The sequence below is a fragment of the Verrucomicrobiia bacterium genome (assembly GCA_035629175.1).
Taxonomy (GTDB): Bacteria; Verrucomicrobiota; Verrucomicrobiia; order Limisphaerales; family DASXHY01; genus DASXHY01.
The window spans coordinates 1-57,671 of record DASPIL010000060.1 but is presented as its reverse complement, the minus strand read 5'-3'; the positions used below and the strand labels follow the sequence as shown (position 1 = coordinate 57,671).

General features: G+C 58.6%; 44 protein-coding genes and 1 pseudogene. 29 read left to right on the top strand and 16 right to left on the bottom strand.

Annotation, left to right across the window (positions count from 1 at the left end; all coding sequences use genetic code 11):
• Window positions 1-64 precede the first annotated feature (64 nt).
• The 5 genes from uvrA to VEH04_10080 all read left to right on the top strand — a co-directional run bounded on the left by uvrA (window position 65) and on the right by VEH04_10080 (window position 8,416).
• Entirely contained in the window at window positions 65-3,070 is a 3,006-nt protein-coding gene (uvrA, locus tag VEH04_10100; GenBank protein HYG23123.1) for an excinuclease ABC subunit UvrA, read from the top strand.
• A gap of 36 nt (window positions 3,071-3,106) precedes the next feature.
• A complete protein-coding gene (locus VEH04_10095; protein ID HYG23122.1) occupies window positions 3,107-5,743 on the top strand; it encodes a tetratricopeptide repeat protein in 2,637 nt (878 codons plus the stop codon).
• 53 nt (window positions 5,744-5,796) lie between these two features.
• The gene (locus tag VEH04_10090; protein ID HYG23121.1) at window positions 5,797-6,144 is read left to right on the top strand and encodes an iron-sulfur cluster assembly accessory protein; all 348 of its coding nucleotides are present in this window, start codon (window positions 5,797-5,799) and stop codon (window positions 6,142-6,144) included.
• Window positions 6,145-6,256: 112 nt separating this feature from the next.
• Window positions 6,257-6,907 (top strand): response regulator transcription factor, encoded by a 651-nt coding sequence (locus tag VEH04_10085; protein ID HYG23120.1) that lies wholly within the window; start codon window positions 6,257-6,259, stop codon window positions 6,905-6,907.
• A 12-nt stretch (window positions 6,908-6,919) separates the two neighbouring features.
• Window positions 6,920-8,416 carry an ATP-binding protein gene (locus tag VEH04_10080; protein ID HYG23119.1) on the top strand — a complete coding sequence of 499 codons (1,497 nt, stop codon included), beginning with the start codon at window positions 6,920-6,922 and terminating at the stop codon, window positions 8,414-8,416.
• Between the two features lie 30 nt (window positions 8,417-8,446).
• Here VEH04_10080 and VEH04_10075 read toward each other — a convergent pair.
• Window positions 8,447-8,605 (bottom strand): annotated as a pseudogene (locus VEH04_10075) (D-tyrosyl-tRNA(Tyr) deacylase).
• Between the two features lie 67 nt (window positions 8,606-8,672).
• Here VEH04_10075 and VEH04_10070 point away from each other — a divergent pair.
• On the top strand, window positions 8,673-8,852 hold the full coding sequence (locus VEH04_10070) for a hypothetical protein (protein HYG23118.1): 180 nt from the start codon (window positions 8,673-8,675) through the stop codon (window positions 8,850-8,852).
• A gap of 1 nt (window position 8,853) precedes the next feature.
• Here VEH04_10070 and VEH04_10065 read toward each other — a convergent pair whose 3' ends face one another.
• From VEH04_10065 to VEH04_10035, 7 genes are all read right to left on the bottom strand, one after another.
• Window positions 8,854-9,021: a hypothetical protein gene (locus tag VEH04_10065; GenBank protein ID HYG23117.1), complete on the bottom strand. Its 168-nt coding sequence runs from the start codon at window positions 9,019-9,021 to the stop codon at window positions 8,854-8,856.
• A gap of 31 nt (window positions 9,022-9,052) precedes the next feature.
• Entirely contained in the window at window positions 9,053-9,754 is a 702-nt protein-coding gene (gene ispD, locus VEH04_10060) for a 2-C-methyl-D-erythritol 4-phosphate cytidylyltransferase (protein ID HYG23116.1), read from the bottom strand.
• A 63-nt stretch (window positions 9,755-9,817) separates the two neighbouring features.
• Window positions 9,818-11,551, bottom strand: coding sequence for a single-stranded-DNA-specific exonuclease RecJ (gene recJ / locus VEH04_10055; protein HYG23115.1), 1,734 nt, complete (start codon window positions 11,549-11,551; stop codon window positions 9,818-9,820).
• 31 nt (window positions 11,552-11,582) lie between these two features.
• Entirely contained in the window at window positions 11,583-12,575 is a 993-nt protein-coding gene (locus tag VEH04_10050) for a TerC family protein (GenBank protein ID HYG23114.1), read from the bottom strand.
• A gap of 12 nt (window positions 12,576-12,587) precedes the next feature.
• On the bottom strand, window positions 12,588-15,182 hold the full coding sequence (gene secD / locus VEH04_10045) for a protein translocase subunit SecD (GenBank protein HYG23113.1): 2,595 nt from the start codon (window positions 15,180-15,182) through the stop codon (window positions 12,588-12,590).
• A gap of 31 nt (window positions 15,183-15,213) precedes the next feature.
• The gene (gene yajC / locus VEH04_10040; protein HYG23112.1) at window positions 15,214-15,558 is read right to left on the bottom strand and encodes a preprotein translocase subunit YajC; all 345 of its coding nucleotides are present in this window, start codon (window positions 15,556-15,558) and stop codon (window positions 15,214-15,216) included.
• Between the two features lie 173 nt (window positions 15,559-15,731).
• On the bottom strand, window positions 15,732-16,280 hold the full coding sequence (locus VEH04_10035) for a L,D-transpeptidase (GenBank protein ID HYG23111.1): 549 nt from the start codon (window positions 16,278-16,280) through the stop codon (window positions 15,732-15,734).
• Between the two features lie 145 nt (window positions 16,281-16,425).
• On the opposite strand from VEH04_10035, the gene VEH04_10030 reads away from it, so the two are divergent.
• From VEH04_10030 to VEH04_09950, 17 genes are all read left to right on the top strand, one after another.
• Complete coding sequence (locus VEH04_10030) at window positions 16,426-17,007, top strand: hypothetical protein (GenBank protein HYG23110.1); 582 nt, start codon at window positions 16,426-16,428, stop codon at window positions 17,005-17,007.
• A complete protein-coding gene (locus tag VEH04_10025) occupies window positions 17,004-17,564 on the top strand; it encodes a hypothetical protein (GenBank protein ID HYG23109.1) in 561 nt (186 codons plus the stop codon). Before VEH04_10030 ends, VEH04_10025 begins: the two co-directional genes overlap by 4 nt.
• Window positions 17,564-18,316 carry a dienelactone hydrolase family protein gene (locus VEH04_10020; protein ID HYG23108.1) on the top strand — a complete coding sequence of 251 codons (753 nt, stop codon included), beginning with the start codon at window positions 17,564-17,566 and terminating at the stop codon, window positions 18,314-18,316. Before VEH04_10025 ends, VEH04_10020 begins: the two co-directional genes overlap by 1 nt.
• Before the next feature lie 329 nt (window positions 18,317-18,645).
• The gene (locus VEH04_10015) at window positions 18,646-19,659 is read left to right on the top strand and encodes a LacI family DNA-binding transcriptional regulator (protein ID HYG23107.1); all 1,014 of its coding nucleotides are present in this window, start codon (window positions 18,646-18,648) and stop codon (window positions 19,657-19,659) included.
• A 229-nt stretch (window positions 19,660-19,888) separates the two neighbouring features.
• Window positions 19,889-22,558 carry an Ig-like domain-containing protein gene (locus VEH04_10010; GenBank protein ID HYG23106.1) on the top strand — a complete coding sequence of 890 codons (2,670 nt, stop codon included), beginning with the start codon at window positions 19,889-19,891 and terminating at the stop codon, window positions 22,556-22,558.
• Window positions 22,559-22,619: 61 nt separating this feature from the next.
• A complete protein-coding gene (locus tag VEH04_10005) occupies window positions 22,620-23,450 on the top strand; it encodes a prepilin-type N-terminal cleavage/methylation domain-containing protein (protein ID HYG23105.1) in 831 nt (276 codons plus the stop codon).
• A gap of 12 nt (window positions 23,451-23,462) precedes the next feature.
• Window positions 23,463-23,639: a hypothetical protein gene (locus VEH04_10000; protein ID HYG23104.1), complete on the top strand. Its 177-nt coding sequence runs from the start codon at window positions 23,463-23,465 to the stop codon at window positions 23,637-23,639.
• Window positions 23,632-25,401: an MFS transporter gene (locus VEH04_09995; GenBank protein ID HYG23103.1), complete on the top strand. Its 1,770-nt coding sequence runs from the start codon at window positions 23,632-23,634 to the stop codon at window positions 25,399-25,401. The genes VEH04_10000 and VEH04_09995 overlap by 8 nt, the downstream gene beginning before the upstream one ends.
• 12 nt (window positions 25,402-25,413) lie before the next feature.
• Window positions 25,414-26,850, top strand: coding sequence for a Gfo/Idh/MocA family oxidoreductase (locus tag VEH04_09990; protein ID HYG23102.1), 1,437 nt, complete (start codon window positions 25,414-25,416; stop codon window positions 26,848-26,850).
• 2 nt (window positions 26,851-26,852) lie between these two features.
• Window positions 26,853-27,710, top strand: coding sequence for a PIG-L family deacetylase (locus VEH04_09985; protein HYG23101.1), 858 nt, complete (start codon window positions 26,853-26,855; stop codon window positions 27,708-27,710).
• Window positions 27,711-27,716: 6 nt separating this feature from the next.
• A complete protein-coding gene (gene nagB / locus VEH04_09980) occupies window positions 27,717-28,487 on the top strand; it encodes a glucosamine-6-phosphate deaminase (GenBank protein HYG23100.1) in 771 nt (256 codons plus the stop codon).
• An 8-nt stretch (window positions 28,488-28,495) separates the two neighbouring features.
• Window positions 28,496-29,212, top strand: a complete 717-nt coding sequence (locus tag VEH04_09975; GenBank protein HYG23099.1) for a hypothetical protein — start codon at window positions 28,496-28,498, stop codon at window positions 29,210-29,212.
• Complete coding sequence (locus VEH04_09970; protein ID HYG23098.1) at window positions 29,205-30,098, top strand: sugar phosphate nucleotidyltransferase; 894 nt, start codon at window positions 29,205-29,207, stop codon at window positions 30,096-30,098. Before VEH04_09975 ends, VEH04_09970 begins: the two co-directional genes overlap by 8 nt.
• Window positions 30,095-31,183 carry an aminoglycoside phosphotransferase family protein gene (locus tag VEH04_09965; protein ID HYG23097.1) on the top strand — a complete coding sequence of 363 codons (1,089 nt, stop codon included), beginning with the start codon at window positions 30,095-30,097 and terminating at the stop codon, window positions 31,181-31,183. Before VEH04_09970 ends, VEH04_09965 begins: the two co-directional genes overlap by 4 nt.
• Window positions 31,180-32,097, top strand: coding sequence for an NAD-dependent epimerase/dehydratase family protein (locus VEH04_09960; protein HYG23096.1), 918 nt, complete (start codon window positions 31,180-31,182; stop codon window positions 32,095-32,097). The genes VEH04_09965 and VEH04_09960 overlap by 4 nt, the downstream gene beginning before the upstream one ends.
• 28 nt (window positions 32,098-32,125) lie before the next feature.
• Complete coding sequence (locus VEH04_09955; protein ID HYG23095.1) at window positions 32,126-34,624, top strand: DUF4832 domain-containing protein; 2,499 nt, start codon at window positions 32,126-32,128, stop codon at window positions 34,622-34,624.
• A 22-nt stretch (window positions 34,625-34,646) separates the two neighbouring features.
• Entirely contained in the window at window positions 34,647-35,849 is a 1,203-nt protein-coding gene (locus VEH04_09950) for a DUF5009 domain-containing protein (protein ID HYG23094.1), read from the top strand.
• A gap of 29 nt (window positions 35,850-35,878) precedes the next feature.
• Here the strand turns inward: VEH04_09950 and VEH04_09945 are convergent, their stop codons facing one another.
• The 3 genes from VEH04_09945 to VEH04_09935 all read right to left on the bottom strand — a co-directional run bounded on the left by VEH04_09945 (window position 35,879) and on the right by VEH04_09935 (window position 40,198).
• Window positions 35,879-37,270, bottom strand: a complete 1,392-nt coding sequence (locus VEH04_09945) for a class II fumarate hydratase (GenBank protein ID HYG23093.1) — start codon at window positions 37,268-37,270, stop codon at window positions 35,879-35,881.
• Window positions 37,271-37,353: 83 nt separating this feature from the next.
• Window positions 37,354-38,658 (bottom strand): (Fe-S)-binding protein, encoded by a 1,305-nt coding sequence (locus VEH04_09940; GenBank protein ID HYG23092.1) that lies wholly within the window; start codon window positions 38,656-38,658, stop codon window positions 37,354-37,356.
• Window positions 38,659-38,665: 7 nt separating this feature from the next.
• Entirely contained in the window at window positions 38,666-40,198 is a 1,533-nt protein-coding gene (locus tag VEH04_09935) for a sigma 54-interacting transcriptional regulator (GenBank protein HYG23091.1), read from the bottom strand.
• A 175-nt stretch (window positions 40,199-40,373) separates the two neighbouring features.
• Here VEH04_09935 and VEH04_09930 point away from each other — a divergent pair, with 175 nt between their 5' ends.
• Genes VEH04_09930 through VEH04_09920 form a run of 3 tightly spaced genes read left to right on the top strand, consistent with a single transcriptional unit; the run spans window position 40,374 to window position 41,970 of the window.
• Complete coding sequence (locus VEH04_09930; protein ID HYG23090.1) at window positions 40,374-41,069, top strand: pirin family protein; 696 nt, start codon at window positions 40,374-40,376, stop codon at window positions 41,067-41,069.
• 19 nt (window positions 41,070-41,088) lie between these two features.
• Window positions 41,089-41,346, top strand: a complete 258-nt coding sequence (locus VEH04_09925) for a hypothetical protein (GenBank protein ID HYG23089.1) — start codon at window positions 41,089-41,091, stop codon at window positions 41,344-41,346.
• Between the two features lie 15 nt (window positions 41,347-41,361).
• Window positions 41,362-41,970, top strand: coding sequence for a YceI family protein (locus VEH04_09920; GenBank protein HYG23088.1), 609 nt, complete (start codon window positions 41,362-41,364; stop codon window positions 41,968-41,970).
• 177 nt (window positions 41,971-42,147) lie between these two features.
• Here the strand turns inward: VEH04_09920 and VEH04_09915 are convergent, their stop codons facing one another.
• The gene (locus VEH04_09915; protein ID HYG23087.1) at window positions 42,148-45,183 is read right to left on the bottom strand and encodes a beta-L-arabinofuranosidase domain-containing protein; all 3,036 of its coding nucleotides are present in this window, start codon (window positions 45,181-45,183) and stop codon (window positions 42,148-42,150) included.
• Between the two features lie 598 nt (window positions 45,184-45,781).
• On the opposite strand from VEH04_09915, the gene VEH04_09910 reads away from it, so the two are divergent.
• The 3 genes from VEH04_09910 (at window position 45,782) to VEH04_09900 (ending at window position 51,545) form a co-directional block, all read left to right on the top strand.
• Entirely contained in the window at window positions 45,782-49,534 is a 3,753-nt protein-coding gene (locus tag VEH04_09910; protein ID HYG23086.1) for a hypothetical protein, read from the top strand.
• Between the two features lie 70 nt (window positions 49,535-49,604).
• Window positions 49,605-50,423 (top strand): prepilin-type N-terminal cleavage/methylation domain-containing protein, encoded by an 819-nt coding sequence (locus VEH04_09905; protein ID HYG23085.1) that lies wholly within the window; start codon window positions 49,605-49,607, stop codon window positions 50,421-50,423.
• A 222-nt stretch (window positions 50,424-50,645) separates the two neighbouring features.
• Window positions 50,646-51,545: an AraC family transcriptional regulator gene (locus tag VEH04_09900; protein ID HYG23084.1), complete on the top strand. Its 900-nt coding sequence runs from the start codon at window positions 50,646-50,648 to the stop codon at window positions 51,543-51,545.
• 54 nt (window positions 51,546-51,599) lie between these two features.
• On the opposite strand, the gene VEH04_09895 is transcribed toward VEH04_09900, so the two are convergent.
• From VEH04_09895 to sppA, 4 genes are all read right to left on the bottom strand, one after another.
• Window positions 51,600-53,477 (bottom strand): matrixin family metalloprotease, encoded by a 1,878-nt coding sequence (locus VEH04_09895; GenBank protein ID HYG23083.1) that lies wholly within the window; start codon window positions 53,475-53,477, stop codon window positions 51,600-51,602.
• Window positions 53,478-53,943: 466 nt separating this feature from the next.
• Window positions 53,944-54,753: a sigma-70 family RNA polymerase sigma factor gene (locus VEH04_09890; GenBank protein ID HYG23082.1), complete on the bottom strand. Its 810-nt coding sequence runs from the start codon at window positions 54,751-54,753 to the stop codon at window positions 53,944-53,946.
• A 450-nt stretch (window positions 54,754-55,203) separates the two neighbouring features.
• Window positions 55,204-55,893 carry a zinc metallopeptidase gene (locus tag VEH04_09885; GenBank protein HYG23081.1) on the bottom strand — a complete coding sequence of 230 codons (690 nt, stop codon included), beginning with the start codon at window positions 55,891-55,893 and terminating at the stop codon, window positions 55,204-55,206.
• 246 nt (window positions 55,894-56,139) lie between these two features.
• Window positions 56,140-57,294: a signal peptide peptidase SppA gene (gene sppA / locus VEH04_09880; protein HYG23080.1), complete on the bottom strand. Its 1,155-nt coding sequence runs from the start codon at window positions 57,292-57,294 to the stop codon at window positions 56,140-56,142.
• Between the last annotated feature and the right edge of the window lie 377 nt (window positions 57,295-57,671).

Here is a 57,671-nt window from a genome sequence, read left to right as displayed (position 1 = left end):
AGCTTTGCTTCCGTCACAGTTCGAAGTAAGTTTCCCGATTGATTCATCACGGAAACTTTGAAGTGTGAGCAAGGAATTCATCAGGATCGGCGGTGCGCGTGAGCATAATCTCAAGAACCTCACGCTCTCCATTCCCCGCGACAAGCTCGTCGTCATCACGGGTTTGAGCGGGTCCGGCAAGTCATCCCTGGCATTCGATACGATCTATGCGGAGGGTCAGCGCAAATACGTTGAGTCTCTTTCCGCCTATGCGCGGCAGTTTCTTGACCAGATGCAGAAGCCTGACGTTGACTACATTGAAGGGCTTTCACCTGCCATTTCGATCGAACAGCGTGGATCAGGATCGAGTCCGCGTTCGATCATCGCCACCACGACGGAAATCTACGATTACCTGCGCCTCCTCTATGCGCACGTGGGACAGCCCTATTGCCCGGAAACCGGGGTGCCTATTGTCACTCAAAGCACGAGTGACATTGTGGATCGCATCCTCGCGCTGCCGGCTCGCACCCGCGTGATGATTCTTGCGCCTGTGGTGCGGGAGCAGAAGGGCGAATTTCGGGATGTGGTTGAGCGCCTCGGCCGCGAGGGATTCGTCCGCGCGCGCATCGATGGCGAGGTCATTGAACTCACGAACAATGTCCGCGTGAAGCTGGATCCGAAGGCGCGGCACACAATAGAGGCTGTTGTGGATCGTCTCGTGATTGACGAAAAGATCCGCGTCCGACTGAGCGATTCGGTTGAGACTGCCCTGAAGTGGGGCGAGGGCACGCTGGTCACCTTGCATGATCCCCCTGTCGCGTCCGGTTCTGGATCCCCAGTTCAACGGACTCCGGACAGCACGCCGCGGGCAACGCAGTGGATCGAGACGCTTCATTCGAACCGAAACGTCAGCCCGGCGACGGGCAAGAGCTACGATCGTCTGACGCCCAAACATTTTTCTTTCAACGCCCCCATCGGTGCCTGTTCGGTATGCCACGGGCTGGGTCAAAAAATGGTATTTGATGAAGGCCTCGTTGTGCCCGATGCGGAAAAGACATTGGAACAGGGCGCTGTCCTGCCATGGCGCCGGGGCGGCAAACGGATGATCGTGTATTACAAGGCAATGCTTCGTGCGATGGCTTCTCATTTCGGAGTGAGCATGGACGTTCCGTACAAGGATCTTCCTGAAGATTTTCGACGGCGCTTGATGTGGGGGACTGGCGATGCAGAAATCGAATTCAAGTTCTGGCGCGCCGGCAAGGTCAGCACCGCAACGCGGCCGTTCGAAGGTGTGATTCCCAACCTGGGCCGGCTGTATGAGGAGAGCGAGAGCGAATTCACACGAAACCGTTTGAAGGGATTCATGAGCCCTCAATTCTGTGACGCGTGCCGCGGGCGCCGGTTGAAACCCGAGATCCTGGCCGTGCGGCTGGGAACGGGTTCGATTCCAGCCGCGCAGAACGCCTCTTCGAATGGCGCGCGGGCCGCCACTCCTGCAGATGATTCACCGGCTTTGCCCGGGCTTTCGATCATGGATGTCTGCGCGTTGTCGGTCGAGAAAGCGGACCGATTTTTTGAAGCGCTGGTGCTCTCCGAATTCCAGCAGAAGATCGCGACGGAGATCATCAAGGAAATCCGTGCCCGCCTTGGCTTCCTAAAAAATGTGGGTCTCGGGTATCTCACGCTGAACCGCGAGAGCGGAACCCTCAGCGGCGGTGAAGCCCAGCGGATCCGGTTGGCAACGCAGATCGGCGCCGGGCTGGTCGGCGTTCTCTATATTCTCGACGAACCCAGCATTGGCCTGCATCAGCGCGACAACGATCGCCTTCTCCGAACACTCGAAGGATTGCGTGATCTCGGAAACTCGGTGCTCGTGGTTGAACATGACGCCGACACCATCCGAAAAGCGGATTACATCCTCGATCTCGGTCCCGGCGCCGGGGTGCGGGGTGGCGAACTCGTCGCTGCAGGAACATTGTCCGAAATCCTCACAAGCACGCGCTCCATGACTGCGCGATATCTCACGGGCGAGTTGAATGTCGCGGTTCCCAAGGAACGAAAAAAAGCTTCAGCCGACCGGGGCTGGATCGAGGTGCTTGGCGCAACGGAAAACAATCTCAAGAATGTGGACTTCCGGTTTCCCATTGGACTGTTCACCTGCGTGACGGGCGTGAGCGGATCCGGCAAGAGCACCCTTGTGGATGACATTCTGCGGCGCGCGTTGTTTCGAAAGTTTTTCGGATCGAAGGACAGGCCGGGGGCGCATCGCGAACTGAAAGGATACGAAGGACTGGACAAGGTCATCGTGATTGACCAGACACCGATCGGACGCACCCCGCGCAGCAATCCTGCAACCTACACAGGGATGTTCAATGCGATTCGCGATCTGTTCGCGCGCCTGCCCGCAGCGAAGATTCGCGGTTACGAATCGGGGCGATTCAGTTTCAACGTGAAGGGCGGCCGTTGCGAAAAGTGCGAAGGCGACGGTTTGATCAAGATTGAGATGCATTTTCTTCCTCCGGTTTATGTCACATGCGAAGCATGCAACGGCCGGCGGTACAATCGCGAGACGCTCGAGATCACCTACAAGGGATTGAACATTGCCGACGTGCTTGAGATGACCGTGGACGAAGCAGTGACATTCTTTCGCGCAGTGCCGCAGATTTATGATCCACTGCTGACCCTTGCTGAGGTTGGGCTGGGTTACATTCGGCTGGGACAGTCAGGAACAACCTTGAGCGGGGGCGAAGCGCAACGCATCAAACTCGCCGCTGAATTGAGCCGCAAGGCAACCGGGCGAACGCTTTACATTCTCGATGAGCCCACGACCGGCCTGCATTTCCACGACGTCGCAAAGCTGCTCGAAGTGCTGTTCCGCTTGCGTGCATCTGGAAATACGCTGCTGATCATCGAGCACAACCTCGACGTGATCAAGACGGCGGACTGGGTGATCGACCTGGGGCCGGAGGGTGGCGACGGAGGCGGGCGGATTGTTGCGCAGGGCACGCCCGAACAGGTCGTGCTTTCCCCGGAAAGCCACACGGGCCGCTACCTGAAGGCCGTGCTGCAGGGTTCCGGCCCAGGAGTTTGAACTTTGAACCTGGGGAATCGAACCGTACAGTCCGTCATGGCTTGGCGCCGATACATGTTGCTGTTCCTGGTATGCGCGGGAGTGATGCCTTTGCGCGCGGCTTCAGGCAATGCGGAGAACAACGCGTTCAACAGCGCCGCCCGAAAGTTCAACAACGAACTCTGGTCACTTGCGGCGCAGGATTTCTCGGTATTTGTCACCAACTTCCCCACTTCATTCCGCGTGCCCGAAGCCGTTCTGTTCCAGGCTCAGGCCCTGGTGAAGGATCGACGCTACACCGCCGCGGTCGACGTGTTAAAGGCGAACCAGCATCGCGCTCTGGAACTCGGCGATTTGTATTTATATTGGATCGCACACGCGCACATGGGGAACAGCAACTTCCCGGCTGCGGCGGGCGCCTTTGCGGAGTTGATCCAGCAGTTTCCTGAATCGACGAATTGCCTTGAAGCCGTGATTGGGCAGGCAACGGCACTTGCCCGAATGGAAGCGTGGCCTGATGTCACCGGGTTGTTGAACAGCACCAACCAGCCTTTTCGGATTGAGGCACATTGGAATACGAATGCCTGGATGGCGCGAGGATGGATTCTACTGGGCGAAGCGGAGCTCAAGCTTGGACGGCCGGAGCACGCCGCTGAGGCTGTCGGCCGGTTGAATCAACTCAACCTCACACCCGAGGCGGCATGGCGCCGCTTGCATCTGCAAACCCGCATTGATCTAACGAGCGGGCGCATGGACGAGGCGCGGACGGCTGCGACCAATTTGCTTCCGCTTGCACAGCAGGCAGGCAGTCCTGCGTTGCGGGCGGAAACTTTCGAGCTGCTGGGCGGCATTTTCGAGAGAATGAAACGCGTGGAAGACGCGGTTGCGTGTTACGAACAGAATCTTACGAACGGCGTCCCGGTTGAACATCAGCGCACGGCATTGTTTAAGATCACTGAACTCAGCCGGCCAGCCGATGCAGTGCGCCGGCTGGAACAGTTTCGGCGGGATTTTCCGCAGAGCCAGGCATCAGACGGAGTGTTGCTGGCGCTGGGTGAGTTGCAGTTAAAGCAGGCGGCCACGGGGGCTGAAGTGCAGACGAATTTGCTGTTGCAGGCGCAAACGCATTTCGACCTGCTGCTGACGAATTTTCCCGGCAGTTCGCTCGCAGGGAAGGCGTGGCTGGGGAAGGGTTGGTGCCTTTGGTACAGCACCAATTATCCGGCCGCGGGCGCCGCATTTCGCAACGCAATGGAACGCCTGCCATTGCCCGAGGACCAGGCGGTTGCGCGGTTCAAGCTCGCGGACACTTTTTTTTCCGCGGGCCAGCTGCAGCCGGCGCTGCAGGCGTATCAGGACGTGGTCAACACGTATGCGGCCGTCCCGGAGGTGAAGCATGGGCTTCTGGAACAGGCGCTCTACCAGGCGGTGCGCGCGGCGGTCGCGCTGACGAATCTTCCAGCAGCCACGAACGCGCTGCACCAATTGCTGGAATGGTATCCCGATGGGCTGATGGGCGATCGTTGCCTCTTCCTCGTTGCCGAAGGATTTGCGCAGAACAACGAACCGGTTCGCGCGCGGGAGTTGCTGATCGAATTCGAGGAACGATTTGCCGATGCCGGGTCGCCTTTGCTGCCCCAGGTGGGGATGGCCGTATCGCGCACCTATGAGAGGGAAGGCAACTGGGCTGCGGCGATCACGAATTATGACGCTTGGATTGCGAGCTACACCAATCATCCGCAGGTGCCCGAAGTGCAGTTCGCGCGCGCGTGGGATACCGCCATGGCTGGCAGCGAAACCAACGCGCTCGAGTTGTTCGACCAATTCGTCAGGAAATATCCGGGGCATGACCTTGCGCCGCGTGCCCGCTGGTGGATCGGCGATTACTTCTTCAAGCAGGGCAACTACGGGAAGGCGGAGGAGAATTATCCGTACACGACCAACTACGCGGGAAGCGACCTGTTCTTCCTTGCCCACCTGCGTGCCGGCGCCGCGGCGATGGCCCGGCTCAGCTACAAGGACGCGATTTCGTACTTCACGAATGTCATCGCCAATCCGAGGTCGCCGAACGATCTGAAAGTAAAGGCTGCAATTGCGGCGGGCGATGCGTGCATGGCGCGGAATGAAGCGGGCGCCAGCAACCGCATTGCAGATCTCGAAGAGGCCGCCGGATATTTCAATCTCGTTTTGAAATCGTTTCCGACGAATGCACAGGCTCCGCTCGCCTGGGGTCGCTTGGGCGATTGTTTCAAGGAAATGGGGCTGCAGAATCCCCGCGCATACGATCGCGCGGTCGAAGCCTACAACAAGGTGATCACCGCGGAAACAGCCACCACGGGCATGCGGCGCCAGGCGAAGATTGGAATTGGAATCATTGCCGAAGCGCGCGCGGAGGGTAAGGGCGGCGCCGAGCAGCACGCCCTGCGGGAAGAGGCCCTGGCACACTATGCCGATGCTTTCGAATTTGAGGAGATTCGCCGCGACGAGGCAAACGATGCGTTTTGGTATCAGAAGGCGGGTCTCGAAACGGCTCGCATGGCAGAGTTGCTCGGCAAATGGCCGCAGGCTGTGAACATTTATCGATCGCTGCAGGCAACTCCGAATCTTCCCCCAGCCGTGCATGCCACGCTCGAGCGCCGCCGATTGCGCGCACTGGAACAGGTACGCGGTTCTAGCGGCACGGCAGCACAATGACGCATCGCGGTTTGACAGCGTCTGGATCGGCAGTTAGCTTCGCTGTGTCTCATATGGAAACCATCGCCAGCCCTGATCCAGTCATTACGCTCACTTCCGCCGCTGCGGAGGAGGTGAAGGCGATGCTCGGGCTTCCTGAGAATGCGGGAAAAATCATGCGGGTTTACGTGGAGCAGGGTGGGTGTTCGGGCATGCAGTATTCCATGGTTTTCGATGAAAAGCGCGGGGACGACCTGATCGTGGAAATGCATGGTGTGGCCGTGGTCGTGGATCCGTTCAGCGCGCAGTACCTCAAGGGAACGCAGGTTGATTTCAGCGACGCCCTCACCGGTGGCGGTTTCAAGATTGCAAACCCCAATGCCCGCCAGAGCTGTGGCTGCGGCAAATCATTTCAGGCCTGAGCACGATATTCCGCCAGGCTCAAAAACGCCGTTCCGTGCGACGCGGGACGGCTTTTTTATTGTCCTTCATCTCGCGTTAAGGTGGGCCGCCCTACATTCCGCTCGAGAGCCGATGAGAATATTGATCATTGAGGACGAGCCCGATCTGCTGAGCAGCCTCGCCCAGACATTCAGGGATGAAGGTTATGCCGTTGATACCGCGACGGATGGCGAGGAAGGGCTCTACAAGGCCGAGACGTGGGAATACGACGCGCTCGTGCTGGATGTAATGCTTCCCAAGCGCGACGGCTGGAGCGTGCTTGAGAAATTGCGGCGCACGAAGAAAACCCCCGTGCTGATGCTCACCGCCCGCGACCGGACGCGCGAGCGTATTCGCGGCCTCGACAATGGCGCCGATGATTACCTGGTCAAACCCTTCGACCTTCACGAGTTGCTCGCCCGTGTTCGCGCGCTGATCCGCCGCAGCGCGGGCCAGACGCGCAACATCCTCGAAATCGGGGACATAACGATCGACATGGCGGCCAGGGTGGTGTCGCGGCGGGGGGAGCTTGTCACAGTTACAGCGCGCGAGTATGCGTTGCTGGAATTTCTTGCATTGCACCGCGGTCAGGTTGTGAGCCGGACCGCGCTCTACGAGCATTTGTTCGATGAAGATGACAGCACGCTTTCGAATTTGCTGGATGTTCACGTCTCAAACATTCGCAAGAAATTGGGACCCGATGTGATCACCACGCGGCGGGGCCATGGATATTGCGTGGAGTAATTGTTTGTTTTCATGACCATCAAATCGATTCGATGGCAGCTGCAGCTCTGGTACGGACTCATTCTTCTGGCTGTGCTGGTTGGGTTTGGTGTCACGGCTTACCAACTTCAAAGCGCGCGTCAATGGCGCCAGCTGGATCTGGAGCTCGAGCGGCGCGCACACATGCTCGCGGGAGCGTGGCGTCCGCTTGGTCCTCGCGAACGTCCGCCCATGCCAGGAAATGGGGCGGGCGATCGATTCAACGTTCCGGAGCGGCCACCGTTCATGGACTCCGATGGACGACCCGATCGCGGGGATGGGCTGCCGCGATTCCAGCGACCGAATCGCCGGCCTGCGGAATTCCGCATCACGCCTCATCAGACAGCGCTGTTTGACGATGGCACGGCGAACGATTTTTATTATGCGGCGTGGAATCGCGAAGGCGTGCGCGTCTCGCAATCCACGAATGCCCCTTCATCACTTTCTCGTCCCGAATTGCGGGGCCCGCGCGGGGTTCAATCGCCGGAAACCCGCGACACGTGGCGCGAAGTGCTGCTGGTCACGCCACAGGGCGACTCATTGCTGGTTGGCGGATCGATCCTCCCGGAACAACGTGAGCTTCGAAAGGTAGCGGTTCGGCTGGCAACCGTCGGCGCGGTGATCCTTATCTTTGGCCTGGCTGGCGGCGGCTGGCTTGCGGCTCGCGCAACGCGGCCGATTCGCAGCATCACGGAAACAGCCAATCGAATTTCCGGGGGTGACCTTTCGCATCGCATCAGCGTGGCGGACACGGAAAGCGAACTTGGGGAACTCGCGGGCATTCTCAACGGCACATTCGCGCGGCTCGAGGCGGCATTCGGCCAGCAAAAGCAATTCACCTCGGATGCCGCGCATGAATTGCGAACTCCAGTTTCAGTAATGCTCACGCAGACGCAGTCTGCTCTGAATCGCGAGCGCAGCGCAGATGAGTATCGCGCAACGATCGAGGCGTGCCATCGCTCAGCTCAGCGAATGCGGAGGTTGTTGGAATCACTGCTTGAATTGGCGCGGCTGGACGCCGGACAGGAGAACTTGCGCCGTTCGGCGGTGAACCTTGCGCCGATAGCAGGAGAATGCATTGACCAGCTGCGGCCCCTTGCTTCGGACAAGCAGATCCAGATCACAGTGGACTTGCGCGACGCGCCATGCGTTGGCGACTCCGAGCGGCTGGGGCAGGTGATCACCAATCTCGTTTCAAATGCGATTCACTACAACCGCGAGCGAGGCAACATCCACGTGAAGACCCGAAGCGAACAGCGTTTTGCCATAGTCGAGGTGGTGGATGACGGGCCCGGCATTTCCTCCGAACATCAGGCAAATGTGTTCAAGCGCTTCTATCGCATCGACGCCGCGAGGACATCCGCGCAGGGGCATTCCGGTCTTGGGCTGGCGATCTGCCGTTCGATTGTTGAAGCACACGGGGGCACGATCGATGTGCGGAGTCGCGAAGGGCAGGGGACGACCTTTGTGGTCCGGCTCCCGAGCGCATGATTTACTCCCGAGTTTGGAGTCGACGATGAGGGTGACGGGTCCATCGTTATCGAGGCTGACTTTCCTGTCGGCGCCAAGTTCTCCCACTTCAACGGGACGTCCGAAATCTCGTGCGAGTTGCTCCTTGAAGCGATCACGGACGGTCACAGTGACCGCGGCTTGTGAGACGCGTTGAACAACGGCACGCATTGATTGATGAACGATTTGGGGTAGCAGCCCTAGTGGGCAATCGGGCTCATGGATCTATATTCGCCGCATGAACACCAAAGACATGACCAACCGGCTTCAGGATTTTCAGAAGAAGGCTTCCGACACTGCACGCAATGTCAGCCGCGTGACAGACGATTACGTGCATGAGAACACGTGGTCGAGCATCGCGTTCGCAGCGGTGCTGGGTTGCGTCGTCGGTTTCCTGCTGGGCCAGCGCCGGGACTGAGTCAGTGGCCTGTCTTCGGAGGAAGACAGCCGAGCTTGATCAGCATGGCCATGTAAGCGACGAATCCGATCACGAGCAGCCAGTAATTCCCGTGCACGGCTTGCAGCACGCCCCAACCGAGAACAAATGCCATGAAGGCATACGCAAAAATCGCACCGAGAAAGTTCATGGCAAAAGGTTGGCCCAGCCTGGTTCATCGTTCAAGCCAAGGATCGCAATAGCCATTGAATGTAGGGCAGATCCTCAGGACGTGTGACCTTCGGATTCGGATCGGTAGACGACACGAGTTGAACAGGCTGCCCTGTCAGCTCGCAAGCCGCAGTGTCGTCCGTCACCCGCAATCCGCGGCGGCGCACTTCGTCGAGGGCGCGCAGCAGCACGTCCCTTCGAAAGGCTTGCGGCGTCTGAACGGACCATAAACGGGAACGATCTAACGTCCGCAGGACCGTGTGTCCGTCGGCGGACTCCTTGATTGTGTCGGTGATCGTCCGTGCCGCGACGGCCGCTCCGGACCGCCAGGCCGCCTCGATGGTCGCGGCAATCAGCCGTTCCGATGTGCAGGGTCTCGCGCCGTCCTGAATCGCCACAACTTCGGTGTTGCTGCCTGCTGCGGACAATCCGTTCCAAACTGAGTCCTGGCGTTCCGCGCCACCCGCGACGAGTTGATAAGGCTTGGCCAGATGAAATGCCGCTGCCAAATCGTGGAACGCTGCTTCCATTCCCGAACGAACGACGAGAACGATGTCGGTGATTGAGGGTGAATCCGCGAAGCGCTGCCACGTGTGCGCAATCACCGGCCGGCCGGCGAGTTCGAGAAATATTTTGTCGACGTTCGGCCCCATGCGGGTTCCGCGGCCGGCCGCGACGATAATCGCTGTGGTATGCAGTGGGGCTGTTTGCAAGCGAGGGAGGCTATGCAGCCGTCAAAAAAAATCCGAGCCTGAAAACATATTGTGGCGTGGATTCTACCTGGCCCCGGTTGTGCGCCAGTCGAGCACCTTCAGTTGAACGCAACGTCTTCCATTGAATTCATTCACCTGCGGTGCAAAGGCGAGATCGAATTGGCCGACCGGAAGTGAACCATTGCCGGCCCCCCACCACACCGCTTCGTGTCCGGCCGTTCCATCGGTCACCCACATCTTGACGTGCTGGCGATTGGCCCCCACGCGTTGCAGAGGTCGCTGGTGTGTCAATCCGCGGGAGCAGAGTTGGATGGTGGGATTCCCCTGGCCCGTGGGACGCAGTCGATCCAATTCCTGCAACCGGCCCAGCGTGAGATCGCTGAGGCTGACTTCGGCGTCCAATCGCAAAGGCGGATGCAGGTCATCCGTCTTCAAGTGTTGTCGCGCCAGTTCGTTCAAGCGCACGCGGAGCGCCTCGAGGTTGCCGGTCGCGAGCGTTACTCCCGCAGCCATCGCATGGCCGCCATGCCGAACGAGCAGGCTGCTGCACTCGCGCAACGCCGCCGCCAGATCGAACCCTGCAATGCTGCGACCGGAACCGCGCCAATGCGCCCCGTCTCCGCCAACAATGATGGTGGGCCGATAAAACTCCTGGAGCACGCGCGAGGCAACGATGCCCACAACCCCGATGTGCCAGGGCAGTTGTCCTTCCACAATGACGAAATCTTTCGTGGGATCAAACTTCGCACGGATCGCGCCGATCACGTCATCGACAATGCTCCGTTCAATGGTTTGCCGTTCGCGATTCCGCTCATCCAGGGTGCGGGCGAGCGGAAGGGCTTCATCAATACTTTTGGCACGGAGCAGGCGCAGGGCATCCTCGGCCGTTTCCAGCCTGCCTGCGGCGTTGAGGCGGGGGGCGAGCTGAAAGCCGGCTTCATAGGTTCCGAGCGGCGATGTAATCCCCGCCACCTGCTTCAAAGCGAGAAGCCCTGGCCGCTCGGTGCGATTCAGGCGCGCCAACCCTGAGGCAACCAGGATCCGGTTTTCGCCGATGAGTGGCACGATGTCGGCAATGGTTCCCAACGCTACGAGATCCAGGAGCGGGCGCAGATCGTAGTCGGCGGCTCCGGGAATGCCGAGTTCGCGGCTTTTCTTAACGAGAGCGTGCGCCAGCTTGAAAGCCAGGCCGGCGGAGCACAGTTCCGTGAACGCACCCGCGCCGGGGCCCGCCCTCAGCGAACGCTGAGGATTCACCAGCGCAGCCGCGTCGGGAGCGGGATCGCACACCTGATGATGATCGAGCACGATCGTCTGAACGCCGCGTTGTGCCAGGTCGCGGATGGTTTCCACGGACGTGGATCCGCAATCGACGGCGAGGACCAGCGTTGCTGGAAATTTTCGAAGGCAGTTCTCCACCGCTTCCTGGCTCAGCCCGTAACCCTCGTCCATCCGACGCGGCAGATAGGCTTCGGCCACGATGCCGAGGTGTTCGAACACTTCGAGCAGCAATGCCGTGGAGGTGACACCGTCAACATCATAGTCCCCGAAAATCACGAGCGGCTGGCGCTCTTCCCGAGCCGTGAGCAGCAGGGCCACGGCCCGATCCATGTCCGGGAGCAGAATGGGATCGGCGAGATTCGCGAGGCGCGGTTCCAGGAAACGGGCGGTGTGATCGGCCGACGAGAAGCCCCGGTTGAGCAGGCATTGCGCGAGAAGCGTGGAAACCTGGAGTTCCCTGGAGAACTGGCCAACCATGAGCGGATCCCACGGAGCAATCGACCACCGAAACTTCATGCCGGGTGAATACCGCAACTCCAGTGGAACGTCACGGCAGTTTTGTTGCGCTACCACTGCGCTTCTGCTCGCGCCTCGCTGCAATAACCGAAACGAGGATCGAAATCAGAATGATTCCGGCAACAACCGACAACGAAACTCCCGTTGGGATCTTGACCTGAAACCATTTTTCCGGCGGATGATGCGGAGCCAGCAGCATCTTGATTCCAATGAAAACCAGCACGAGCGAAAGCCCGTATTTCAGGTATCGGAAATAACCGATCGCACCCGCGAGTACGAAATAGAGCGAGCGCAGCCCGAGAATCGCAAAGACGTTCGATGTAAAGATGATGAAAGGCTTGGTGGTGACTGCGAAGATGGCCGGGATGGAGTCGAGGGCGAACACGAGGTCCGTTGTTTCGACCATCAGGAGCACCAGCGCCAGCGGCGTCAGCGCAAGGCGCCCGTTCCAGTCGGTCGTGAACTTCTGCCCATCCAGGTGCGGACATACGGGATACAACCGCCGCGCGAGACGAATCACCGGGTTTTTTTCCGGCTCAACGTCCGTCTCGACAAACATCATTTTGATGCCGCTGAAAATCAGGAGCGCCGCGAACAGGTAGAGCACCCAGTGCAGCGCCGAGATCAGGGCGACGCCCGCGCCAATCATCAGACCGCGCATGATCAATGCGCCCAGAATGCCCCAGAACAGCACGCGATGCTGATACTCTGCCGGAATCCGGAAGTACCCGAAGATCAAGGCGATCACGAAGACGTTATCCATCGAGAGTGATAGCTCGATGAGATAACCCGTGACGAACTCCACGCTTTCGTCGCGTCCCCAGTTTTCAACCATTGAGGGTGCGATGACCAGGCCGAACAGGATTGCAGTCGTGAACCAGACAAAGGTCCAGGCTAGCGCCTCCTTGAAACGGACGACGTGCGCATGACGATGGAAGACACCCAAATCCAGCGCCAGGAAGACGAGGATGCTGGCGATGAATCCCGCCCAATGCCAGGCCGAGATTTCGAGAGTGGTATCCATCTGCGCGGCCGCTTACTTGCCCACAACGGGGGCCGCAGTCTGAACCGACATCTGCGGATTGCCGATGCTCGGCCGCTGCCCTTTATGCCAGCGCAGGACAATGAAGCACGCGATATAGATCGTGGAGAATGTTCCGCTGATAATGCCGACCAGGAAGGTGAACGCGAAATCGTTGATCACACCGCCGCCGAACAGATAGAGGCAGAGGGTCGAAATGAAGACTGTTCCCGACGTGATGATCGTGCGGCTCAACGTCTGGTTGAGAGCCTTGTTCATGATTTCAACGAAGCTCCCGCGGATGCCCAGCTTCAGGTCCTCGCGCACACGGTCAAAGATCACGATGGTGTCGTTGATTGAAAATCCAATGATGGTGAGCAGCGCCGCAACCGATGTCGCATTCAGTTCACGGCCTGCAAGGAAGTAGCAGCCGAGTGTCATAAGGACGTCATGGACCAGCGCGACCACAGCGCCAACAGCGAACGAGAACTCATATCGAAACGCGACATAGATCAGGATGCCGAACATGGCGAGACACGACGCGATGATCGCCGTGCGTGTAATCTCCTGGCCCATGGTGGGGCCGACGCGCTCAATGCCGAGTGGGCGGCCTGATTCGCCGCCAAACTTCGCCTCGGGGAAGGTGGTTCGGAGATGCTCAAAAATCTTCTCGCCGACCGCCTGCTCTCCATCAGCGTCGAACGCACGCGCAGTGACGCGGAGATTTTCCGTTCCGCTGGCGACGTCACCTTCGTAATTGATCAGCACATCGCCGCCCGCCACGCTCTGCGCCGCCTCGCGCAGCCGGTCCACATCGACCTTGTGCGCCTTATCGAAGCTCATTTTCACGGTTTCGCCGCCGGAAAACTCCACGCCGAAGACGTCAGCACCCCGGCCGAAGATGCCATAACCGTTGCCGGCCACGATCAGAAGCCATGAAGCCACGAAGGCGGGCACCGCCCAGCGCATGAAATTGATATTGCTCCCGCGAATGATCTGCAGCATCGGGAGAGTGCGGATGACGTTCCTTGCAATCAGGAAGTCGAACGCCAGACGCGTCACCACCAGCGCAGTGAACATGCTGATGCCCACACCGATCGTCAGGGTAACACCGAATCCCTTGACGGGGCCTGTTCCCATGAAAATCAGGATGATTGAGGAGATCAACGTCGTCAGGTTGGAGTCAAAGATCGTTCCAAACGCTTTGTTGTAGCCTGCACTCACCGCGCCACGGAGCGATTTCCCGGCCGCAAGCTCCTCGCGAATACGTTCGAAGATCAGGACGTTCGCATCGACAGCCATGCCCACCGTCAGCACGATACCCGCGATACCCGGCAGGGTGAGGGTCGCATTGATGGCGCACATCGCCCCCATCAGGATGAGAATGTTCAGCATCAACGCCACATTGGCGACGAGGCCTGCGAGGAGGTAGTAGCCCAGCATGAAAATGCTGACACCGATCAGGCCGTAGGTGGCTGCGCGCACTCCGCTGGAAACCGAATCGCTGCCGAGGGTGGGATCCACCTGGCTTTCGCTGATGATGTGAACGGGCGCCTTCAAGGGGTTCTCGAGGACGCTTACCAGGGTTCGCGCCTCCTGTTCCGTGTAACGGCCGGAAATCGTTCCGCGCCCGCCAGGAATTTCACTGTTGATCCGCGGGGCGCTCTGCAGTTCGCCGTCGAGCACAATGGCGAGAAGGTTTCCGACGTTGTCGCGGGTTACCTGCGCGAATTTTTCGGCTGCCTTAGGTTCGAGAGTGAAGAGGATTTCAGGCCGGCCGAGATTGTCGCGGCTGAGGTCAGCGCGGGAAATGCCGCCTACAATTTCCGGGCGCCGCCGCACGAGGTAGCGTTCCGCCACCTTGCTGCCATCGGGCTGAACTTGAATCTGTGTCAGAATCTGGTAACCGGGTGCGCCAACTCCCTGGCTCAGCAATTGTTCGCTTTGCGGATGCACCAGGCGAAACTCGAGGAAGGCAACCTTCTGAATCCGATTCCGCGCATCCTGGATGACCTCTTCGGAAAGACCGGGCAATTGGATGAGAATGCGATTATCGCCCTGCGGCTGGATCACGGGCTCGGCCACGCCCAGGGCATCCACGCGCTTCCAAAACACCTCGACCGCCTGGGACAACGCGCTGCTCACGTCGACGTCGTTCACAACGTTCGTCACGGTTTGCACCTGTCCCGCGGAGTTCGTGACGGTGACGATCTCGGTTGAGACGAGTTCGTTCGTGTTCATTTCCACCAGGAACGAGGTTCCGCCCGCAAGGTCGATTCCCAGCTTGATCTTGCCCGCGGCCTCCTTCTGCAGCTTGTTTAATATATAGGTGGTCGGACGCGTTTGCGTTTTGGCTTCGTAAAAGGGGAAGTAACGGCTGATGTCGTTGGTGCCAATAGCCTCCAGCAAATGGCCGTACTCATGATCAGGCCGCGCGGCTTCAGCAGCTTTGGCGCGTTCAACGATCCCCCGCAATGTGGCGTCCTGATTGACCGCCCGCGTTTGGAAATACGGGATGAGCGGACGGGCCGTGGGCGGAGTCATCTCGTAAACCGCCCAGGCGGTGAGAAAGATGACGAGCAGCAGTTTCCAGAGGTGGTTTCGGTTCATGACAGGGAATGCTTGGACAGTGGGCTGACGATCACGAGTCGCTGGAATCGCCGGAACGTTCCAAGACTTCGGCGACCGCGCCGCGTGTGATTTCCAGCTTGGCGTCGTCGGACTTTATGGTCAGGGTCTTGTCCTTCAAAGATGAAATAATCCCCACGACTCCGCCAGAGGTGACGATCTTGTCGCCGCGCTTGAGGGCTTTGAGCATCTCGGCCTGCTGCTTGGCGCGCTTCTGTTGGGGGCGAATGAGGACGAAATAGAATATGGCACCAAATATGACGAACGTTCCAACCATCCGCAGCAACTCACCCGTGGTATTCTGCTGCGTGGGCGCCGCTTGCGCCGCGAAAAGGATGCTCAAGTTGTACACGTCCATAATATTAATATCCAAAATGAGCCGCTAATCTAAAGAGGGCAATCCGTTTGGCAAGCGTTATGAGCGGCAGGAACATGTCCGTTGCCTGCGGCGATCCATCCAATAAAAGCTGGTGAAAAAGGAGCACACCGGGGTTTTTGAAAACGCGCTGTTTGCACCGGCAAATGCCCCGATCACTCTTCGATCCATACCAGCGTTCCAGGCGGAAGCTGATGAAACAAAGGGACCAAATCGCGATCTGCCATGTGAATGCAGCCGCACGATCCAGGGCGGCCGAGGCTGCGCTGGTCTGCCGTGCCGTGAATGTAAATGTAACGGGCGTGTGAATCCACGTTGCCACCGCGATTGAGGCCAGGTTGCAAACCATCCAGCCAGAGAATCCGTGTCGTGATCTTTGCATCGGGCATTCCCGCCCAGGTGAATCCAACAGGCTCCCGTCCCTTGAATACCGTGCCCGCGGGCCATGTGCCTCCAATCATTTCCTTCACGCAGTGCAATCCGAGAGGCGTCCGATTCGATCCCTCCTGTTGCCCAATGCCAAAGCGCGACGTCGAAATCAGGAAGTTTCGCTTCACGCGATACGCTGAGGCGTGTTCTTCCGACCCTTTGATGTACAGAAACATTTGCTGTTGATGAATGCGAATTCGGAGCAGGTGTTGGCTGAACGGGATGCCAGCGATTTCGACCGCGTCGAAAAAGCGTGGCGGCAATGCGTCATTCATGGAACTCGTCACCCGCCGCAATGTGGGCAAAGCTCCGCGCCGGGTCAATCGTCAGAGGGGCAAATGCGCATCCAGACGAGTAGGCACAAACCTGCCGGTAAATGGCCCCATGTTTCTCGGGCGCACATTCGGGAAAATCAACGGCGTGAAGATTCGATCCTTTGTAGCTCCGCATCTGCTGGGCGCAATGCTCGCGTTGGGGCCCGCGTGTTTTCCGGGCCATGCCCAAACCCTTCATCGTCTTACGTTCAAGGGTGTTTGTGACACTGTTGATTCAAGCGGCAAAGCCGTGAGACGCGCGATAAACGATCGCACATTGATCCTCGAATGGGCGGGGCGTGCTGGAGTAACCAACTACCGCAATCTGGTTCTGGCGTTTCATCCCAACGTCGACGCGCGCGGAGACAGCATTGAGATTGTGAATGCGAGGACGGGCGCGCATGTGACCACCGTGTTTCCGCTCTTCTTTCCTGAGACTGCCGCCGTGACAACGCGGAACGGCACGGTGGAACGAAGATTCGCCTATGTCTACAACCTGTATCAGGCGGAGTTTTCCCGCGGCACGGCGATCCTGACCGAGCAGGCGCTCGTGAACAAACAGGGCAGGACGAACCGCTTCATCGTGAGCGGCCAGATGCAGTGGTATCAGTTGCCCGAGGGCAGCAACAACCTGCGCTTCTGCTCTGGAACATTCAAAGTCAACAAACCCATAAAACCCGCCCAATGAATCGATTGATCTCCCTTTCCGCACTGGCCGTCGCAGCGCTGATCGCGACCGTGCCTGCAGCCGCGCAGCCGCGATGGATTGTTTCATATCAGGGCACGGAAACCCGTTCCGTTTCCAACCGGCTTGTCACCACCCAGGTGACGGATCGTACCTTCATTCAACGTTGCGCGGCAAACGCGGGCATCTCGACGGAGAACCTTGCGCTCGTGCTGCATTTTGACGCGGAAGCCGTGGGGGATTCGCTGGAGGTTGTGAATGTCAACGATCCCAACCTGTTTCGGTGCCAGGTGTTCCGGCTTGCATTTCCCGAGTCGCAAACAAACAGTGCCGGTGGATTGAAGCGTTTTGGCTATGTCTACGATGCGACAAGCCATCATTCGCGCGGCAGCGCGCTCATCACCCGTACCGAGGTTCCCGCGCGAAAGGGCAAGCCGGCAGTAACGACGATCCAGGCGCAGCTGCATTACTGGCTCGGAATCTGGGATGAGTCACAGCCCGATCCCAATGCTGTTGTGGCTTCGGGCGTCATAAAATCGAAAGCACCGTTGAACCCGTGATGAAATTCCATTCGCTATTGCTCCTGGTTCTCATGATTGGATGCGCCAGCCCGAACGCGAACCCGCCACAACCGGGGGCGGTGACTTCAGGCAAGGTCTCGTGGAGCGCAACAAAAAAGGGCGAGCTCCAGTATCTGCAATATGTTCCGAAAGATTACGACGCCGATCCCGAGCGCCAGTGGCCAATTCTACTGTTTCTTCACGGCGCGGGAGAGCGGGGAACCAATGTGCAAAGGGTGGCAGTTCACGGGCCGTTGAAACTCGTGAATGAAGGCCGTCACTTCCCTTTCATCATCATCGCCCCGCAATGTCCGGCGGGCGAATATTGGCAGACGGAGGGCGTATTGAAACTGCTGGACGATGCGTCGGAACGATTCCGGGTGGATCGTTCGCGCGTCTACCTGGCGGGCTTGAGCATGGGAGGCTACGGCACTTGGAAATTTCTGATGGCGCATCCTGAGCGCCTTGCGGCGGCGGTTCCCATTTGCGGAGGCGGCGAGCGCATCGACCTGCTGGGATTGAAGACGGAGGAACAACGCACCGCGCTGCGAAATCTTCCTGTGCGCGCTTATCATGGAGCGCGGGATCCCGTTGTCCCGCTCGCGGAATCGGAGCGCGCTGTTGAGTTCCTAAAACGCTACGGCTGCACGAACGTCACGCTGACAGTCTACCCCGAAGCCGAACACGATTCGTGGACGCAGACGTTCGCAAATCCGGAATTGTATGAGTGGCTGCTGAAACAACGTCGTTGATCAGCGCACTCTTGAACCGCCCCCGATCTGCAACGGAGCTTGAGTGGGGAAGCTTGCCAGCGCGTGGGCGAATGGCAACGCACAGTCAGCAATCCACGACGCCGGAGCGCCGACTTGCAGGCTTAAGCTGATCGAGGAACCTAGCGCCCGGACTTGAGAGCGAGCCTGCGCTCTGTTACCGCGTTTGAGTTCCTCGGGTTTTTGGGTGCGCCGCCACTCAGGAAAACGGCGGGCTTCGAACTAAACGCCTTGTTCAGAAATTCCCGGGAAACCCGCTCTGCGCACTTTGTTCTCTTGTTGGAGCAGGTGATTGTGTTACAACCGGACCAATGGTTACCCAGGCACAGATCGCGCGAAAACTTGGTGTATCGCGTCAGTTAGTCACCTTCGCTCTCTCGGGGTACCCTCAGATTTCGCAGGAATCGCGCGAACGAATCCTGGCTGCCGCGCGGGAAATGGGTTATCGGCCGAATCCCTACGCGCGCGCGCTCAAGAAGGGCCGCAGCGGAATCATCGGCCTCTGGATTCCCGACCAGATCTCAACGCATTACACACACGTCTCCCGTGAATTGAACCGCCTGGTCAAAGCGGCGCGGCACGAATTGATCGTGAGCGAAGTCAGCATCGCGAAGGATCAGCAGATGCTCTCGCACGTGCCGATGGATGGCATTATCGTCGTGGACGCGCCCGATCAGGCGGACATTTATCGCAAGTCCCCCTCGGGATCGCGCGTGCCGATCATCAGCATGGGCGTGAACTGCATCCCCAGCGCAGACGCCGTCCAGGTGGATCTGCTGGCGGGCACCCTTGAGGTGATGGAGCATCTCCTCAGTTCCGGATACCGCCGCATTGCGCACGCGACATTCGTGCGCGGAAATGCACCCGCTGCATCGAGGCGCGCCGGCTATGTCAAAGCCATGCAGAAGGCCGGTTTGAAACCTGAGTTCATTTATTACCCGCTCACGGAACAACAACGGCCCATCGTTCGTCAGTTGATTCAGGATTACGTGCGGGACAATGGGAGACCGGACGCGATCTTTTGCCATTCCGATGACGTCGCGCTGGGAATCTATCGCGGGCTCTGCGACATGGGCGTGCGCGTTCCTGGCCAGGTGGCGCTCGTGGGATGCGACGGCATCCAGGACACGGAATACCTGGAGACGCCGCTGACCACCCTTGTTCAACCGGTGGCGGCGATGTGCGCCACGGGGTGGCAGTTCCTGATGGAACGAATGGATTCGGCAACCGCCCTCAAGCCGCAGAAAACCGTGCTGAAACCGAAGCTGGTGATTCGGGAATCCTCGTTGCGCGCGAGCGCACTTTCCGTCGTGGCGCAGTCCTGATGGGTGCTGGTGGGCGGCTGGGTGACTGTGGTTTGGCGCCTGATTATCATGTGCTAAATAGGTGTTGACAGGGAAACGGGCACGGGCATAAGGTCGCACCAGTCCAATGCTTGCCATCCAAAACTCGCACGGGCTCTTTGCTGGAATTCCTTCCTGCCGGGACGTGTGTGGTTTTTCCCTTTCGGGATCGTGCCGGAGGCAACCTCAAACAGACCCCAAACCCATGCCTATGAAAATGACTGGATGCAAAACGCTGGCGATCCTGCTGGCCACGCTCTGCGGAACTGGCGGCGCGGCTGCCGGCACGTTCAAACACATCACCATCGACGGTTCATTCGGAGACTGGGCCGGCGTGCCGCTCGCGCACACGCAGGAGCAGGGCAACACTGAGACGATCGCCTACAAGGATATCTACGTCGCCAACGACGAGAATTATCTCTACATCCGTTTCACTATTTACGGTTCGGGTGACCCGTTCACGTTCCTTCAAAACATTTTCGTCGATTCCGACAACAATCCCGGCACCGGTTTCAACGCGGGCGGCTATGTGGGATCCGAAATGCTCATTCAGGGCGGCGCAGGGTACCAGGAAAAGAACGGCGCGTTTAACGAGGGAGGGATCGCCGGCCTGGACTGGCAGGCCGCCCCAGCCGCGCCTGGCAGCGAATTTGAAGTGCGCATCTCGCGCAACGCCACCTACGTCACGGACGGCGTTCCTGTGTTCGCGGCAGAAACCATCGCGTTCGTGCTGGAATCCGATAATGCCAGCTTTGTGAATGTTGAATGGGCGCCGAAAGTTGCGGGTGGGCTGCCCTACACGTTTGAGGCTCCGCCATCGGTTCTCACCGAAAACCTTGCGCTGGTCACTCTGGGCGGAACCTCATGGCAGGTGAATGCGTCCGGCACCGACCTGGGCACCAACTGGCTGGAACAGGCATACGATGATTCGCAGGCGCCGTGGACCGCGGGCATGGGGTTGTTCGGTTTTACTCCAAGCCCGGGCAGTTACCCAGCCATCCAGACGCCGCTCCCGGCTGGCGCGAACACCTATTATTTTCGCACGCATTTCAACTGGAACCACGAGACCGCGAATGTCGCGTTTGTGGTGACGAATTACCTGAGCGACGGGGCTGTGTATTATCTCAACGGCACCGAAGTCCGCCGTGTTCGCATGCCAGCGGGGAACATCACCCACGCCACCGCGGCCACGGGAACAAATAACCCGGCCGGCAGCCCGCAGATCACGGGGTTCTCGGGCGGGCCGCTCATCATTGGCGATAACATTCTCGAGGTCGAAGTGCATCAGGCTGCGGGCAGCGCGGCAGACATGGTCTTTGGGATGTCGCTGACAGCTTCTGTTTCGTACCCCATCATCATCGTCGATACGAATCGGCCCGCAAACCAGACCGTGGTGGGCGGCCAGCCCGTGACATTCAGTGCGGACATCCTGGCAAGCGGCCCGTTGGCATATCAATGGCTCAGAAACGGCAATCCGATCAATGGTGCCACGAATGCGATATTCACCATTCCGATGGTGCTTACCAACGATGCGGGAACTTATTCACTGCGAATTGAGAATGCCATTTCGACCAATACAACGCGCGCGGCGACGCTCACAGTGACGAGCACGCCAGTTGTGTTTACGAATCCCGGACTGCCCGCTGACGCCGTGGTCCTGGAAGGGCGAACCGCCACGTTCGGCGTTGCCGCATCGGGTTCTGCGCTCGTGCAGTATCAATGGTATCGCGGCGCAACCGCCCTGGCGGGTGAGACGAACGCCACGTTTGTCATCGCTTCTGCAAACCTGACGAACGCGGGAAATTATCATGTCGTTGTCAGCAACCCCGCTGGCGCAACGAACAGCAGGACTGCACTTCTCACAGTGCTCGCGGACACGCTGGCACCTTCCATCACGGACATCGCCGCGGCCGCCAGCCAGGTGGTGATTACGTTTGCGGAACCGCTGGATGCAGCGACGGCCGCCAACGCCGCCTTTTACACGCTGAGCGGCGGAGCGGGAGTTTCCAGCGCCGTCGTCAACCCAGGCGATGCGACGCAGGTGATCCTGACCACAAGCGCCCCCTTGACTCTCGGGACACTCTATTCCGTGACGGTGAACGGGGTGGAGGATCGCTTTGGAAATACTGTGAACACGATGGCGTCCTTCACGCGCGGCATCACGATCGATGGCAGCTTTGGCGACTGGGAAGGCGTCACGCCGATCTACAGCGGGCCCGAAGGAATGGACGGCGCGGCCGACTTCAAGGAAATCTACATGTTTGACGACGCGGATTTCTATTACTTCCGAGTCACTCTCTGGCATGACATTCCTGCATCGGCGGGCCAGTTCCCGGCCTACGTGAACATGTTTTTCAACACCGATGCGGATCCGAATACCGGTTATTCGGCGATCGGCTCCGAGCTCCTCATCCAGAGCGGATTCAGCTATCAGCAGAAGAATGGCGGGTTCAATGAGGGCGCCATCAATGGACTCAACTGGCTGAGCCTTCCTGCAGCGCCTGGAACGGACTTTGAATTCCGCTTCTCGAAGGACGCGACCTTTGCTTCCGACGGAACGCCTGTGTTCCCGACGAACACCATCACGTTCCTGTTCCAGGGAATGACGCCCGGATTCGTCGCAGTGAACATGGCGCCGTGGGATGGCGGAGTTCTGACATATGTGGACGGCGCGCCGGTGACGGTTCCGGCCCTGCCGCTGGGCGGGCTCGCGATTGCGCGGGTTCCCGGTGGCAACACCGCCGTCATTTGGGAATCCAATGGCGCTCTACAGTCAGCCTCTTCACTCAACTCGGGGTCATGGACGAATGTCCCGGCCGCGACGAACCCGCTGATCGTCCCTGCATCCGACGCCGTGCGATTCTTCCGGCTGGCGCAATGATTCCTCTCATCCGGCCGGGGACACACACTGTGTTCCCGGCTGGAATCGACTCTGAAATGGTATGAAAAACAGGATGCGAACGCTGGTCTCAAGGCGAATGGGTTCGGCCCGAAGCGGCTTCACACTGATTGAGTTGCTTGTGGTGATCGCGATCATTGCGATCCTCGCGGCGATGCTGCTGCCGGCGTTGTCGCGCGCCAAGCTCAAGGCCAAGGACATCAATTGTGTCAGCAACCTGAAGCAGCTGTCGGTGGCCTACGCGCTCTACGTCGGCGATTACAACAAGTCATTCCAATACACCGCCAACCAGAACCTGTGGATGGCGATCCTGATGTCCTACCACGCGCAGGTCGAAGCCGTTCGGGCGTGCCCCACGGCATCCCTGCCGACCACGCGCACGGATTTCAGCGCGCAGTACACGTATGGGGCGGCCGACCAGATGTGGAAGTGGGCTCCCACCGCAACGAATTACCAGGGCAGTTATGCATTCAATGGCTGGCTTTACAGCGGCACGTATTCGACTGATCGCACGTTCGGCACGCCGCTCTCATGGCGATACGGTGCAGAGAGTGCGATTCGCAGTTCGGCGACGACACCCTTGTTCGCTGATGCCATGTGGATCGATGCATGGCCGAAGGCAACGGAAGGGCCGGCGAAGGACCTGTACAAGGGCAACGCGGACACCGACATGGGCCGCATTTCACTCGCGCGCCACGGCGGCGCATCGCCAGGTTCAGCACCTCGAAGCCTGACATCGAGTGCGAATCTGCCTGGCGCCATCAACATCGCATTCGTCGACGGACATGCGCAGGTGGTCAAGTTGAGGGATTTATGGACGTTGAACTGGAATGCGGGTTGGGTGCCGCCAGCCAACATTGCGAGTCCGAAGTGACGTTCTGCTGAAATGGATTCTGAAGTTGTCGTGCCTGCGATTCCGGATCTGCATCGCTTTCGGGCGTCCATCCAATCTCCGAGCCATCAGGCCCACTCGGGCAGCGCAATCCCAACCGCGGCTTATTTCCAAGGGTTGAATTCGGCCACAGGCTTGCCGCACATTGAATCAAAACAATCCGATGACTGATCACCCCAGCGCCGACGACAAGAAGGGTTACAATCGCTTCCTCCTGCTCGTTGCCGGGCTCGGCGGGCTTCTCTACGGCGTCGATGTTGGAATCATCTCAGGCGCGCTGCCTTACCTGGAGGCAACTTCGGGGCTCAGCGCGGGACAGTTGTCGTTCATCGTTGCCGCGGTGCTGCTGGGCAGCGTGATTTCCACCTTGTTCGCGGGCGCGCTCGCCGACCTTCTCGGGCGCAAGAAGGTGATGGCTGCGAGCGGCATTCTGTTCGTCATCAGCATCCCAATGATCGCGCTCGCCGATGGATATGGCCCGCTTGTGTTTGGACGATTGTTGCAGGGAATCAGCGCGGGCCTGATCGGCGTGGTCATTCCGTTGTATCTCGCTGAATGCCTTGGCGCAGCCAACCGGGGCAAGGGAACGGGGATCTTCCAGTGGCTGCTGACGCTGGGCATTGTCGCGGCGGCAATCATCGGTTTTTACTACAGCCACCAGGTTGAAGAAGTCGCGAAGCTCGGGGATCCGGACAGGCTTTTCGCGTTCAAGGACAAAGCGTGGCGCAGCATCTTCTGGGTTTCGCTGCCCCCCGGGATTTTATTTGTCGCGGGCAGCCTGATGGTTGCTGAATCTCCGCGCTGGCTTTATCGGCGCGGCCGGCTTGACGCCGCTCGCGCAGCGTTGTCGCGATCGCGCTCCGCTGCCCAGGTCGACGTCGAACTCCGTGAAATGGAGGAAGCGATTGCATCCGAACGGGCCAGCACATCAACCACGGGCGAACGTATTCGCGAGTCATTGTTGCGCCGGAAATACGTGATTCCATTCGTGCTCGCGTGCGTGATCCTCGCCTGCAACCAGGCCACGGGCGTCAATTCAATCATTGGCTACAATGCCACGATTCTCCTGCAGGCGGGCCTTGACGACCGCCAGGCACACCTCGGTTATGTCATTCTCACCACTGTCAATTTTCTGCTGACGATCGTTGGCGTCATCCTTGTCGATCGCAAAGGCAGAAAATTTCTCCTGTCTCTGGGCAGCGCGGGAATCATTGTGTCGCTGATTTGCGCAGGCATGATGTTTCACCGCACGGAGAAGCAGCGTGTCGATGCCCGCGACATTGTGCAGTCGCAGGTCTCGACCCAACAGACGCTCACCCTGGCGTTCGATCAGGAATTGCTCTCGCGCATTGGAGGGGAGAAGGCCGTTAAAACGCCAGCCTCACTGATCGTCATTTATTCCTATGGTGATTTCCGTGCCGCGACGAGTGTTGTGCGTTCCGACGACGCGCTGGCGAAGCCAATCGAAATCAGGCGCGAGAACTGCGTGCCGAACAACCGCGTGGTGGCGTTCTTCTCGAATCCTTTCGCCGACGTCGAAGCAGCGCAAACCGCGCCGCTCCGAATTGAGAACGCCCTGATCACGCCAGTCCCCACCGAACAAAGCGGATGGCTCGTGGCTGGGTTTCTCTTTGTCTTCATGGCATTCTTCGCAATCGGTCCAGGCGTTTGCGTCTGGCTGGCGTTGTCGGAATTGATGCCAACCCGGATTCGCTCGAATGGCATGAGCATCGCGCTCCTGATCAACCAGGCGGTTTCCACAATCATCGCCGCGACCTTTTTGCCGACGGTCGGGCGGTATGGCTACTCCACGCTGTTTTTCCTCTTCGCAGGGTGCACGGTGGTTTATTTCATCACCGCCGCGTTCTTTCTGCCGGAAACGAAGGGGAAGACGCTTGAAGAAATTGAAGAACATTTTCAGGGCAAACGCTGAAAGCATTCCTGTATGAACGACTCCAACTTTTCACGGCGCCATTTTCTCAAGGCTTCAACCCTCGCGGGGTTGGGCGCTTCCATGACGGGATTGTCGGGATGTTCGACACCTGGCCAGGATGTCATGGCATCGGGCAAATCTCCGGCCTCACCGCGCAGGCCCGCCGGAAACAAGCCTGTTCATGATCTCACCACGCCGCCACTGGAACGCGTGCGGGTCGGAGTCATCGGCCTTCATCGCGGCATGACACATCTCAACGATTGTCTGAACATGGATTTCGTCGAGGTAGTGGCTGTGTGCGATTGGCGCGACGATCGGGCGAAGGCCGGGGCAGATGCGTGTGAGAAGAAGCGCCGCAAGCGTCCCGAGGTTTACAGCGGGACCGAAGAAATCTGGGAGAAAATGGTCGACCGCGATGACATCGACGCTGTTTACATTGCGACACCCTGGAAGTGGCATGTGCCGATGGCTGTGCGTGCGATGGAGCAGGGGAAGCATGCATTGCTCGAGGTCTCGGCTGCGGAAAGCGTGGCGGAATGCTGGACGCTGGTGGACACCAGCGAGCGGACTCAGCGCCATTGCATCATGCTGGAGAATTGCTGCTACGGAGAGAATGAACTGTTTGTCCTGAACCTCGCGCGGGAAGGCGTCCTGGGGGAATTGAATCACGCGGAGTGCGCCTACATCCACGATCTTCGCACCGTTCTCTTCGACTTGAACGGCGAAGGCGAATGGCGCCGAGCGTATCACTCGCGGCAGGATGGAAACCTGTACCCAACGCACGGCCTTGGTCCCGTTGCCCAGACGCTGGGAATCGGGCGCGGGGATCAATTCAAGTTTCTCGTGTCAATGAGTTCGCCCGAGGTGTCGCTGACAAAATACCGCGACGAACGCCAGCCCAACAACGGCAGGCACGCGGGCGAAAAATATATCTGCGGCGACATGAACACGTCGCTCATCAAGACGGAACTCGGCCGCACGATCATGGTGCAGCATGATGTTGTCACGCCGCGGCCGTACAACCGGATCAACGCGATGTGCGGCAGCGGCGGCGCGTTCTTCGACTACCCGGCGCGGCTGTCGATCAACGACCCAGGGATTCATGGGCTGGGCGCGCGGGGATCCCATGATTGGCTCAACGATGCCGACCTGAAACTCATGCGCGACAAATTCACGCATCCGCTGTGGAAGCAACTGGAGGAGCGTGCGCGCGGCGGCGGTCATGGCGGAATGGATTTCGTAATGAACTGGCGCGTGATGGACACCCTTCGACGCGGGGTCACGCCCGACAGCGTTGTCTACGATGCTGCGGCTTGGAGCAGTATCATGGAAATATCGACGCGCTCGGTCGCCTCCGGGAGCGCGCCGGTCAGCATCCCTGATTTCACGCGAGGCCTATGGCGGACGATGCAGCCGCTTGGCATAGCGCGGATGACGCAGACGACTTGACTATGAAGTTGCACCAGTCGAACGCGGGCGTGTTCGTGCCCGACAAATGCCCGCTGCACGATGCGTTGAGGCGCATCACTCACCTCGGGATTGGCGCTCACCAGGACGATCTCGAGTTCATGGCGTTTCATGGAATCACGGAGTGCTTCGCGGAGAACGACAAATGGTTTGGCGGTGTCACATGCACGAATGGCTCTGGCAGCGCGCGAACGGGTCCTTTCGCCGCCTTCACCGATGAGCAGATGATGGAGGCCAGGATACGGGAACAGAACGCGGCTGCTGAAAAGGGACGTTACGGCGTGATGATTCAATTGGGGCATTCCAGCAGCGTGGTGAAAAGTCCGAACGACGATCGATTGCGCGAGGATCTGAAAACCATTCTCGCCGCGACGACTCCCGAAGTTGTTTACACCCACAACCTGGCGGACAAGCATGACACGCACATCGGTGTTGCGGTCGCAGCGATTCAAGCCCTTCGCGAACTTCCCGCATCCGAGCGGCCGCGACGAGTCTGGGGCTGCGAAGTGTGGCGGAATCTGGACTGGCTTCCCGACGAAAGCAAAGTGGTGATGGACGTCAGCGGACATGACGCCCTTGCTGCTGAGTTGAACGCGGTCTTCCATTCACAGATCGCAGGCGGTAAGCGTTACGACCTGGCTGCCATGGGGCGGCGCGCCGCAAACGCGACCTTCCATCAGCCGCACGCCACCGACTGCGCATCGCAGGTGATTTTCGGAATGGATCTCACGCCGCTGGTGCAGGACACGACGCTCGATATCACGGAATATGCCTGCAAATTCATCCAAAGGTTCGAGTCCGGTGTCCGGGAAAATTTGAATCGGCGGCTCGGCCGCGGCTGAAGAAAAATGGAAATCATCATTCAACGCGATGCGGCCGCCGCCACCGAAGTGGCTGCGCGGATCGTTGCGCGCTGCATTCGTTCGAAACCCAACGCCGTTTTGGGTTTGGCGACAGGAAGCACGCCATTGCTGCTCTATCGCGCCCTCGCCGAAATGAAGCTCGACTGGCGCAGGGTGACGACGTTCAACCTCGACGAATATGTCGGATTGGCTCCCGATCATTCCCAGTCCTATCACAGTTTCATGTGGGAAAACTTGTTTCAGCACGTGAATATTTCCCGCAGGAACGTGCACATCCCGGACGGCCAGGCTGCGGACATTCCGCTGTTTTGTGCCGATTATGAACGGAAGATTGCGAAGGCGGGAGGCATTGACCTTCAGGTGCTCGGGATTGGCACGGATGGCCACATCGGGTTCAACGAACCCACCTCGTCGCTGGCTTCACGCACGCGGATCAAAACGCTTACGCGTGGAACCCGCCGGGACAACGCGAAGTATTTCGATGGGGCGGAGAATGTTCCACAACACGTAATCACCATGGGGCTGGGAACAATCATGGAGGCGCGTCAATGCCTCCTGCTGGCGTTTGGCGCAAGGAAGGCGAGGGCCGTCGCCGCCGCGGTCGAAGGCCCGCTGACAGCGCTGAATCCCGCGTCCATTCTCCAGATGCACGTGAATGCGAAGTTGTGCGTGGATTCAGCGGCCGCAGGAAAACTCAAGCGGGCGGAATATTATCGCTGGGTTTATGAAAACAAGCCGGAGTGGCAGCAGGTTTAGGAGCACGCATGCAAACTGTCAGACCTGTCAATGAACCTGCAGCGGAACCACTCCCTAAAATACACTGCCCGGAAATTCCGCCGTTCGATGCATCGCAGCTTTCGGAAGTCCGCCGCGCCTTTGCCACGGCGCCGCGTTGCGGATTGCGCCAGGCGTGGCTTGCCAGGGAGGAACCCCGGTTTGCGCCTGCATACGTTCAACTGGGATGGCGCAACACGTCCCTTCACCTGTTCGCTGAGTTGCAGGATGAAGATGTCTTCAGCAATGCAACGCAGCTGAACCAGCGCACTTGGGAGATCGGCGATGTTTTTGAGATGTTTCTGGGGGCGGATGCGCACGAGAGCTATGTCGAGCTTCATGTGACGCCGAACAATCATCGCCTCCAGTTGCGTTATCCCGATGTTGCCGCGATCGAGAACGCGCGGCGGACTCGCGACCTCACGCCGGTCCTCTTGCGGGACGCGGCCTTTCATTCCCAAACCTGGGTTTCGGGCAATGGCTGGCAGGTGTATGCCGAAGTGCCTTCGCGCATTGTGAGCGGCCACGACGCATCGCTCGAACTTGCCCGCTGGCGATTTTCATTTGCGCGTTACGATTACACGCGCGGTATTCCCCAACCCGTGATCTCGTGCACATCGCCGCATCTGCACCCTGATTTTCATCGGCAGCGCGAATGGGGATTTCTCGCGTTTGAGCCCGCTCTCCGTTTTCAAATTGATGCATAAGACATTACTGGTGCTGGCCGCTGGAATGGGCAGCCGCTACGGCGGCCTCAAACAGATTGATCCAGTCGGGCCTTCGGGTGAAACGATCATCGATTACTCGGTGCACGACGCGATCCGCGCCGGGTTTGACCATCTCGTTTTTGTGATCCGCCGGGACATCGAAGCGGCGTTTCGGGAAAGGATCGGAAGCCGCTTTGAACCGTTTATTTCGGTCGATTACGTTTACCAGGAGCTGACCTCCCTTCCACCCGGCTTCACTGTCCCCGAGGGCCGGCAAAAGCCCTGGGGAACGGGACACGCCATTCTGATGGGCGCCGACGTCATCAGGGGGCCTTTTGGAGTGATCAACGCCGATGACTTTTACGGGACGGAATCGTTCCGCCTGCTCGCCGATCATTTGAATCCGTCCAATCCCGATTACGCCATGGTTGCATTTGTTCTGCGGAACACGTTGTCGGAATTTGGCAGTGTTGCACGCGGAGTCTGCCAATCGGCTGGCGGCGAGCTTCAGGATGTCCGGGAGGTGGTCGGCATTGAGAAGGATGGAAATCGCGCCCGGTATCGCGATGCCTCGGGCGGCGCGCAGGTGCTCACGGGTGACGAACTGGTTTCGATGAACATGTGGGGATTCCAGTCCGATTTGTTTTGCGAATTGCGCGAGCACTTCCAGAAGTTCCTTGAAGAGCACGGGCACGAACAAAAATCGGAATTCTACATTCCCGGCCTGATCAACAGCCTTGTCCAGAACGGACGCAAACGCGTGAAAGTCCTCCGGACCAATGCCCAATGGTTTGGCGTCACCTATCGCGAGGATCGCCCGCACGTCGAACAGGGAATCCGGCAACTGGTCCGGGACGGCCACTATCCGGAAAGGCTTTGGCAGTGACTGCGAACCACGACATTCGGGCCGTGACAGCGGCGTTCCAGATTTTCGGCGAATTCCGGTCCGCGGAAGCCTACGGGAGCGGCCATATCAACGACACCTATTGCGTCGTTTTCAATGTGGCTGGCAATCCGACCCGCTACATCGTTCAACGCATCAATCATCGCATCTTCAGCAACCCACCCGCGGTGATGGAAAACATCCAGCGGGTGACGGCGCATCTTGCGGCGAAGCTTGCGGGCGCGCCCGATAGCAGCCGTCGTGTGCTGACGCTGATTCCCGCGCGTGACGGCCGCGTTTTCAATCAGGATGAACATGGGAATTTCTGGCGTGCGTATCTCTTCATCGAGAACGCGCGTTCCTACGATGCCGTGAATTCCCCAAGTCAGGCTTATGAAGCTGCAAAGGCGTACGGGCAGTTTCAAAAGCTGCTGGCTGATCTGCCCGCGCCGCCATTGAACAACACCATCCCGGATTTCCATCACACACCCAAGCGATTCAAAGCGCTTCAGGCGGCCATTGAAAACGATGCTGCGAACCGCGCCGCATCCGCAGCGGCGGAAATTGAATTCGCGTTGAACAGGGCTGGCATCGTTGGCGGCCTGATCAATGCAGGGCTGCCCGAGCGCGTGACGCACAATGACACCAAGTTCAACAACGTGATGCTCGACGAAGAAACTGGCGAAGGGATTTGCGTTGTTGATCTCGACACGCTCATGCCCGGCCTGGCGTTGTATGACTTTGGCGACATGGTCCGAACCACAACCAGCCCCGCGAAGGAAGACGAGCTGGATCTGTCGCGCGTCACCATGCAGTTTCCGATGTATGAAGCCCTCATCCGAGGATACCTCGAATCCGCAGGGGATTTTCTGACCGCCGACGAAAAGCGGCTGCTTGCGTTTTCAGGACGGTTGATCACGTTTGAAATCGGCATCCGCTTTCTGACGGATTATCTTGCAGGCGACACCTATTTCAAAGTGCATCGCAATGGACACAACCTGGATCGCTGCCGAACCCAGTTCAAGCTGGTCGAATCCATCGAGCAGCAGGAGGAGCAGATGAACCAACTCGTGGAGCACCTGCAATGAGAGTTCTCGTCACTGGCGGCTCGGGCTTTATCGGCAGCCATATCGTCGAGCATTTTCAGCGCAGGGCGGAGGTTCGCGTGCTCGACAACCTTCGATCCGGCAACCGGCACAATCTTGCGGGATTGGATCACGAGTTCATCGAAGGCTCGATCTGCGATCGCAACGCGGTGCGCGCTGCCATGCAGCAGGTGGATTTTGTTTTCCACCTGGCGGCGATGGTCAGCGTCCCGGAATCAATGCACAAGCCGATCGAGTGCAATGAAATCAACACGACTGGAACGGTGATTGTCCTGGAGGAGGCCGAGCGGGCGAAGGTCAGGAAGCTGGTGCTCAGCAGTTCGGCGGCGATCTACGGCGACAATCCGGTCACGCCGAAACTGGAAACGATGCTGCCGGAGCCGAAGAGCCCTTACGCAATAACGAAGCTCGATGGTGAATTCTATTGCCGCATGTTCACGGCTGAAGGCCGGCTCGCCACGGCGTGCCTGCGCTATTTCAATGTGTTTGGCCCCAGGCAGGATCCAAAAAGCCAATACGCGGCAGCGGTCCCGATCTTCATAGATCGCGCTGTAAAGAATGAGCCGATCACCATTCACGGCGATGGCGGGCAGACGCGGGATTTTGTCTATGTGAAGGACGTTGCTGCGGCCAATGCCTTTTTTGGAACGGAGTCGCAGGCGACGGGCGTGTTCAATGTCGGTTACGGCGAACGCATCACCATCAACGAGCTCGCCGCGACGATCTGCCGCGTGTCGGGCTCCCATTCGAAACTGGAGTACACGCCGGAGCGTGCTGGTGATGTCAGGCATTCGCTCGCCGCGGTCGACAAACTTCGCGACGCGGGGTTCAAGCCCTCAGGCAACTTTCAGGAGGGCCTCGATGCCACCGTCCATTTTTTTCGCCACCGCAAGTAGACCCGCAACCTCGAAGGAAGCCGCACGTATGAACGCATCCCATTCTCTTTCCCGCCTCTGCCGGCGTCTCGCCGTGTGCGCATGCATTCACGCTCTCGCCGCTCACGCGGGGACATTCAAACACATCACCATCGATGGAGCATTCGACGATTGGGCAGGGGTGCCGCTGGCGCACAGCCAGATGCTGAGTGTTACCAATGCGGTCGATTACGAAACCATTCATCTCGCGAACGACGACGATTACCTCTACCTGAAGTTCACCATTCGGGAACCCGCGAATCCGTTCACTCCGTTGCAGAACCTCTTTGTCGATGCCGATCAGAATCCGGCGACGGGATTCAGCGCCAATGGCCTGGTTGGATCCGAGTTGCTCGTTCAAGCGGGCGGAGGGTATCAGCAGAAAAATGGGGGTTTTAACGAAGGTGCGATCCACGGTCTGAACTGGGCTGCAGCGCCCGGTGAACCGGGCACCGAGTTCGAAGCACGCATTTCGCGCCACGCCTCGTACGCTTCCGGCGGTGCGCCCGTGTTCACACATCCCGCCATCGCGATCGTTCTCGAATCCGAAACAGCGGGATTCGTCAGCGCCGAATGGGCGCCGTCCACTGCAGGAGGCCTGGCTTACACGTTTGCCGCGGTCACGAACGTCACCTTTGCAGAAGGTTTTACGACGAACACCTACTCCGCATCGAATGAGGACATCGCGAATCCGGAACGGGGTTTTTACATTCAGGCCGAAAATCACGCGAGCTCGCCCAGTTCGGTTCCGTCCAACCTTGCGTCGTATCGCATCAACGGCAGGAATTCGCCGGGCAACACCTACAACGCAAAGATCACGCTGCTCCTGCGGTTATTCTATCTCGACACCTTTGTGAACGCGCCAATCAGCTCGAACTACCTGGCGTTGATTCAGGCGGACTTCAATTCCATCCGTGCGCAGGGCGTGAAGGCAATCGTCCGCTTCGCCTACAACCAGGATCAAACACGCCCGTTCAACGAACCGAGCAAGGCACGAATTCTCGAGCACATCGCGCAACTGGCGCCCGTGTTGAAGAAGAACAGCGACGTCATTGCCGTGGTGCAGCAGGGATTCATTGCGGCGTGGGGCGAAGGTTATTTCACCGACGTCTTCTACACGAATGGCCAGGCTACCGCGCAAAACTGGAGGGACCGTTCCGAGGTGCTTGGGGCGCTGCTGGCGGCGGTGCCAGTCGAACGCGCCGTGCAGGCTCGCACGCCGCAAATGAAGCAGAAGTTTGTGCATGGCCCCACCGCGATCACGGGAGCCGCTGGATTGACCGCTCTCCAGGCTTTCAGCGGCAGCGACGCTTCGCGCATCGGATTTCACAACGATTGCTTCCTCGCCGATTCAACCGACGCCGGCACGTTTGCCGATTATGATGTCGGCAGTGGAACTTCGGGGCAGGATGTCATCAACCTTCGCAACTACACCGCCCAGGATTCGCGCTACACGCCTGTCGGTGGCGAAACCTGCATGCTGAACCCGCCGACCGACGATTGTGAATCCGCTGGCGGAAACGCCGATCCCGACATGGCGTTGTTTCACTACTCGTATTTGCACCAGGGCTACAATGCCAATGTGAACAACAAGTGGGTGCAGCACGGTTGTATCGATGACATCAAGCGGCGCCTGGGTTATCGCATCGAATTAATTTCGGGAATATTTCGCAACGAGGCGCAACCAGGGCAGGTGATGCCTTTGACCCTGACACTTCGCAACATCGGATTCGCGGCGCCCTACAATCCTCGCGGTCTCGAGTTGATCCTGCGCAACGCGCAAGGCGATCAGAAATATTTTGCCGCACTGTCTCGCAACGCCGACCCGCGCCGATGGCTTCCCGGGAGCAACCACGTGATACATGCGGAATTGGCATTGCCATCGGATATTCCCACGGGCGAATACGAGCTGCTGTTGAACCTGCCAGACCCCGCGCCGTCATTGTATGACTCGGTTCCCTATGCGATTCGGCTGGCGAACTCGAACGCGTTGTCCAGCGCAGGCGCAGTGCTGGGTTCGGTATGGGAACCTGCAACCGGCTATCATCGGCTGCACCATACAATCATCATCAATCACAGCGCTACCAACGCGGCACCCGCCGGATCAGAAGTGCCGGTGCTCGAGTTCTCTTCGATTGCGGAAACCTACGAGCGCTGGAACGCGCGGCATTTCCCTTCGAACCCCGTCAATGGCTTGCCTGAGGCAGACCCGGATCTTGACGGACGCGTGAACCTTTTGGAATACGCAGTCGGATTGAATCCCACCGTTGCCGAAAACACCGCTTACTTGAACTTCAGTTATACCAACGCGACGTTGATCCTTTCGGTATTCAAAGGACCGGGCGTGAAGGATGTCCAATACGAGGTGCAGAGTTCGCCTGTGCTGCAACCGCCGGCGTGGTCGGCAGACGCGGTCACCGTCCTCGAAAACGCGCCCACGTCACTGAGAGCCAGCTACACCAGTCCCGAAGCGACTGGATTTCTTCGCTTGAAACTGACGCTCCAATAGGCCTGCCGCAGCCCGCGCGCGTATGTCTTCCGTCGTCCCGCTTGCACCGAAACAGGGCAGCCTTGCCGCAGCGGGAACTCCAGCTTTGGCCGCAGTTCGTGTTGGGTCATTGGATGCCTATCGCGGAGCCGTGATGTTGCTGATGATGGCTGAGGTTCTGGAGTTCTGCAGCGTTTCGACAAATGTTCCTGGCAATGCGTTTTGGCGGATCCTCTGTTATCACCAATCGCACGTCGAATGGATCGGATGTTCATTGCACGATTTGATCCAGCCTTCATTCACCTTTTTGGTAGGAGTCGCGCTTCCTTTCTCGCTTGCCCGCCGCTCACACATCGGCCAGCCGCAATGGCAGCGAACGGCACATGCCTGCTGGCGGGCGGTGATGCTCGTCTTTCTGGGAATCCTCCTGAGGTCGGTTGGCCAGCCGCAAACGAATTGGACCTTTGAAGACACCCTGACGCAAATCGGCCTTGGCTATCCGCTGCTGTATTTGCTGGGGTTCCAATCGCGCCGCGTGCAATGGAGCTCACTGGCGTTTGTTCTAATCGCCTATTGGCTGGCCTTCGCCTTGTATCCCGTGCCACAGGAGGACGCAGGCAGGCCTATTTCTGGCTTCTCTGCCCATTGGGCAAAAAACACAAACCTCGCGTGGGCGTTCGACACATGGTTCCTGAACCTTTTTCCCAGGGAACAACCTTTTATCGCCAATGCGGGCGGTTACGCAACGCTCAGCTTCATTCCAACCTTGGGAACAATGATTTTCGGGTTGCTTGCAGGTGCGGTTCTGCGTGGTGCGCGGGCATCCGGGGATAAAATCCGATGGCTGCTTGTCACGGGCGCCGCAACCCTGCTGCTGGGAATCTTGCTCGGTGCGACGGGCATTTGCCCCGTGGTCAAGCGCATCTGGACGCCGAGCTGGACGCTCTTCAGCGGGGGTTGGTGCCTGCTGATTCTCGCGGCGCTGTATTATGTCATTGATGTTCGGGGATTTCGCCGCTGGGCGTTTGTTCTCGTCGTGATTGGAATGAATTCAATTGCGGCGTATGTCATAGCTCACCTCTTCCCCGGCTTCATTGTCTCGACGCTCGTCACGCATTTCGGTCCGCAGGTGTTTGGAGTGATCGGCAGCGCATACGAACCTCTCCTGCGCGGGAGCCTTGTTCTGCTCGTGTTATGGCTGGTGCTCTTTTGGATGTATCGCCGCCAGCTTTTCCTGCGCGTTTGAAACTGCGACGTGAAAACGTGCGCGCGCTCTTACCCGCGTTCTGTCTGGCTTCGCGGATCCAACAAACGGTCAAGCGTTGCCTTGTCGAGCGCGCTCGCTTCAGCAGCAACTTCCCGAACCGTGCGTCCGCTCTGATATGCCTGCTTGGCAATTTTCGCCGCGGCGTCGTATCCGATCTCCGGGACCAGCACGGTGCACATGGCGAGGCTCTGTTCAATGTTGGATTCGCAACGTTCGCGATCCGCTTCAATCCCCGCCACGCAGCGCGTCGTGAAGACCTTCGTTGCGTTTGTCAGGAGCTCGGTCGACGACAACAGATTGTGCGCTGAAACCGGCAGCATCGTGTTCAATTCAAAATTCCCGAACGTTGCGGCAAATCCAATCGTCGCGTCGTGCCCAATCACCTGAGCCCCCACCTGAATCATCATTTCGCACATCACGGGATTCACCTTGCCCGGCATGATCGACGATCCCGGCTGCGTCGCGGGGAGCTTCAACTCGCCCAGCCCGCAACGCGGACCCGATCCCAGCCAGCGCAGGTCGTTGGCAATTTTGATGAGCATGGTCGCGAGGGCACGAAGCGCACCGCTCGTTTGCACCACAGCATCGATGCTGGATTGCGCCGCGAAATGATTTCGGGCTTCCCGGAGTTCAAGGCCGGTTTCCCGGGCAATGCCTGCGATTGTGCGTTGTGCGAATTCTGGATGCGAATTGATTCCCGTTCCGACTGCGGTGCCGCCAAGCGCGAGGTTGCCAAGATTCTGCGACACCTGGCGAACATGCTCCATGTTCGCGAGAACTTGCGCTGCAAATCCGCTGAATTCCTGGCCGAGCCGAATCGGCGTGGCGTCCTGCAGGTGGGTTCGGCCGATCTTGAGAACGTCATCGAATTCCTGCGCTTTCGCGGTCAAGGCATGGTGCAATCCGCCCAGTGCAGGGATCAGCTGCTGCGAAATGGCACCGAGCGCAGCGATGTGGATCGCGGTGGGTATTACGTCGTTGCTGGATTGTCCTCGATTCACGTGATCGTTCGCGTGAATCGAACCGTCGCCCCGCCTTCCGCCGCGAAGTTCGATTGCGCGATTCGCGATGACTTCGTTGGCGTTCATGTTTGTGGAAGTCCCCGAACCCGTCTGAAAAATGTCGACCACGAACTGGTGATCCCATTTGCCATCGATGACCTCCTGCGCAGCCGCCTGGATGGCGCGGGTGATGTCCTCGGGCAGGCCGTCCAGTTGCAGGTTTGCAGCGGCCGCATGCTTCTTGATCAATCCGAGAGCGCGAATCATCGTGCGCGGCATGCGCCAGCCGCTGATCGGGAAGTTTTCCGCTGCACGCGCAGTCTGTGCGGCGTAATAGGCATCCGCCGGGACTCGCATCTCCCCCATGGAATCCTTTTCAATCCGGAATGTTACGCTCATGCAGCAATCTAGTCCGCAAACCAGAATTGCAATTGGGAAAAACGGAGGGCCTTTTTAAGCCGCTTGAAAAACCTCGCACGGCCCTAGGTTCGGGAGCTGTTTCGATATGCCTCGGCGAGCAGGGTGATGGGGTGAACGATGCGCAAGCGAATGCCGCGCTCCCTGGCGCCGTTCTCCAACTGGAGAAGGCAGCCCGGATTGGCTGTGGCGACAGTATGGGCGCCCGTTGAAACAATGTGGTCGAGCTTGCGCTGGAGCAGCTGCCCAGCCATTTCGGGCTGGATCAAATTATAGATACCCGCGCTGCCGCAACACCAGGAGCTCTCAGTCAATTCAATGAGTCGAACGCCCGGGAGACTTGAAAGAATCTGGCGCGGCTGCATCGTGATTTTCTGGCCGTGACAAAGATGGCAGGACTCGTGATAGGTCACCGTCACGGGTTCATCGCGCATTGCGGGGCGAACCGGCTCGAACCCGATCTCGACGAGCCATTCGTGGACGTCCCGCACCTTGCGATCCCAAGCTTCCGCCCGCGCGAGATAATGCGGATCGCCGGCGAGCAATCGGCTGAAGTGTTTCAGGTGTGAACCGCATCCACCCGCGTTGCTGATGATGGCGTCGAAATCGGCCGGCGGAAACTGATCCAGGTTGCGGCGCGCCAAGCGCTGCGCGGCTTCCAGTTCTCCGTTATGCGCGAAGATCGAACCGCAGCAATGCTGTTGCGCGTGCGAAATGACTTCGCAACCGTTGCGCGCCAGCACTTCCACGGTGTCCCGGTTCACATCGCTGTAGATCAAATCCTGCGCGCACCCCGTGAGCATCGCGACGCGGAACCGCCGCGTGCCCGCAGCGGGAGTCACTTCTCGAATTCGTTCAGCGGAAAATTCAGGCTGGATCGCGGGTGTTTGCGATTCCAGCGCCTGCAATCGTTTTGGCAAAAGCTTCAATGCCCCGCTCCGTCGAACCAGCCGCTGCATGCCTGAGCGTTGATACAGCCGCAATCCGCGCCCTAACATTCGGAGTCGGCGCAGATCGGAGAACAACCAATCGAGGGCGACGCGCCGGATCGCGCTCCGCTTCGCCGAATCCAGGGCGCCACTTTGTTCCACGTCCGCCCGGGCGCGTTCAAAGAGTTCGGCGTAGTTCACGCCAGCGGGACACGCCGTCTGACAGGCGAGGCATCCCAGGCAAAAATACATTTCTTCGCAGAAAGTGCGCGTCGCCTCCAGTTGCCCGTCTGCAATCGCGCGCATCAGGGCGATCCGCCCGCGCGGGCTGTTCCGCTCAACATGGGTGGCGTCGTAGGTGGGGCAGGTGGGAAGGCAGAGCCCGCAGTGCATGCATTGTTGCACTATGCGGTAATCCAGGTTCTTCAGGTGGCCCGCCATTGTGCTTCTAGGGCCGGCCTTTCCGCGGATCCCGTTTCAACCCGTGCCGTTGCACGCGCGACGACAATGTCGTCGGCTTCATTCCCAGCAGCGCAGCCGCGCCATCATTGCCATAAATTTTCCAGTTCGTTTTCTCCAGCGCCTGCAGAATGAGTTGTTCCTCCTGGTCCTTGAGCGCGGGCAGCGCCTCCTGATGAATGCCTTCGCGACCACGACCCCGAGTCCGCGACGCCGGCCCGGAATTCTGCTGAAGCCCGAATTCCATCCGACCGCGGCTTGCAAACAGGATCGTGGCGCGCTCGATGACGTTTTGCAGTTCGCGCACATTGCCGGGCCAATCGTAATCCTCCAACTGCCGAACCTGCTCGCGTGTGAGCCGCGGAGCATCCGTGCGAAGGCGCTCCGACGATTGTTGAACAAAGAATTCGGCGAGCGGCGCAATGTCTTCTACCCGCTCGCGCAAGGGAGGGACCTCGACGGGGAACACGCTGAGGCGGAAATAAAGGTCCTGGCGAAAACGTCCCGCTCGCGCCTCGGCCAGGAGATCGCGGTTGGTCGCCGCAATGACACGCACGTTCACCGATCGCGTCCTGTCCTCGCCAAGCTTTTCAAACTGTCCCTCCTGAAGCACACGCAGCAGCTTCGCCTGCAGATCCAGCGGAATCTCGCCGACTTCATCCAGAAACAGGGTGCCGCCATCCGCGAGTTCAAATCGTCCGACGCGGTCCTTGATCGCGCCTGTGAACGCGCCGCGGACATGCCCGAAGAACTCGCTCTCAAAAAGTTCCTTCGGAATGCTCGCGCAATTCACACGGACGAGTGGACGGGCGCGGCGATCGCTGTTCTCGTGAATCGCGCGCGCGACAAGTTCCTTGCCTGTTCCAGACTCGCCGAGAATCAGCACGTTCGCCTGGGTCGGAGCAACCACTTTGATCTGCTCAAGGACCTTCGCAAGCGACGGGCTGCGGCCAATGATGCTTCCGAAATTCGAAGTGGCCCGCAATTCGTCGAGCAGGACTTCATTGTCCCGCTCGAGCGACTTGGTCCGCTCGATGCACGTGACAGATCCGATGGTGCCGATGATTTTGCAGCGGCTGTCGAAATACGGCGTGGCACAGACCCTGACCCAATGGCGTTCGCCATCCTTGCGAATTAACTGGTGTTCGTAGACCTCGCTCTTGCCCGAAAGGCGCTCGCTGAGCCGCCGCTTCTGCGCTGGCCAGTCTTGCGGATCGAGCAGCAGTTCAAAGCTCGTGCGCCCGATCAACTCGTCCTTCGTATAACCCGTTATTTCAGCGAGTTGGCGGTTGACGTAAAGAATCCGGCTTCTGTCGTCGGTAATCAGCAAGCCTTCGGCGAGGCTTTCCAGGATCGTGCGAAAGAACTCCTCGCGTTCCCCGCGATTGCCCGCCCACAAGGCGTTGCCGCGGCGAAGGTTCTCAACTTCGCCGCGCGTCAGGAGCGTGGTGTCGCCATCCGTTGTTGCCGGTTTTGCGGGCACGCGCACAACATGCAGCCGGCCAGTGAAACTGCAACGCATTTGTGCGTTAACAACAACGCGAGCGCGTTGAAAAACGCAAACGCGTTGCTGACTGGCGCCCTTTTTAGCGCGAAATGGACGGAAACAAATGAATAACGCTCGAATGGGAGGTTGGCACGATCCTCGCATTGCAGATTGTGAACGGACATAACTCGAAGACTGAAAAGGAAATACTATGATGACGATCCGGAAGAGCAAAGAACGCGGCCATGCTGATCATGGCTGGTTGAACACGCACTACTCGTTTTCGTTTGCCGATTACCATGACCCCAAGTGGATGGGATTTCGCACCCTGCGAGTCATCAACGACGACGTGGTTGCTGGCGGCGGCGGCTTTGACATGCACCCGCATCGCGACATGGAAATCATCACATACGTGCTGTCCGGCGCACTGCAGCATCGCGACAGCATGGGCAACACTGCGGTGATGAAGTCCGGCGATGTGCAGCGCATCAGCGCGGGGACCGGGATTCTGCACAGCGAGACAAATTATTCACCGATCGAGCCCGTGCACCTGCTGCAGATATGGATCCGGCCGGATCGCAAGGGCGCAAAGCCGGATTACGCTGAGCAATCCTTTGCTTCGGCCGGAAGCGGGCGCATGCACCTGATTGCCTCAGGCGATGGACGCGAGGGTTCAATCCGGATCAATCAGGATGCCGATGTCTACGTCGCCAAGCTCGGCGGGGGTGATACTGTGAAACATCTGATCAAGCCGGGGCGTCATGTCTGGCTGCAGGTCGCACAAGGTGAACTGGCGCTCAACGGAAAGCGTCTCGTTACAGGCGACGGTGCTGCGGTAAGCGACGAAGCCGAGTTGCAGTTGGCAGCCGGGCAAACGGCGCAGGCGCTTGTCTTCGACCTTAACTGAGCTATCCTGCGCGCGAACCATGAAAAACGCTTTGCGGATACTTGCTGTTCTCGTCGCGCTGGCGGGGGTCTCCTGGTGGGCCGCTGCCGGCGCGAACACGGGCTGGACCAAGAACCAGGTTCAGGTCCGAACAGTTGATGAAGTCACCGGGCTCGATCACATCCAATGGCAGAAAAAGTGGGTGCCCGGCCTTGATTTTCTATCGATCACACTGGGGTCGGCGGCGCTGCTGGGCGGCGTCTCATTTCTGTTTCGAAAAAAACGCAACGCACAATAACAATCCGATTAATCCATGAAAACATCCCTGACCATTCTCTCACTTGTTCTCGCCGCCGCATCCGCGTCGGCCGAGCCGCTCACCTTCGACTTCAAGGATCCCAAGGGCGTAAATCACGCCGCGTTCAAAATGGACGCTCCACTGGAAACCATCAGCGGCAGCGCCAGTGGAATCTCCGGCAAAGTGACGTTTGACCCCGCCAAGCCATCTGCCACGACCGGGAAGATCGTGGTTGCGACGGAAACGCTGACCGTCGGAAACGCCATGATGCGTGATCACATGCTGAGTGAAGGCTGGATGGATGCGAAGAAACACCCGGAGATCACGTTCGAAGCCAAGTCGCTGAAGAACGTGAAAACCGAGGGTGATAGCACGACTGCTGATGCCGTGGGAACCTTTACGCTGAAGGGAATTACCAAGGAAATCACGGTCCCCGTAAAGCTCACTTACCTGAAGGACAAACTCGCCGCGCGCATGCCAAACATGAAAGGCGACCTGCTTGTCATCCGATCGAGCTTCAGCATCAAGCGGAGTGATTTTAACATCCAGCCTGGAAAGAACGAAGACAAGGTCTCGGACGAAATCGAACTCACGCTGAGCATCGCCGGTTACGCGACTCGCTGATGCTGCTTTTTAAACGATGGCCGCTGTTTGACGACAGCGGCCTTTTTTTGTCTGCGCGCCTGGAGCGCCGCGTTGCACGCGGCTTACGGTGTTGCTGCATCAGGACGCGGGTGCAAGTTCCACACGCCGCGCCGATTTAATGGTGAAGCAGGCTGAAGCCTGCGGTTTGCCGGCTGCCTACTGGAGCGTCACGTCGAAGTAAACGGAATGCCGATCGTAGGTTTCAAAGAACGGTTTCAACTTCGCATCACCGATCGTAAAACGAAGTGAGGCGGGATCACCCTTGATCGATTCAGAAAGATCACTGCCGTTCAATGTCACAGGCTGCCACGTTGTGCGCGCGTCCGGCTCCTCAGCCGCCAGCAGAACAGGGCCGAAAAAGACGCTCGCGATGTTTGGCTGATCCATGAGCCGCTCAAGCCGGAACCCAAACGGCATCCTGATTTCCACAGTGTCGTTGCTCTTCCAGGTGCGTTGCAGCGAAAGATAGGTGCCGGGTGTCCCGGAAATGGATTGCTGCTCACCATTGATTTTCACGTGGAAACCTTTTGCCGCCCACATCGGAACTCGCAGGCGCAGGTCAAAAGCGCCTTCCCCATTCACCACGATCCGAACCGAATCTTCGTAAGGAAAATCCGTCCGTTGCCGAACCGTGACGCTGCGCTCGGACCACGTGAGTGTCGAAGGCACGTAGAGGTTCACATAGAGGGCGTCATTGTTCGCGCTGCGGAAGTAGATGGAATCCTGCAGCTTCGTGCTGCTTTCGATCGCCGTGCCGTTGCAGCACGTGTAGCCGCTCATGTTTCCATTCCCGAATTGTTTGCGGGCGCCCGGGTTCAACGGCACGTGATAGGTGTTGCCGGAATTGTTCTCGGCGACGGATGCCAGAATATGGTTGTAGAGGGCCTGCTCGTAATAATCCATGTACCGCGCCTCTGGATCGAACTGGAAAAGGTAGCGACTCAGCTTCAGCAGGTTGTACGTTGCGCAGGTCTCGTTCTGCCCGCCGTTTGCGAACCCGTTCGCGAACAATGTGTCAGGATGGGCGGTGAAGCATTCCGCGTTGTTCGGATTCTTTGCGCCAGCGACTCCGCCGATGCTGTACATATAACTGTGCCGCGTGATGTCCCAGAAGTTCTCTGCAACTCGATAATACTTTGGATCATTTGAGCCGCGATACGTCTCAAGCGCGCCGGTGATCTGCGGAATGTGCTGGTTGGCGTGCTTGCCGCGAATCGTGTCGACATTGAACGCGAGGCCGTGGGTGAAGTTTGAATCTCCGAAGAAGAAATTGATGTTATCAAACAGACGCGCGCCTTCCAGGAATCGGGCATCGTTCGTGAGCCGATTCAGCCGCGCCATGACTTCGTTCATGCCGCCGTACTCACCCGCGATGTAGCGGTTCCACATGCTGATCCGTGTCGCGGCCGGCAGCTGGCTCAGGCGCGCATGAACCCACAGCCCCATGTTCCTTGCGATCTGCAATGCCTTCTCATTGCCGCCGACTTCATAGCAGTCGAGCAGCCCCGCCAGGATTTTATGCAGTGTGTAATAGGGCGCCCAGATTTGCGTGTTGCGCGTTCCGTAGGTTGCGCCTTGTTCCAGCATGATGAATTGGTCCGGCGGATACGCGCTGATGAACCCCTTGCCCCAATTCCAGTAATCAGTGCGAATGCCGTTGGTGCTCAGGTCGGAATTGTAATTCGTGTTTCCGGGCCCGAACGGAACTGCCGTGGGATCGGCGACGGCAGCCGCACCTGCGTTTGTCGGCATTCCGGAACGGCTCGAAAGATCATGGAGGGTATCGATCAGGTAATTCATCTTGCGAACGAAGTTCGACTGCAGCGCGGGGTCGTAGCCTGAGCTCGCGCAGGCCTGCGCAATGGCGGTCAGGTAATGGCCCGTGGCATGACCGCGCAAACGGGTCGTCTGGCTGTCCCACCCGCGCAAGGCCTGTGCGCCGTCCGGCTGCGGCTGGCCGAATGCGTCGCGGAACATGTAGAGATAACGGTCGGGATTCGATTCCGCCAGGCCCTGCATGAACTTGTTCCGATTCTTCATGAACTGCGTTTCACGTTGTTGCTCGTCGCGTTCAAGCGTGACGCGGTTCAACGGAAACGTCTCAAGCACTCGCGCCGGTGCCGGGGCGGCGGACCCGCGTTTGACGGTCACTTTCGCCACAGGCTTGAATGCGGTGCCCGCCACGATGCCAGTGATGGAGTAGCTGCCAGGCTGAAGCACCTGCACGTTGTTCGAGGGCGATGGCCAGATGACGCGCACCATGAGACCTGTTGTTTGATTCGCATCAGCCGCTGGAACAGTGAAGGGAAGCTTTGGCAGGTGCCCGACAGTCGTTTCGGCAGTCACATCCGACACGCTCGTGATGCCGGCCATGAACGCTTTTGCTCCGCTCGTTGAAGATCCTGAGATGGACGCGCTCGTGCTGCCGCTCGCTCCTGACAGTTTGTTGGAATAGATCGTGGCGACCTGCTGATCAGTGAGCGCGATGCTGTAGATGCGCACATCGTGCAAACGCGCATCGAGGTGGGGATCGCTGTCGAACTGCGACCTGCCAATATACAAATGATTTTCCGAACCTGTTTCGCTCAACACCTGCGCCATGTTCAAATTGACGTTGCTCGATTGCGCAACGCGCCTGCCATTGACATAGGTGTTCAGCCTCTTCTGTGCAGCATCGAGCGTTACGGCGATGTGAATCCATTGATTTGTCGAAAGGCGCGGTGCGGCCGGCCCTTGTTCCGATTCCCAGCCTTCCGAGGTAATGCGCGCTCGAAATCCGTCGTCGGGTCCGGCTCCAACGGGCGTGCAAAAGAAATAGTGTGTGGTGTCCTGTCCGAAATCGAAGAAGCGTTGCCACGGGTCGGCAGAACGCAAGAACAGCCAGCCCGTGACGCTCAGGCTCTCGTGATCATCAAGAAGATCGCCCGGCAAATTCACATGGCTCGTTCCATTTAGTGACAAGACCCTGCCAAACCGGGGATCATCGGTGAATGCGTTCGTTGCACCATTCAGCGTTGCATGGTGGCTGTTGCGGGAAAGGTCCTGGGGGCTTCCGTTGAACAAATAGCGTGCGACGAGAGCAGTTTCGCCAATTCCGTCGAGGAACTGATCACCATCGCCCTGTGCGTGGGCGGGCGGGCGGTGCGCGTGGATGAGAACGAGCGAACTGACGACGAGGAGGATTTTTTTCATGGGTCGCGATGTTGCTGTGCGCTGGCGAAATGAGGATCGATTGCACAGCAGCGTTGAAGTGCCGGCGAGGGATCCAGATCGTTAATAAGCCGGGAAGGCGGCTGCATTCAATGCATTTCCGTACGCAGGATGAATTGCGATAGGTGGCGGTGCATTTGGGATATGCCGCCTCGATGGCGCTGGCTTCGCGGCGATTGAAAGAAAGGCCCGATGCTTCTCACTGACTGCCTTGGATATCGTTCGCAGTCGATTGCAGAGATCCAGTTGAAGCGTATCGGAAGCTGCAGCGCCCTCGCTTCGAATCGCTTGTTCAGCGTTGGGTGATGCGGCCAGTTTGGTTGCGCGGGTTTCGAACGGCGCTGGATGCAACGAATCAGTTTCCAGCGTGGATTTGCAATATGGGGCTGTGGATTTGGGTTATGTGCTCTGTTGAACTTCTTGATTAGCGTCACAACGTGCCCAAAACGAAAAGCAGACTGACGACGTCTGTTGCCCTTTACGGGAAAGAAGGGAATTCGACTTTGCACGGCTGTCTGCGTCCTGCGCATCGGCTCATTTCCTGTTCGGATCGGAAAACCCCCAAACCCCAAACCGTTCTATGATAAACCTCGTTGGAAAAATCACAGCGTCATTGCTGGCTGCATCTGCTGTAGGCCTTACGGCTCACGCGGCGACGCTGAACAACACTTTTGATGTTCCGTTCGATTATGTTGGGAACGGAATCATCGGCGAATCCAATTGGGATGGATTATATATGCGCCTCGGCGACATTCCGGGAGCAGTTGCGGCGGGCGACGGGTCTGGAAACACGCTGATCGCGAACACGACTGAGTTCGGCGGCGGTTTCTTTTCCGTTCGCTCGTCAGGTACTTCATGGTCCGGCGGCGACAATGACGGATTCTTCGCCTACAAGCTGGTTGATGGCGATTTTGACATGTCCGTGGAAAACGTTCCCTTTACGATTTCTGGCGGGACGAGCTACGACAACCAGGCGTTTCACTTCGCCGGACTGATGGTTCGCGCTTATCATACAAACAACTCGGGCGCCCCCTTCAGCACCACTTCGACTAACGCCGTGGAAAACTCCGTGCGGCTCTGGCGCTTTAACGAGTTCAATATCGATTCCCAAATCCGCATCTCCACAAACGGTGCAAACCAGGAATTGAATGTCCCAGGAAGCAACACCGAAATCACAAGCTCCCGATTCTTCCGAATCACCCGCGTCGGAAACACATTTACCTTCTACGTGAAGACCAACTCGGTTGATGCGTGGAGTCAGGTGACGAATGGGTTGATTGGTGGAACGCTCACGCGCAGTGATTGGAATGGCCTTCCGCTTCAGGTGGGCATTGCCTCGGCATCGTTCAACGCGGCAGCGCGCGACGCCATGTTCGATAACTTCGAACTGAGCGGTCCAAACATCAGCTTTCCCACACAACCTTCCGCGCCTTCAAACCTCACCACGACCGGAACAAACGTGAACGGAGCGCTCACGTTCTCATGGACTAAGGGCAATCCGGCGAACAACAGCCTGGTGCTGGTTCGGCAGGGCGGCGTGATACAGCACAATCCGATTAATGGCCGCACCTACGAGGCGAATTCAGCATTCGCCACTGCGGGCACCCTCGTTGGCGGATCACAAACCTATGCAGTTTACAATGGCGCTGGATCGAGCGTTACGGTTTCAAACCTGGGCGCCAATAATCGCAACTACACTGTCGCTGTATATGAGTATAGCGGAACGGGATCGTCCACGGTTTACAACACGACCAGTCCTGCAACGAATGTGTTTGCCGGACCCGGCGTGATCACAGGCGCTTCCCTCCGCGTCGCGCAGCGCGATATCCCGGCCGGCGGTGCAACGTCCGTTCGTTTGATCGCCAGCTTCAGCACTGGAGAAACCAGTGATCAAACTGTCGACACCGCCTGGATATCCGACGATTTGGCAGTGGCTGAAGCCATTGGAGGGGTCGTTAGCGGCATTTCGGTTGGCAATGCCAACATCACTGGCACCTTTGGAAGTTTCGTCCTTAGCACCAACATCCTTGTGCACGCTCCTGTCCTGACAGAGAACTTCTCGTCCACCAACGACTTCAAGTTGAATGGCGCCGTCGGGACAATCTGGGATGGCCAATACTTAAGTTTCGGCGATGTGCCTGGAGCGGTTCCGGGCGGCGATGGCCCGGGCACAGGCCTGCAAATGGATTCGCAGATCACCAGCACAAACGGACTGTTTGTTTCATCCGCCCAATCCACATGGCAGGGCACAGCCAATGATGGTCCCTTCCTGTTCAAGATCGTTCCGGGGACCCGCAACGGATTGTCCGGAGATTTCCAGGCGATCGTTGAAATCAACACGATGAACACGCTCGCAACGAGCGCCGTTGGCATCATGGCCCGCCTCTACAATCCGACCACGGGTGGCCCGGCGCCAGGCACCAGCGAGAATCATGTGAATTATTGGAAGATTCAGAACGGAACCACTTCCGTCCGCCGTACGCAGACCGGAGGCAACACGACCTTCGTGGCGGCCGGCCCTGCTGCGGCGAATACGATGCTCCTTGTTCAACGCGTCCAGTCCACAAACTTCTATTTCTACGAGAAGACGGCGGCCGCGACTCAATGGACGTATGTGACCAACATCGTCCTCGCCACCGCGACCAATGATGCTCCAATGCAGGTTGGAATCGCGCAGCAAACACAGTCAGGCGTGACGGGCACAGCGGTAGTCCGCTCCTTCACCCTCGATGCAGCCGACGTTGTCAGCGGGTCGCCTTCCCCTGCTGCGGCTAGCGACCTGGAGATTACGCTGAACCAGAATCTCTCGATGACTTTGGATTGGGTGGCGGCTGATGGCAGCGGCAACCCTGTTCCAAGCATCGTGGTGATGCGCGCCAGCGCTCCGGTCTCGGTGCAGCCGAGCTTAGGGCAGCCGATCGTAGCGAACGCTTCATTCGGCACTCCTGCGACCGGCCTCGGCAGCGGCAACTTCGTGGTGTTTGCTTCTAGCTCGCCCGCGTCGACCAACAATACAGTGACCGTCACCGGGCTCACGCCTGGCGTGACCTATTACGCTGCAGTTTACACATTTGCCGGTTCGGGAAGCACGGCGACCTATGGGCCGGGCATTTCCAGCAGCCTGCCAGCGGGCTTCCTGCAGCAAATCCAGGCGACGCTCGCCGGCGGCATTCCGCTGGGAGGCATCGGCCAGTTGAGCGTGCTTGCCAGTTATAACGGCGTTCCTGTCAATGTCAGTGCTACTGCCGCAGTCAGCTCTGGCGACACAAACATCATCAAAGTACTCAACGGAGTTCTCACAGGCGTCGCTCTCGGCTCAGCGCCAATCACAACTGTGTTCAGCGGCATGACCAACGTGACGCAAATCACGGTTCGCGCACCGGCGTTCGTGGACAGCTTCGAAACCTCGAGGGATTACCTTGTGGCAGGCGTGGCTGGCTCCGGGTGGGATGGATTGTATAGTCCTGCCGAAGGCAACAATCCAATTCCGGGCTCGCTCTACGAACCGCTTGCAGGATCCGGAACCACAGTGGCCGACGCAAATATTACAACCAACGGCGCCTTAACGATTACTTCGGCGGGCGACGGCTGGGAAAACGGAAATGTCGGAGGATTCTTCCTCTACAAGTTCGTGCCAGGTGATTTCCAAGCGGCGGTCAAGATCGAGACCTTTGACGCGACTGCCTTCAATCAACCAGGCTTGCTGGCCCGCGGATATGCTGTCAGCAATTCAATCCTCGGACTGCCGATGGGTTACGCAGTGACGAACGCGGATGGTACGAACACTGCCGGAGAATACTGGGTATCGCTCACGCGTTTCGATGAGTTTGGCATTGGCACCTATGCCCGCCGAAACATCGACAACGCAGTGTCCCAGAACACGCAGCCCGACGCCAACGACACCAACTTCTGGATGCTGATTATCCGGTCTCAGGGAACTAACTTCACGTTCTACAAGCGCTTGAACGAGACGGATGCCTGGCGCCGTGTTCCAAACAACACAGCCTACAGCTTGCTGCAATTTGCCGGACGGCCGATGCAGGTCGGCGTGATGGCCGGACCTTGGACAGGCACTGGTGGGGTGCAACGGCAGGTTCAGTTTGGCAGCTTTATGCTGGATTATTCGAGCGGTGCTGCGCTTGGGGTCAGTGTGTCAGGCGGCATGGTTACGTTGAGCTGGGGTGCAGATCCGAACCTTGTGCTGGAGGCGACCGACAGCCTGACGTCGCCGAACTGGCAGACCGTTTTGGGAACGCCGACGTTGGGTCTCGACGGTTACAGCCTGACGGTCGCGATTTCCGGCGACATGCGGTTCTTCCGGCTGCGGCGTTAGCTCAGCGGAAACCGGTTTAGAATCGGGGGGCCGGTGCAGGCCGGCTCCCCTTACAAAGAAAGCGAAAGCTATGTTGAACGAACGAGAGAATGCATTCGACGGAACCAGCCGATCTGCCCGGCAGGTTGATCGGCGGCGGGCGGGCGGCTTTACGCTCATTGAATTGCTGGTGGTTATCGCAATTATCGCCATCCTCGCAGCCATGCTCCTGCCTGCGCTTTCAAAAGCGAAGGACAAGGCGAAGCGAACGCAGTGCATGAACAATCTGCGGCAGATGAGCATAGCCATGCTGGGATATGCGTTCGACAACAATGATAAATTCCCGTCAGGGGCCGGTGGTTTTTGGATCTGGGATCTGCCCAGATCTGCAGCCGACGCGATGCTGGCTGCCAACCAAAACTTCCTGAAGGTCGCTTTTTGTCCCGGTACGGCCACGCGTTTCAATGACCAGGACAACCTGGCCCTTTGGAACCTAACGGGTGGTTACCGCGCCGTGGGCTATGCGCTGACCCTTCCTGGGACGCCCGCACTCAACCCAACCAACCATAATCGGCGCGTGACACCAGAACCCATAAAGTTCGGACCGATCACGCTCCCCCCGCAGCCGCCAACCGACAGGGTATTTATCGCTGATGCAACTATCTCCCGGAACACCGAAAATGACACGGCGAAGAAGTATTCAGGGGGGTACCACTACGATGACATCGACACAGGCAGTTTTGCCAAGCGACATTTGACTCCGCACATGAAGGGGAGAGTTCCTTTGGGAGGAAACTTAGCGATGCTGGATGGCCACATCGAATGGCGGAAATTTGAATTGATGGTTGTCCGGGGCAGTGGAGTTCTTTTTCCGGCGGCCAACCAAAGTTGCCCAACCTTCTGGTGGTAGCCGTTTCCAATAAAATCCAGGCCGCGCCCGAAGAGGCGCGGCCTTTTTATTTTAACATCAAACGCATTCGAGCACTCCGATTGCAGCCCTGCTCAGATTCAGTAACCGAACATGCACCCCACCAAAACATGTCGTCTGTTACCCTTACCCTCGTCACGTCTGGCTGCGTATCCTCATTCCAATAGCCAAACCAGAGAGCCCTCCGTATGATCGGCGCGATTTATGATTCAAACGGGTGAGTTGACCGATATCACCGTTCACAGCTCGCGCACCCGCATGCGGGGCGTTCGCGCCGCCAATGTCGAATCCCGGCCGTGGATCGATGACTTCCCCGTCTGCCAGACCTTGAATCAGTATCAAATGATTCATATTGGCATCCAGGAATCGGCTCCCCCGACGAAGATCGTCAGAACCAAGCAGACAACCACCTATTTCCTCGCGTGCATCGGTGGAAAGGGAAGGGTGCTGATTGACGGACGCTGGCGCGTTTGTGAAGAGGGTTTCGCCTGCCTTCTACCGGCGCACACGCTGAATGCCTTCGAGACCATGCCCACCGGGAAGTGGGAATTCTGCTGGGTCTGTTATCAACGTCCCACAGAACAGCGCCCGATCGCAGGTGTCACAACGCCGGTCATGGCCAAGTACGACCCGCTCCCGCTTCGCTCCGCTATTCTCGGCCTGATGTATGAATGCAACGGGCCGGCGCAGCCAACTTTGATCCAGGAATGGACCGACCTTGTTCACGCTTACGTGTTGCGGTTTGCCCAGCCGTCGGATCAGCCGGATCAACTACGGCTCCTCTGGGAACGTGTGGCTCACAATCTTTCGGATGAATGGAGCCTGGGCCGCCTTGCCAAGGAGGCCGGCTACAGCAACGAACACCTGCGACGTCTCTGCCGCCGGCAGTTGGGAAGAAGCCCGATGCACCAGGTGACCTATCTGCGAATGCGGCGCGCGGCCGAATTACTTGCCACGACGGAGAAGACCATCGACTCGATCGCCCACGAAATCGGGTATCAAAACCCGTTTGTCTTCTCGAACGCGTTCACCAAGTGGATAGGCTGGCGGCCCTCGGAATATCGTCGCAAGAAATTCAACCCGCCGCCTGCCAAGAAGGGTTGATTGCAGCGCCACGCCTCCGCGACGCGGAACTCCGCCCCGCACCCCGCGAGCCGTCTACGGAATTTTCTCCACGCGGAAAAATAGATGGGGTGATGATGCGGGTGAATTCGATATCACTGCGGTCACGGCGGTTTGCGGCAATGCAGTGAGTTCTTCCGCCGAAGCGTTTGTCGACACAAGCGGTGAAGCTGCCCGGATCCAATCGACGAGGTTCGTTGAGGTCAGACTGTCGTAGGGATCGAAAGGTTTGACTGGCACTTCCAGGACGCCCGCCGAGTTCATCGCAATCCGCAGTGCGGAGCCGGAGGATGTTGGATGCGTAGCCGCCAGATACTCCTGCAGGTTCGTCATGCCATCCCCGTCGGCGTCATCGTTTGCGCGCGACAGGTCGTCGGAACGTGGATCCTCATGACCGAAGAAGTTCAGCATCCAGTAATCGGGCAAACCGTCCGAGGGCTCGTAGCCATCGCCGCGCAGCGAGATGACTCGAATTCGCGCGTAGGGCGAAGCATTCGTGCCATCCGAAAAGCGGACGTAAATGGAATCCCACGATGAACCCCCGGCGGGATTCAGCCGCGCACTGTCATTGTAATAACCATTCGGTGTGTAACGAATGAGCCGGTCTGCAATCGAGAACGATCCGTTCGCGGCGCTCGCTTCGGCAGTTTCCATCGTCAGATCGGTGGGTTGCAGATCGTAACCACGCGCTTCCACTTCATTGATCCCAGGAACTTCAGGCGTGCTCGGCGCCGTGATGACATCGAGCATTCGATGGAACGTGAACGGTGGCGTGTTCGCAGGATAGATCTGCTGGATGATTGGAGGATCATAGGCTCCTAGCGTGGCGCCGCGCCCATCTGCATGCGCGAGGTAATACATCATCGCCTCAAGCAGGAGCGGATCGGCAGTCGGGACTTCACTCGAATGGGCGAGGTTCAGCGCATGGCCGATTTCGTGGCAGAGCACTTCGGTGAACGTTGCAAGATTTTGCATCGTGGAATGGTCGTGCTTCAAAACAACGTAGCCGCGGCCAGTGCGGCGAAATTCAGTATCGTTCACCCGGCCTCCAAGGTTCCATCCGTTGCTCAACGCGCTCGTGGAAGCCGAACGGCCTCCAATCCCGAGCACGCTCGAACCCTCAATTCGGCTGTAGATGTCATGGAGTTGAAGCCGCAGTTTTCCGTCATTGAGGGCGACTGCATCCGCTCCCTGTCCAAAACTTTCGATGCTTTCCAGGGCGAATTTCAAACTGGTTACCGATGCCCATGCGTCGAGTGCCTCGCGCACTGCGTTGGTCGCCTGCTCGAACGTGATTCCTGCCGGGAGAGCGTTTGCATCAATTATGTAAGGGATCGGCTCGCCGCGATCGGGTTGAACGAACCGCGAGTTGACGCCCTGCAGCATGCCCGTGATCGCCTGTGGAACGGGTTGGATCGAGCCCTCCTGGTCCGTGCCGTCGTCGCCCGGCAAAGGTTCGCCGCCAACCTGTTGGCGGACTTCCTGGAGGATTCGATGGGTTGCGGGTGTGCCATTTAACAGGACGGCAGAGGCGGGCCCTTCGGGACAATGCAGGACGCCTGATGCGTTCCGGTTCACGAAGAGAAGATATTCCTGCCCTTGAATCAGCGTCGGCGAAAGGCCGAAAAGTTCATCCTCGCCGGCGACCGCTCCTCCGCGGTGGACAAGTCGCACCACTCGCGGCAGCGTCCCTTTGAAAGTTTCGTCCACACGGACATCGGTTCGTGTGAAGATCAAGCCATTTGATCCGCGATAGCTGGTGGAGCCAAGGATTGTTCCCCGAAACGCGCCGCCGCAATCGCGCAACAGTTCGGCCGGCGTCAACGGAAGAGTGGAGGAGGCATTAGCAGTGACAAGGGCGAGCAGGGTCAGCAGGAACGTTGCGCCCTTGATACGGAGCGAAGCGAATTTCATTGGCCCGTATCATTGCAGGTGTTCGGAAAATTGCAATTCGTGGACGGCCAGAATGACTTTACGGGTCCGGCTAAAAGTGGGTGAGCAAAACTGGTGGATTTAAACTCCCCCTCTGCCGAGCGAAGCCGGAGGAGGGGGGCCGGGGGCGGGATGCAGCCACATACACAGCAGGGGTCTTTTTTTCGTCTTTGCGATCTCTGCCGCCTCCTGTTAAACCCTTTGCGGAGCCGAACTGCACCTGAATCTTTTAACAGGAGCTCGCAGAGGAAGCAGAGGTGCAGGTTCAGAGACGATTTCATTCCCCCTCTCGCCCTGCGGGCGCCTCACGGGGTGAGAGTCAAGCGGTTTACAGATCGCAGTGATTTCACCCTCTTTTAATCACCCCGGATTTTACGCCGGCGTTCCAAAGCACTCGTTTAAGCAGGGACTCGATGGCCGCAGAACCACCACCACAGTGAAAAATGCGCTACTTGGCCTTCGTGGCCTCGAGTTTTTCGATCATCTTTCGAAGCTTCTTCAGCGCGATGTTCTGGATTTGCCGAACCCGTTCGCGAGTCACCCCGAACTTCTCGCCCACTTCCTCAAGAGTCTTTTCAGGTCCGCCATCCAGTCCGAACCGGGCGCGAAGGATCGTTGCCTCCCGCGGGTCCAGGGTCTTGATCATCTCCTGGAGCATGCGGGTTACAGTTTTTTCCTCGAGCTGCTCGTACGGCGTGTCGGCAGCTTCATCCTGCACCACTTCGGCGAAATTGTTCGAATCCTCATCGCCAATCGGAGCATCGAGCGACGCCGGGCGGATCGCAGCGAGCCGCATTTGAGCAACGCGTGAGGCCGAGATGCCGAGCTCGCCGCCCAACTCATCATCCGTCGGCTCGCGCCCGAGTTCCTCCTGCAAGCGCATGGCGGTGCGTCGCATTTTTGAAATCTTATCGACGAGGTGAACGGGCAGGCGAATGGTCTTGGACTGATTCGCCAGCGCGCGCTTGATCGATTGCTTGATCCACCACGAACCGTAGGTGGAAAGCTTGCCGCCTTTTGAAGGATCGAATCGTTCAACGGCTTTCATCAACCCAATGTTTCCTTCGCTGATGAGATCCAGGAGCGGCAGGCCGATGCCTTCGTAGTCGCGGGCGATTTTGACGACGAGGCGCAGGTTCGCCTTGATCATTTGCTCGCGCGCTTTTTTGTCACCTTTCTTGATCCGCGCGGCGAGTTCGATCTCCTCCTGAGGGGTGAGCAATTTCACCTGGCCGATCTCGCGGAGGTAAAGCTTGATGGCAGTGTCGCCGTCGTAGCTGGTGCGTTCCCGCTCAACCGGCCGCGCGGCTTTGCGTTCTGCTTCCTCGGCTGCAATGATCGCGGCCTGGTCCAGTTCCAACGCGTTTTCGTCGGCGGGCGCGGACGTTCCACTGGCCGTCACAACGATCGGGGCGGGCACGGATTCCTGCGGACCAGGGGTTATTTTTGGGCTCGGGGCGGCATGCTGCGGATGCAGACGTGATCCGTTCCGGGCTGGCGCGGGGCGTGGCGGCTTGACCCGCGTCACGCGTCCGTGCGTTCGGCTAGTGCGCTTGGCAACTGGCTTTTGATGTTTGGCTTTTGCGACCATAAGAGCTTGGGATTCCCGGCCTGCTGGGCCGAAAGGTTCGTTTTGCCACCTTCTCCACATTCTGGTTTGGAATTAACAAATGGCACATGTGGCTGGTATGGGGATTGTTGCCCGCCATCAGTTGCGATTGCGCGCGATCAGCAACAAATGCAGCAGTGTCATCACCGCTGAAACCATTGCTGCGACATAAGTCAACGCCGCTGCGCTGAGCACTTTGCTGACGCCGTCACTCTCCCCGCTATGAACGATCCCAAGCTGCAGCAACCTTTCCTTGGCGCGGCGGCTGGCATCAAATTCAACTGGCAAAGTGATGATCTGAAACAATGCGATGACAGAAAAAATGGCGATTGCGGCCCACACAAATTTTGAGAAGTAGGCTCCTCCCACAATAAATCCGAGCAGCAGGATGCCCATCCATGCTTTGCTGGCAAATTGCGTGATCGGCACCATGGCCATGCGAAAATTCAAGGGACCATACGCAGCCTGATGTTGAAGCGCGTGTCCCGCTTCATGCGCCGCGACCCCCACCGCTGCCAGCGAGCGTCCCTGGAAATTCTCCGATGAAAGAAACAGCGCGCGCCGCTGCGGATCGTAATGATCTGTCAGGCGGCCAGGAACCTGTTCGACGGGCACGTTGTAGAGCCCGGCGTTGTCGAGAATTTCACGCGCGGCCTGCGCGCCGCTGAGACCTGAACTTGTCCCCACGCGGATATAGCGGTTGTAAGCGCTTGAGAGTCGCATCTGCGCCCATAGGCCCAGCAGCAATCCCGGCAGCATGAACACAATGTAGAGCGGATCAAAAATCATAACGGCTTTCTAATTCTGTGACACAACTTTGAGTGTGCCTGTTCAATGTCGAAAGCGGGTGTTGTGCCAGTGGCGTATCAGTGCAAAACCTCGCTGTTTATGGGGTTTTGTCGCCACGGCCTGTGTCAATGAGACGCGGGCTGCGCGTCACAGGTTGCGACGATGGCACAACGCGCACGAAAAGCCGCAGTTGCAAACGCAACCGCGGAGTGATGCGAGCAGTGGGGAGGATGCGCTCGGCGGGGGTCAGTGGATCATCGTGGGGGCGATGAAATACAATTGCCCCGCCTGCAGCTTGGGCGGTTCAATTCCAAGATCCACCTTGATCGTGCGGGCTTCACTTTGGCCGAAGATGTTCAACAGATCCGAAAGGCTGTACCGCTGCTGGTATCGAACAATGTTCACGCGCTTGGGGTCATCAATGCCGCCAATGCTCGCCGCCTTGGCAACGGCATCATGGAAGTTGCCGAGCTGGTCGACCAGGCCAAGGTCATACGCTTGCGTTCCGGAAAGCACGCGGCCATCTGCAAAGTCGGCCCAATTGTCCGCCAGCTCTCTGCCTGCGTCCCGATTCGCCTGCTTTGCCTGCTCCCGTCCTTCTGCGACGACCTCCTTGAAGCGTCCGTAGGTGTCGTCAATGAGTTGCTGCACCATTGCGCGTTCTTCGGCTGGAATCTCATGGGGTTCACGATCGCCGCTCAACATGTCCTTGAACTTCCCGCTTTTGTAAACCTGAGGTTGCAGCCCGACGCGGTTCATCAAACCGCGATAATTCCACGTGCTCATGATCACGCCAATGCTGCCCGTAATGGTCAACTCATTGGCAACGATCCAGCGGCATGCCGCGGAAATATAATAGCCCCCCGACGCAGCTAGATTCCCCATCGATGCGACAACCGCCTTGCCAGTTTCGTCCTGGAAATCACCAATAATTCGATAAATCTCATCGGACGCGAGCACCTCGCCGCCGGGTGAATCGACGCGCAGGACGACGGCCTTGACGTTGTCATCCTCCTTGGCGAGTTCGAGTTGCGCCTTGATGAGATCGACCATGGTGAAACCACTCTGATCGAGCGCGCGGCTCGTGATGATTCCATCCAGGTCAATGACGGCAATCTTTGCGGAAGCGCCATTGTCCTCAAGCAGCGTTTCGTCAAGCCGCGGTCCTGCAGTGCGCAAGCCGCCTGTGCCTGCGCCGACGCCGCCCGTCAACTGGCTGAAGTTGAGGAGCATGCTGAAGAGAAGAAACACCAGCAAAACGAGGGCGAGCACCATCCACCCGCGCCCGCGCCGCGGTTGCCGTGCGGCCGCCGCCGGAACGATGACGGGTGGCGGAGTCAAGGGGGGCGGTGGAGGCGGAGGCGGCGTCGCGGAATTCGGGGGAACGTCGTTGCTGTCCATAATGGCCGGAAGCTAATGCAAACGTTCAGCAGCGGCAAGGGAAGGTGGTTTGGTGGAGATTGGGAATCTGAGTGACTGCGATTAAAGCTCGGAGATTAAAGATTGGGGATCGTTGATTGGAATTGCCGATCCATCTTCTCCCTCTCTTCCACTCAGAGTGGAGGAGAGGGCTGGGGAGAGAGGGGTCAAGTCCTGATCTAAATTTGTCACTTCGCGCGGAGCGGAAGTGACCTGACTATCTTGTCCGCGAAGCGGCTCGACGGGGTGGTCGGCGAGTGGGGTAGCGCCGATCGGAGCCGGACCTCGAACGCTCGTTCGCGGCTCCGATCGTGCGCATGGGTCCCACTCGCCGGGCGCCCCGCAAGGGGGGTGCAGGG

Bases quoted from the DNA above. Each gene is read 5' to 3' on its own strand.
- VEH04_10065 (HYG23117.1), bottom strand. From the start codon at position 9,021: ATGAACTTTCTCGGTGCGATTTTTGCGTATGCCTTCATGGCATTTGTT.
- VEH04_09995 (HYG23103.1), top strand. From the start codon at position 23,632: ATGACTGATCACCCCAGCGCCGACGACAAGAAGGGTTACAATCGCTTC.
- VEH04_09885 (HYG23081.1), bottom strand. From the start codon at position 55,893: ATGATTTTTGATCCGCTCTACATTGTGTTCATGCTGCCGGGATTGCTG.
- VEH04_10085 (HYG23120.1), top strand. From the start codon at position 6,257: ATGAGAATATTGATCATTGAGGACGAGCCCGATCTGCTGAGCAGCCTC.
- VEH04_09970 (HYG23098.1), top strand. From the start codon at position 29,205: ATGCATAAGACATTACTGGTGCTGGCCGCTGGAATGGGCAGCCGCTAC.
- recJ (HYG23115.1), bottom strand. From the start codon at position 11,551: ATGAAGTTTCGGTGGTCGATTGCTCCGTGGGATCCGCTCATGGTTGGC.
- VEH04_09900 (HYG23084.1), top strand. From the start codon at position 50,646: ATGATTCAAACGGGTGAGTTGACCGATATCACCGTTCACAGCTCGCGC.
- VEH04_10035 (HYG23111.1), bottom strand. From the start codon at position 16,280: ATGAATGACGCATTGCCGCCACGCTTTTTCGACGCGGTCGAAATCGCT.
- VEH04_10015 (HYG23107.1), top strand. From the start codon at position 18,646: ATGGTTACCCAGGCACAGATCGCGCGAAAACTTGGTGTATCGCGTCAG.
- VEH04_10020 (HYG23108.1), top strand. From the start codon at position 17,564: ATGAAATTCCATTCGCTATTGCTCCTGGTTCTCATGATTGGATGCGCC.
- VEH04_10025 (HYG23109.1), top strand. From the start codon at position 17,004: ATGAATCGATTGATCTCCCTTTCCGCACTGGCCGTCGCAGCGCTGATC.
- VEH04_10050 (HYG23114.1), bottom strand. From the start codon at position 12,575: ATGGATACCACTCTCGAAATCTCGGCCTGGCATTGGGCGGGATTCATC.
- VEH04_10095 (HYG23122.1), top strand. From the start codon at position 3,107: ATGGCTTGGCGCCGATACATGTTGCTGTTCCTGGTATGCGCGGGAGTG.
- VEH04_10070 (HYG23118.1), top strand. From the start codon at position 8,673: ATGAACACCAAAGACATGACCAACCGGCTTCAGGATTTTCAGAAGAAG.
- VEH04_10080 (HYG23119.1), top strand. From the start codon at position 6,920: ATGACCATCAAATCGATTCGATGGCAGCTGCAGCTCTGGTACGGACTC.
- VEH04_10000 (HYG23104.1), top strand. From the start codon at position 23,463: ATGGATTCTGAAGTTGTCGTGCCTGCGATTCCGGATCTGCATCGCTTT.
- VEH04_09935 (HYG23091.1), bottom strand. From the start codon at position 40,198: ATGCGTTGCAGTTTCACTGGCCGGCTGCATGTTGTGCGCGTGCCCGCA.
- VEH04_09895 (HYG23083.1), bottom strand. From the start codon at position 53,477: ATGAAATTCGCTTCGCTCCGTATCAAGGGCGCAACGTTCCTGCTGACC.
- VEH04_09940 (HYG23092.1), bottom strand. From the start codon at position 38,658: ATGGCGGGCCACCTGAAGAACCTGGATTACCGCATAGTGCAACAATGC.
- secD (HYG23113.1), bottom strand. From the start codon at position 15,182: ATGAACCGAAACCACCTCTGGAAACTGCTGCTCGTCATCTTTCTCACC.
- VEH04_10090 (HYG23121.1), top strand. From the start codon at position 5,797: ATGGAAACCATCGCCAGCCCTGATCCAGTCATTACGCTCACTTCCGCC.
- VEH04_09990 (HYG23102.1), top strand. From the start codon at position 25,414: ATGAACGACTCCAACTTTTCACGGCGCCATTTTCTCAAGGCTTCAACC.
- yajC (HYG23112.1), bottom strand. From the start codon at position 15,558: ATGGACGTGTACAACTTGAGCATCCTTTTCGCGGCGCAAGCGGCGCCC.
- nagB (HYG23100.1), top strand. From the start codon at position 27,717: ATGGAAATCATCATTCAACGCGATGCGGCCGCCGCCACCGAAGTGGCT.
- sppA (HYG23080.1), bottom strand. From the start codon at position 57,294: ATGGACAGCAACGACGTTCCCCCGAATTCCGCGACGCCGCCTCCGCCT.
- VEH04_09950 (HYG23094.1), top strand. From the start codon at position 34,647: ATGTCTTCCGTCGTCCCGCTTGCACCGAAACAGGGCAGCCTTGCCGCA.
- VEH04_09975 (HYG23099.1), top strand. From the start codon at position 28,496: ATGCAAACTGTCAGACCTGTCAATGAACCTGCAGCGGAACCACTCCCT.
- VEH04_09920 (HYG23088.1), top strand. From the start codon at position 41,362: ATGAAAACATCCCTGACCATTCTCTCACTTGTTCTCGCCGCCGCATCC.
- VEH04_09925 (HYG23089.1), top strand. From the start codon at position 41,089: ATGAAAAACGCTTTGCGGATACTTGCTGTTCTCGTCGCGCTGGCGGGG.
- VEH04_09905 (HYG23085.1), top strand. From the start codon at position 49,605: ATGTTGAACGAACGAGAGAATGCATTCGACGGAACCAGCCGATCTGCC.
- VEH04_09960 (HYG23096.1), top strand. From the start codon at position 31,180: ATGAGAGTTCTCGTCACTGGCGGCTCGGGCTTTATCGGCAGCCATATC.
- VEH04_09910 (HYG23086.1), top strand. From the start codon at position 45,782: ATGATAAACCTCGTTGGAAAAATCACAGCGTCATTGCTGGCTGCATCT.
- VEH04_10010 (HYG23106.1), top strand. From the start codon at position 19,889: ATGAAAATGACTGGATGCAAAACGCTGGCGATCCTGCTGGCCACGCTC.
- VEH04_09930 (HYG23090.1), top strand. From the start codon at position 40,374: ATGATGACGATCCGGAAGAGCAAAGAACGCGGCCATGCTGATCATGGC.
- VEH04_10005 (HYG23105.1), top strand. From the start codon at position 22,620: ATGAAAAACAGGATGCGAACGCTGGTCTCAAGGCGAATGGGTTCGGCC.
- VEH04_09955 (HYG23095.1), top strand. From the start codon at position 32,126: ATGAACGCATCCCATTCTCTTTCCCGCCTCTGCCGGCGTCTCGCCGTG.
- VEH04_09945 (HYG23093.1), bottom strand. From the start codon at position 37,270: ATGAGCGTAACATTCCGGATTGAAAAGGATTCCATGGGGGAGATGCGA.
- VEH04_09915 (HYG23087.1), bottom strand. From the start codon at position 45,183: ATGAAAAAAATCCTCCTCGTCGTCAGTTCGCTCGTTCTCATCCACGCG.
- VEH04_09985 (HYG23101.1), top strand. From the start codon at position 26,853: ATGAAGTTGCACCAGTCGAACGCGGGCGTGTTCGTGCCCGACAAATGC.